Raw genomic sequence first — 55,058 nt, 5'->3', positions numbered from 1 at the left:
GCCGTGGCCGCCAATGGTGAAGTGGTGGTGTCCTTCGACTATATGAATCAAATTCTCGACTTCAACGAATTCGACCGCACCGCCGTGTGTCAGCCGGGCGTGGTCACCCAGCAACTGCAGATGTTCGCCGAAGACAAGGGTCTGTATTACCCGGTGGACTTCGCATCTGCTGGTTCCAGCCAGATTGGCGGCAATATCGGCACCAATGCCGGCGGGATCAAGGTGATTCGCTATGGCATGACCCGCAACTGGGTGGCTGGTTTGAAGGTCGTCACCGGCACCGGCGAGTTGCTGGAGCTGAACAAGGACCTGATCAAAAACGCCACCGGTTATGACATGCGTCAGCTGTTTATCGGTGCCGAAGGCACCCTGGGCTTTGTCGTCGAGGCCACCATGCGCCTGGACCGTGCGCCGAAGAACCTCACTGCGATGGTGCTCGGCACCCCGGACTTCGACTCGATCATGCCGGTGCTGCACGCCTTCCAGAACAAGCTGGACCTGACCGCTTTCGAGTTCTTCTCCGACAAGGCCCTGGCCAAGATCATGGCCCGTGGCGACGTGCCGGCGGCTTTTGAGACCGATTGCCCGTTCTACGCCCTGCTGGAGTTCGAAGCCACCACCGAAGAAGTTGCCGAAGCGGCCCTGGCCACCTTCGAGCATTGTGTCGAGCAGGGCTGGGTGCTCGATGGCGTGATGAGCCAGAGCGAGCAGCAGTTGCAGAACCTGTGGAAGCTGCGCGAGTACATCTCCGAGACCATCAGCCACTGGACGCCGTACAAAAACGACATCTCGGTCACCGTGTCGAAAGTGCCGGCGTTTTTGCACGATATCGACGCCATCGTCGGCGAGCATTACCCGGACTTCGAAATCGTCTGGTTCGGCCATATCGGCGATGGCAACCTGCACCTGAATATCCTCAAGCCGGAGAACCTGTCCAAGGACGAGTTCTTCGCCAAGTGCGCCACCGTCAACAAGTGGGTGTTCGAGACCGTGCAGAAGTACAACGGCTCGATCAGCGCCGAACACGGCGTGGGCATGACCAAGCGCGATTACCTGACCTACAGCCGTTCGGAAGCCGAGATTGGCTATATGAAGGCGATCAAGGCGGTGTTCGATCCGAACGGCATCATGAACCCGGGCAAAATCTTCCCGCTCTGACGGTTGAACCCACGTCTGTAGGAGCGGCCTTGGCCGCGATGTTTTGGGGTTCTGGACCCTTCGCGGCCAAGGCCGCTCCTACACGCGTTCAGATCGTAGGGCGGGTGTAACCCGCCACCTGTTAGCGGCGAATTGCACCCGCCCTACACCGCAGGCTCCCACAAAGAGCCGCGCACCGAATTCCCATAAGGAGTCGCCCATGAGTTACCAGCATCAGTACATCGACGGCACCCATATCCATTTCCCCATGGGCAAGGTGGTGTGTATCGGCCGCAACTACGCTGAGCATGCCAAGGAGCTGAACAACCCGGTGCCCACCGAGCCGTTGCTGTTTATCAAGGCTGGCAGCTGTGTAGTGCCGCTGGATGACGGCTTTACCTTGGTCGAGGGTAAAGGTGATGTGCATTACGAGGCGGAAATCGCCGTGCTGATCGGCAAGCCGCTGTCGCGCACGCCTAACGCTGAAGAAGTCATGGACGCCATTTCCGGCTTCGCCCCAGCCCTGGACCTGACCCTGCGTGACCTGCAAGCCACGCTCAAGGCCAAGGGTTATCCTTGGGAAACCGCCAAGAGTTTCGACGGTGCCTGCGTGCTGGCACCTTTTGTTCCAGGCGATGCAGTCGAGGACCTGGCCGATATCGGCATTCGTCTGAGCATCAACGGCGAAGTGCGTCAGGACGGTAACAGTCGCGACATGCTCAACCCGATTCTGCCGATGATCCAGCACATCTGCGGCCACTTCAGCCTGCAGCCGGGTGATGTGATCCTTACCGGCACGCCAGTCGGCGTCGGCCCGCTGCACAAGGGCGATGAGTTGGTGCTGGAGCTGGTCGGCCACAGTCGCTTCGCCAGTCGCGCGCTCTAGTCACTGCCGGGGCAGGATCTATGCGGGCATCTGGAGATGTCCGCCTAATCAAAACTTAAGCGTTGCGCTCTAGTCTGATCGTCATCGTTCTGTCGAGTCGTGTGCGATGTCTGGCCGGTTTTCCTCTTTGCTGCGTCCGCGCTGGTGGGCGCTGTTGTTGCTGGTGGCGGTGATCCTGTTGGCGGGTTACCGGCATTGGGATGATCGCCTGCACTTCTGGTTTAAACAGCAGCAGTCGAGCCCTGCCGAGCAGCAGGCGAGTATCTGGCTGCCCGGCTATCGCGCGGTGCTGCAGGGCAAGCCGGTACAGGGCCTGGAAGACGATGAGCTGTCCGGCCTGACCTACAGCCCGGAGAGCAACACGCTGTTTACCGTGACGGGTAAACACTCGCAGCTGATCGAGCTGACCCTGGATGGTCAGGTGTTGCGGCGCATCAGTCTGCATGGCTTTTCCAATCCAGAAGGGGTGGAAATGCTCGCCGGTGGTCGCTTGGCGATTATCGATGAACGCAAGCGTACTCTGACTACCTTCAAGCTGGGCGCTTTGACCCGCAGCCTTGAATTTGCCGATCTAGCGTCTTTCGACTTGGGCTTTGCCAATGCCGGCAACAAGGGCTTCGAGGGTATCGCCTGGGACTCGCGCAACGAGCGCGTGCTGCTGGGCAAGGAGCGCGGCCCGCTGGGGCTGTTCAGTCTGCCCTTTCCTGGTGAGGATGGGGCTGCGGGCGTATTGCAGCCGCTGCCAACCGGGCACCTGTTTCTGCGCGATATCTCCTCCCTGAGCTACGACGCCCGTACCGGCCATGCGCTGGTGCTGTCGGACGAGTCGCGCCTGCTACTGGAAGTCGATGCCGAGGGCGAACCGGTCAGCTTTATCAGTCTGAGCGGCGGCTTTAACGGCCTGCACCGGGGGATAAAGCAGGCGGAAGGGGTGACCATGGATGCGGCGGGCAATATCTATATCGTCAGCGAACCCAACCTGTTTTATGTGCTGAGCAAGCTGCCCCCGGCGGACCGCCCGGAGGACGATTGATTTAAGTTTGGCTTAAGCCGCGATTAAGCCTGGATTCAGCTGTGCCCTCTAGTCTTGCCCCATCACCTAACCGACTAGAGGCTTACACCATGAAGCGTTTCACTTTGGCTTTGCTGCTTGCTCCGCTATTCTCCACTGCCGCTCTGGCGGCCGGCTACACCGGCCCCGGCGCTACGGCTCAGGTCACCAGTGTGGCGGCGGCGTTGAAAGCCAGCGATGACACCCCGGTGATGTTGCAGGGGCAGATCGTCAAGCGTCTGCAGGACGAACTCTATGAGTTCAAGGATGCCAGCGGCACCATCAATGTCGAGATCGACGATGAAGATTGGCCGGCTCAGGCGATCTCCGAGAACGTTACGGTCAAGCTAGCCGGCGAAGTCGATCACGACCTGACCAGCCGCGAGATCGATGTCGATTCCCTCGAACTGGTCAAATAAGCCACGCCCTCGTTACCCGCGCCAGCCCGAAGCCATGCTTCGGGCTGGCGTCGTTGTGTCACCCGTTACTGTTTGAGAGTGAATCGCCATGCGAGACCATTTAACCCTGAAGCGCCTGCTGCTGAGCCTTGCCGTGCTGGCGTTGCTACTACTTGGCCTGTTCGCCCAGGAGTACCGCCTGTTCGAGCGGGCCTGGTTCAATGTGCAGCAATGGCAGCGGGCGGGCGAAGGGCAGGCGCGCGACATATTGTTGTCGGGCTATCAGGTGGATATCGAAGCCAAGGTGATCGAGGGGCTGGATGACGATGTCTCGGCGCTGACTTACGACCCGGATCGCAACAGCCTGTTTACCGTGACCAACCAGAAACCACAGCTGATCGAGCTGTCGCTCGATGGCGCGCTGCTGCGGCGTATCGACCTGCACGGCTTTGGCGATGCCGAGGCGGTGGAGTACATCAGTCAGGGCCTGTATGTGATCACCGATGAGCGCCAGCAGCGGCTGATCAAGGTGCGGGTGGATGATGCCACCACCGAATTGCATGCCGATCAGGCGCAGCAGTTCTCCCTGGGCATCGGCCTGAATGGCAACAAGGGCTTCGAGGGCCTGGCCTACGATTCGGCCGGCCAGCGCCTGTTTGTCGCCAAGGAGCGCGACCCGATCCGCATCTATGAGATTCACGGTTTTCCCCAGCGCGATCCGCAGCAACCCTTCGCCGTGCATGTGGTGGATGACCAGAAACGCGATGCCGGGTTGTTTGTGCGCGACCTTTCCAGCCTGCAGTTCGATGAGCGCAGCGGCCATCTGCTGGCGCTGTCCGATGAGTCGCGCCTGGTGCTGGAGCTGAATGTCGAGGGCAAGCCGATCAGCAGCCTGTCGCTGCTCGGCGGACGTAATGGCCTGACCCGCAGCGTGCCTCAGGGTGAGGGCATCGCCATGGATAACCAGGGTGTGCTCTATCTGGTTAGCGAGCCGAACCTGTTCTATCGCTTCAAGAAACCAGGCGCTTAGGCTGTGGCGTGAAGGCTGCGGCTGTTGGTTGCAGCAGGCGCGCAGTTTTCCATTCGAAGCCCAGGGTCAGGCCGATAGCGGCGCAGGCCAGGCCGCCGGCCAGCCCCCACCACACGCCTTCTGCGCCCCAGCCCAGCGGGAAGGCCAGCGCCCAGGCCAGCGGCGCGCCAACGGTCCAGTAGCAGCCGAGACCGACCCAGAAGGTGGTCTTGGCATCCTTGAGGCCACGAATCGCGCCCATGGCGATGGTCTGGATACCATCGAAGAACTCGAACCAGGCGGCAATCGCCAGCAGCGCCACGGCCAGGGCCACCACCTCGGCATAGGCTGGGTCGCGGTGGTCGAGAAACAAACCCACCACCCACTGCGGGGCCAGCCAGAACAGGCAGGCAAAACCCAGCATGCACACTGCGCCCAGGCCGATGCCCAGGCGGCCAGCCTGACGTGCTTGCAACAGGCGACCGGCACCGAAGTGCTGACCGATACGGAAGGTCACCGCGTAGGAAATGCCCACCGGCACCATAAAGGCCACGTACACCGACATGATCGCAATCTGGTGCGCCGCCAGCTGCTGGCTGCCCAGGGCTCCCATGCTCAGGGCGGCGAAGGCGAACAGCCCGGACTCCACCGCATAGGTGCCGCCAATCGGCAGGCCCAGGCGCAGCAGCTCTTTCAACTCGGCCCAGACCGGCCGCAGCAGCCCGCGCCACAGTGGGTAAGGGCTGTAGGCGCTATGGTGCAGCACATGCCAGGCCAGCAGCAGGGCCATGACATTCATCACCACGGCGGTGACCAGGCCGATCCCGGCCAGGCCCAGGTGCGGCAGGCCGAACCAGCCCTTGATCAGGGCGTAGTTGAGGACAAAGTTGGCCAGCGCCCCGCCAATGCTGATGGCCATCACCGGGCCAGGTCGGCCGATGGCGCTGGTAAAACCGCGCAGGGCCATAAAACTCATATAGCCGGGCAGGGCAAACACTAGGGTTGAAAGAAACTGCATGCCGCCGCTGACGTTCTCCGGCTGCTGGCCGAAGTACAGCAGTGCCGGGCCCAGGTTCCACAATGCCAGGCCGGCCAGCAGCGCCAGGCCCCAGCCCAGCCACAGACCGTTCTGCGTCAGCCGAGTCACCCCGGCGGCGTCCTGCGCGCCGTGACGGATGGCCACCAGATTGCCGACCGAGGCAATCACCCCGACGCAGAAGATCGACACAAAGGAATAACTGGCAGCGCCCAGCCCACCGGCAGCCAAGGTCGCGGGGCCGAGCAGGCCCATCATCACGGTGTCGGTAAATACCATCAGCACATGTGCCAATTGCGCAGCAATCAGTGGCCCGGCGAGTTTCAGGATGGCGCGCAGTTCGCCACGAAGCTGATGCAGCATGATGAGTTCTACTCAGTCTGAAGGCTTGCTCGGGTGATCCGTGCAGGCAGAGAATGCGCCTATTCTCATGAGCCAACTGCTACAGCACAAAAGGATAATAGCGATGACAGGCATGACTATTACTCATGAGTCGGGTGCATGAGCCAGCGCCTGCCACCGCTTTATGCCTTGCGCGCCTTCGAAGCTGCGGCACGGCACAGCTCCTTTACCCGCGCCGCCGAAGAACTGGCGATTACCCAGAGTGCGGTCAGCCGGCATGTGCGCACCCTGGAAGATCACTTCGCTTGCCGCTTGTTCGAGCGCCGTGGCCGCAGCCTGCAACTCACCGAGACGGCGCGCATGTTGCTGCCGGGGCTGCGCGATGGCTTCGAGGCGCTGGAGCGGGCCTGCAACACCCTGCGTGTCGACGACACGGTGCTGCGCCTGAAGGCTCCCTCGACGCTGACCATGCGCTGGTTGCTGGCGCGCCTGTCGCGCTATCGCCTGCTCAGCGCCAGTGAGGTGCAACTGACCAGCGCCTGGATGGATGTGGACAAGGTGGACTTTCTCCATGAGCCCTTCGACTGCGCCGTACTGCTCAGTCAGGGCGACTTCCCGGAGGAATGGGAGAGCACAGAGCTGTTCGCCGAGTGGCTGATCCCGGTCTGCGCGCCTGAGGCTTTGAGCGAGCAAGCCTGGGATCTGCCGCGCCTGCAGGCCGCCGAGCTGCTGCATCCCACTCCGGACCGCCGTGACTGGCGGCAGTGGTTGCAGGCCATGGGCCTGGCCGATCAGGTGGCGCTCAAGGGTGGCCAGGTGTTCGATACCCTGGAGCTGGGCATGGTGGCTGCGGCGCGCGGCTATGGCGTATCGATCGGCGATCTGGTGATGGTTGCCGAGGATGTCGCTCAGGGTCGGCTGAGTCTGCCCTGGCCCTGCGCGGTGCCCAGTGGTTGCAGCTACTACCTGGTCTGGCCCAAGGCACGCCGCGGTCAGGAGCGTTTCCGCCGTTTGCGTGATTATCTGGTGGCCGATGTGGCGGCGATGCAGTTGCCAGTGGTGGAGCGCGTCCGCTAGTACGGCTGTAGTGCTGAGCGTAAAAAATATTGGACTATCAGTTCTTGGCTTTCACAGATAAGTGATTATAAAACAGCCATTTATGGCATTTTTTAGAGTGAACTGCCTGCTGCTCTCGGTCTGATTTCTTAACAATTCACGCTTATTTGTTTGACATATTTTACGGCTTTGGCAGACTGGCTTCAGAGTTGTGACTGCCAGATGAGCGTTTCTAGCGCATCTGATGCCGCTGCGGCAGGCCTTTTGACAGGCGCAACCAGCTGTAAAAACAGGAGGTGCATGACAACCGTCAGCCCTTCTGCACAACAACGGCAGCCAATCCGGGCTGCCCCAAGGTGATGTATGTCCAACAACAATTCGAAACAGCGCCAAGGCGCGCGTAAACCGGTTGTCCTGATGTCCATGGGTGCTCAAGAGCGCAAAGGACATGCCTATCAAGTCATGACCCACAAATATATAAATCCCCTGGTTGAACTGTCTGGCTGCGTGCCGCTGCTGGTGCCCAGTTGCTGCGGCATCGATGACATCGACCAGTACCTGTCGATGGTCGATGGGGTCTACCTGACCGGTGCCGGCAGCAATATCGACCCGGCCCTCTACGGCCAGGAAAACCTGACCCCGAGCAAGGGCCAGGATCAGGAGCGTGACCTCTTCGATATCCCACTGATTCACGCAGCCCTGGCCCGTGGCTTGCCGCTGTTCGGCATCTGCCGCGGCATGCAGGAAATCAATGTGGCCCTGGGTGGCAGCATCCACCAGAAGGCCTATGAAGTGCCGGGCATCAGCGACCATCGCGAAGATCCGAGCACCTCGGTTGCCGAACAATATGCCGACCGCCACAGCGTGCGCGCGCTGCCGGGCAGCTGGTTTGCCGAACTGATGGGGCATGCCGAGTTCCCGGTCAACTCCCTCCACGGTCAGGCCGTAGACCGCCTGGGTGCTGGCGTCGAAGCCCTGGCCCATGCCGAGGATGGCCTGATCGAGGCGATTCACCTGCCGGACGCGGAGCAGTTCACCCTGGCCGTGCAATGGCACCCGGAATGGCAGGCCGCAGAGAACCCGCACTCGGTGAAGATCTTCCAGGCCTTTGGCGACGCCTGCCGTGAACAGGCCGCCCGGCGCGACCAGTAAGCACGGAACCGAAATAAAGAAGCCCCGCAAATGCGGGGCTTCTTTTTGGACAATGTTTGTTGGAGAAATCTGCGCGGCTGAGATTGGAGTCGGCGTTTTGTACCGAGAGGGTCGGACCTAGGTTTGACGTAGCAACGAGCAAACAGGCATTCCCACTGCTCAATTCGCGGCTAGTCAGTCCAGAACAACTTTTCCAGCACAGCTGCCCAGGCAGTGGTGCCAGGACAGAAAGCGGCCAAGGATCTTCCCTGCCAATATTTCCGTGTCGACACCGTTTTGCGAAGTGTGCCGTTAAACTTGGCGTGTGTAACTCAGAGAGCGAATTTCTTTCGTCGCATCATTACACGCCCCCCTGGCGATCCCGCCAAGTGACGGCCCCATGCGTTTGCCACTGTCACGACACCAGTCTGGCTGCGCAAAACGCCAGAGCGTGCCACACGACTGGGGGGCGTATTAATGTCGTGCGGAAGAACGCCGTTTTTTAGATAGTTTGCTCGCACGAACATCATCCATCAAACCGGCGTTCTTGTTTCTGTGTTTCCCGGGGGTCCGTGAAAACCTTTTTGTGTGGTGAAACCTAGCCCTACGTCACGGCAGCTGTTTTGGCAGGTTCGCCGTCGATCACGACATTGAAAGGTGCCTGTTCACGATCACGCAGGCCGTAGTCCCGGATCACCGAGGTAACACGTACACGGTAGTCATCGAAGATCTTGTCGCGCCCCGCTTTCTGCGCCGACAGGTGTGCGGTTACGTTGCGCCACTGCACCACGGCTTCCTCATCACGCCAGGTAGTGACCGACATGACTTTCTTGGGGTTCAGCGTGCTTTGAAAACATTCGACAGAAATAAAGCCTTCCATAGGTTCGAGCATCGGCGTCAGCTTGTTTACTAGGTCAACATAGGTCTTGCCTTGACCCGGCAGCGCCTGCAACTCAAACAAAACTACGATCATTTTTGACTCCTCATCCTTGCATTTATAGATATGAAAAACGTATGCACTTATCCATCAAGACGTGAAAGCCCTAGTTTGCGTGAAGGATGAGAAGGTCGTAGTGCAACGGCCAATGACGTGCCGCTAGGGCACCTTCTCTTCTTCCTTAGTTCCTCGGGAGCCCAGTTGATGGAGGTGGCTTGCAGCCAACTTATCGCTGGAAAACAGGTCGCTTTCAGGCCGAAACGTGCTCATCTAGGTTGTTCAGCCAGTCGCTGAGTACTGCACGTGCCCCATGGGTCAGCCGGTCACCGACGGTGACGGCAGCGCTCCGCAGTGAGCAAGGGTCAATACTTGCGTGCGCCAATTCGCTGGCATGTCCCACCAGCCACTGTTCGAGTTTGCGTATATCGGCTTCTAGGTGGAACTGCAGTCCAAGGACGTTGCGGCCCACCGCAAACGCCTGATGGGTGCCTATAGCGGTACTGGCCAAGTGCACGCCCCCTTCGGGAATGTCGAACTGGTCACCGTGCCAGTGCAACACGGGCGTACCCTCCAGTTTGGCCAGCGCCGAATCCTGCCCCGCAGGGGTGAGGGTCAGTGGTGAAAAGCCGATTTCCTTGACTCCTAGCGGATACACTTTGGCACCCAGGGCCCGAGCGATCAATTGCGCGCCCAGGCAGATACCCAGCATGGGTTTACCGGACTGTAAGCGCTGACGTACCAGCGCTAGCTCGTTCTGAAGGAACGGATAAAGCTGTTCGTCATAGGCACCAATGGGGCCGCCGAGCACGATCAGCAGGTGGGCTTGCTGCACCTGGGGGCTGTCCAGTGTGTCGAGGGAGGGGGCAAGGTAACGCAGTTCATAACCCTGCTCGACGAGCACGGTATCGAGGGTGCCAACATCCTCGAAGTGAATGTGTCGCAGTGCAATTGCGGTTTTCATGGAAAATTTACCTGTGAAAGAAATGGAGGTGGCTCAGGCCTGCGGGTTCAGATCTACCTTGAGTGTCCCAGACTGGGGGAAGGTGCAGCACGCCAGTGCATACCCTTCGCTCTTGTCCTGATCACTGAGGCAGAAGTCTGGCTCAAGGGTGTATTCACCGTCTGAAACCTTGATCCGGCAGTTGCCGCAGATGCCGGCCCGGCACTGGCTGCGCACTGCAATACCGCTGGACTCGAGCATGTCCAGCAGGCTCTTGCCTGCTGGCATTTCAAGCATCTGGTCGTTAGTAGTCAGGTGCAACCGCACCGACGCCTGGGCGTCTGTAGGCTCTGTTGTTACGAGTGCCGTCGGGGGCGTGAATGACTCAATCAGAAGCTTGCTGGTGGGGAACATCGTCAGGGTGTGCTCGCGCAGCCCTTGAGCAAAGCGGTGGCTGCCGCAAATCACCACGGTCTCTGGCATGTCTAGAAGGCTCAGGTCTTTATCGCCAGGGCGGCCCTGCTTGAAGTGGCCGTTGCTCTTGACCGCTTCGCGGGTGACGAACACCTGCAAGGAGAACCAGTGTGTGGTCAACTCTAGTTCCAGCAACTCGTGCAGGAAGGGGATATCGGCAATAGTCGACACACACAGCAGCAGGGTGACATTTGGCACCGATGACCCGCGACGTGAGCGTTCACGCAATCCGCGTAGCAAGGCAACCGGCAGGGTGACACCAATGCCGCCGGCGAGCATGCCGACCCGCTGACAGCCTGCGACCGACGCTAGGGAAATCTCTCCGGCCACAAATTGTATCGGTGCTATCGAGCCCTCCCGCAAGGTGGCATGCAGATGATCCGATACTCCGCCGTGGCCTGCGCGCTTGACCGCTATTTCGAATAGATCCGCGCCTTGCTTACGGGTGATCGAATACAACCGCTGGTGACGGGTGCCCGACGTGTCTGGGTAATGTAGGGCCACATGTTTGCCCGGTTCCAGGTTGTTGAGGAACTCGGTATGGGCACCTTGCACACGGAGGGTGAAGACTTTCACGTCCGCCGTTTCAGTGATCACACCCTCGCAGCGCGCCTGTAGGGTAGTGCTGTTCATGCGCGGACCTTTTCGCGTAAGACTTCAAGGGCGCCTTCAGCATTACCAAGGCCGTTGCCGGTCAGTCCGATGCGGTTGATCAGAGCCTCGACCGAGTCGGTGTAGACGCTGATCTCGTTTCTATCGCCCACGTCATGCAGGATGTCTCTGGCATGGGGAAACGCCAACATCGAAAACACCGTTGCCCAAGCCCCCATTTCATTGTTGGCGAACATCTGTACGGTCTTGAGAATGACCGAGCGCAGGTACTCGCGTTCTTTGCGGCTCAGGCCATGAACGATATCGGAGGCGACGAAGCTGAAGACACTGGAATGGCTCCATTCATCCATGGCATGGGTGCGGGTGACTTCATGGCAGATGGGCTGGATTCCAGTGTCTTCGGCCATGGTCTTGAGGTAGTCGGTTATCAACGTTTCACTGGCGCACGCGATACCGAAGCGCGTCAGGCGACGCTCCCACTCGGCATTGCAGTTGGCCAGAAGACCTTCGCGCCACGTCACCAGGTTGAAGTCGCAGAAGTCGAGTGGTGGGAGTGCGCGTCTGTCATAGATATAGTTACAGGCCATGATCGACATGCGAGTGTGCAGCGCTTCGTCCAACAGTGCCTGGGACATTACGTCCTGCAGCAATGCGCGGTTCTGGCTCGGCGGAGCCGTCTTGATAATGTCCTCGCACGCAGGTACCACCACATCGCATTCGATGTAGATGGTTTTGAGGTTATAGATTCCCCAGGCATAGGAGAGGCACTTGGATTGCAGTGCTTCAGGAGCTTCGCGCCATGCCTGGTGATGCCGGAAAGGCAGTAGGGAAGCACTGAAGTCCTGCTTGGATGGGTTGAAGGCAAGGTTCCAGTAGTCCGGTTGGTCATTGTTGACGGCGGCTCGGGTTTTCCAGAGTCCGGACAGTTTTGCCAGCATGTTATGAACCACGTCATCGGTTCCACAGTTCAAACGTTCCATGTTCTCGTTCCCATTGGTCAGGCTATCTTTAAGGTGTTAACACGCTAGACATTGCTTAAACATCACTCACCACCGCAAGCCCTCGCGCCGCAAAGGGAGCGGGTGACCTGCATGGATTTTTTCATCATTCTGGATCTTGCCTGGTACCACTCCTGTATCAGGGTCAGCACGACTGTCAGGCTCATGAATGTCACGCAGCCCCAGAAGATGACTGTGGGGTGTCCCTGGTCCAGCATCCATCCGAAGCTGATGGGGCCGATTGCACCACCGATATTGAAGCCGGTGGAGACGATGCCGAAGGTTTTTCCTTCGGCATCCTTGGGCGATGCTGCCCGCACCAACATATCGCGCGATGGTGCGATCAACCCCGTCAGGAACCCTATGGCACCAAGGGCGATGATCAGCGCGAGTTCGCTAAAACGGGCCATGGCGACGATGGCCATTAACAAGGTGGCCAGCGAAAAAGCGGTGGCGGCAACCACTCCATGACGCTGGGTACGATCGGCCAGCGCACCACCGGCCAGTACGCCAAAGGCGCTGGCAAACAGGAATGCCGTCAGCGCCGCATTGGCCCAGGGTAGCGCTGCCCCCTGCCCTTGCATCAGGGCTGCTACAGAGAATTTTTCAATTGTGCCGGTGCTCAAGTTCAACAACATGAACAGCAAAACCAGGCTCAGGATCATTGGCGAGAGCAGTGACAGCCGTCGGATACTGGTGGTGTTGAGTGCAGGTGCGAGCAGGTTACGCACTTGGGCAGCCTGTATCAGCCCGGGATTGGGTATCAACAACAGCCCCAGCGCGACAAAGCCCACCAGCGCAGCACTAGCGAATGCCAGGCTGGGGTCGCTCGCGGTGGCAGTCCCGAGCAGAAACACCGGTGCAATGGCGGCACCCAGAAACCCGGCAAAGGTATGGATAGAGAACGCCTTGCCGACATGGGCAGGATTGATCTCTTGAGAGAGCAGCGCATAGTTGGCCGGGTGGTAGACGGCGTTGGCAACACCGGCCAACGCCATGGCAATGAGCAAACAGCTGTAGCTTGAGAACAGTGCGATTAGCAGGAACTGATGCTGCCTAGAGCAACTCCGGCGATTAGTAAACGCCTGGGTCCGTAATGATCGACGGCGAAACCCATGGGGGGCTGCACTAGCGTCGTAATGATATTGAAGATGCTCAGGGCTAGGCCCAGCTCCACGTAACCTACTCCAAAGAAAACCGGTAGCACGGGGAGCAGGGCCGCCAACACCATGATGTGCAAATGACTGACAAAGTGCGCCGCTGCTACCTGAGGAAGCAGTCCGATACGGATAATCGACATGGCTAAACCTGTTCTATGAGTATCAACGTTCTGGCAAGACGTGTTCTGCGATCCGGCGGAGTCGCTGCCTGCTGACGTTAGGGAAGCCATGGCGAGTCGGATCGACGCAGATATTAAGCACGCCATGGTCTTGTGTGATAGTCCATTATTGGCAAGGAAACCAGACCGCTTTAGGGTAAGGCTGAATTCTGTGCGGTTTCGCTTAGGCGCGTATACGTCGAGGCGGTTTGCAGTTAAGTGGTCTGTAGAGTGCAGAATAAAACTGCACATATAGTCAGCCCGTTGGCAGGTGGGGTGGTCGCCAGTTGATAAGCCCACAAGCAGGTGCGGCTTGTTATTCAGCGTTTACCGATAGGAGCCAATATGCCGTATTCCACTTAGACAGGCGGGCACGTACTGAGCGGGTCGCTACCGAGAGTTTCGTCAGTCGCGCAGTGCTTGAGGCTCAGGGATCGGTATTGACCAGCATGCACGCCGAGGGCTATCCGGGGCGTCGTTACTACGCCGGTTGCTGTAGTGTCGGTGCGATTGAAGATATCGCCAGTGAGCGCGCAAAATGGCTGTTCAAGTGTGCCTACGCCAACCCTCAGCCTTATTCCGGCATTCAGACGAACCAGGCGGTGTTTCTGGCACTTTTGACACCTGGCGATAAGATCCTAGGGTTGGATCTTAAGGCCGGTGGGCATCTGCCCCGTGGCAGCGCGACCATCACCCCACGTGGGGCCCGTGGAGGGATGATCCTGTGTAACGAGCGAGTTATTGCGAAAGAAATCAACGCGACAGTGGCCCCTCGGCCTGGTGGGGGGACGTAGCGGAACCATAGACAGCCGCACGCAGCTGTCTATTCGTGAGGGGGTTGCCAATCTGGTCAGGCGTTTTAGGATGCCTTGCTAATTAACCTCTTTACCTTTTATCTGAACAGGAATTGCAATGCCAGATATCAACCAGGCCGACAGGGGGGCGGAAAGCCTGAGGCTTAAGGTTCTACCTGGTTCTCAGCGCAGTGGCCAGGCGTAGCATGGCGGCTTCGATTTCATAAGCGGTCAAGGACGAGTAGCCCAATAGCCAGCCAGGTTTCTTCTCATCGCCGGCGTATAACCGGCTAAGGCCAGAAAGCTGCACGCCCGCGCTGGCTGCTTGGCGGATGGTTTTCTCCTCCGACCAGCCATCGTGTAGCAAACAGGGAATTTGCAGCCCACCCTGGGGGCGCAAGGCGGTGACGATGCAGTCCAGGTGTTTGCTAATGGCATCGAGCATGGTGGTTCTGCGTCCGGCATAGAGCTTGCGCATGGCCCGGACATGGGCGTTGTAATGGCCGTCCTCCATAAAGCGCGCCAGGGTCAGTTGCAGAATTTGTGGCGTGTGGCCGTCCATCATGCTGCGCGCGTAGGTGAAGGCTTTAACCAACTCATGGGGCAGTACCATGTAGCCCATTCGCAGCCCGGGGTAGAGGGTCTTGCTGAAGGTGCCGAGGTAGAGGGTGCGCTGGTACTTGTCCAGGCCCTGCACACAGGCGGTTGGTTGCCCGTCGTAGTGAAACTCGCTGTCGTAGTCATCTTCGATGATCCACTTGCCCTTCTCCGCAGCCCAATTGATCAGCTCAAGGCGGCGCTCCAGCGGCAAGGTCGCGCCGGTTGGGTATTGATGGGACGGCGTGACATAGACGCAATTGGCACCGCTGCGGTCGGCGTATAGCAGGTCTGTGCGTATGCCCAGTTCATCGACATCGATGGGCGCAACCTTAGTCTCGGCGGTTTCAAAGGCTTTCTTGGCACCGTAATAGCCTGGGTTCTCCAGCAGGATCGGTCTGCCGGAGTCCACCAGCAACTGCGCACACAGAAAGAGCGCCTGGCGAGTGCTGCTCAGCACTAGGATCTGGTCGGGGGAGCATTTGGCCCCGCGCTCGAGGTTCAAGTAGGTGGCGATGGCCTTGCGCAGCGGCTCGGCACCTTGTGGGTCGCCGTGCAACAGCACGTTGGCGCGATAGTCCTTCATCACCTGGCGCTGCAGGCGTTCCCAGACATTGGTCGGAAAGGTGCGGGTTTCCGGCAGGCCGGTGGCAAACGCCTTGATCACCTGCTGATCGTTCACGCCGCCACTGTCGAAGATCATCCGTCCGCGCTGGCTCAGCCCCGCCCCCGGAACAGCCTGGCTGCTTTTGACTTCTTGCGCCTTGATGCGTCGGCGAGCTGCGCCGCGCAATTCGGTGCCCACGGTTTCGCAGACATAACTGCCTGAGCCCGCGCGCCGCAGGATAAAACCATCCCGGTGCAGTTGTACGTAGGCGTTTTCCACGGTGTCGCGGGCAACCCCGAGTGACTTGGCCAAGACCCGGGTCGCGGGCAGCTTCAGGCCCGGGTCAAGGGCACCATCGAGGATCAGTGCCCGCAGTGCGCGCTGAATCCGCTGGTGCAGATCCAGCAGCTGAAGCTCAGCATCGCTCAGGCGCATTTTCAGGGTTTCCAGCTCGAACGTTTTTGCCATGCGGTCTGCCTGATCTTAATGAATTGGCCTGCAAAGGCAGGCCAGTCTATCCGTAGAATTCGTCCCTCGCCACAGCCGTTTCGCTCGGCGAACACCCACGCTGCGAGCAATTTTGAACAAGGGTTACTCAGCTATGGCCAGGTCACATAACTTCAGCGCAGGCCCGACCGCGTTGCCGATGGAGGTTCTTCAGCAAGCGCATGAGGAGTTTTTTGACTTCGCGGGTACGGGTATGTCTGTGATGGAGATCAGCCATCGCTGCGAGGTGTTCAAGGAGGTTGCTTACCAGGCTGAACATGACCTACGGGAAATCTTGCAGGTGCCCGGCGAGTACAGGGTGTTGTTCTTGCAGGGAGGGGCCTCGCTGCAATTTTCCCAGGTGCCGATGAACCTGTTGGGTGATAAACGTACGGCGGACTATCTGCATACCGGTCTCTGGTCAGGCAAGGCTATTGAGGCCGCCCGGCGATACTGCGACGTACGCATCGCCGCCAGTGGCAAAGCGTCTGGCTTTGACCGCGTTCCGGAGGTGACGGACTGGAGCCTCAACCCGAACGCCGCCTACCTGCACTACACCGAGAACGAAACCGTCCACGGCGTGCAATTCATCGACGTGCCTGAGAGCTCGGCACCTTTGGTGTGTGACGCCTGTTCAAGCCTGCTTTCCAAGCCGATTGACGTGGCTAAGCATGGCCTTGTGTATGCCTCCGCGCAAAAGAACATGGGAGTGGCGGGGCTGACGGTGGTCATCGTTGCTCCGGCATTGCTCGATGCGGCGCAGGCATTCACCCCCGACTTGCTCAACTACGCGCGCATCACCGACGCTCAGTCGATGCTCAACACTCCGGCGACCTTTCCTTGGTACCTCACCGGTCTGACGCTCAAGTGGATCAAGCGCAGCGGCGGCCTCGACGCCCTTCACCGGCTTAACCGGGTCAAGGCCGAGTTGCTGTATCGCACCATAGACGACAGCGGTGGGTTTTACCGCAACAGCGTGCAAGTGCCGTTTCGTTCGATTAACAACGTGCCGTTCGTGCTCGCCGATGCTGCGCTGGACAAGACCTTTGTGCGGCGCGCCGAGCAGGCCGGGCTCTACGGGCTCAAGGGGCACGCCTCGGTCGGTGGGATGCGGGCCAGTCTCTATAACGCGGTCACGCTGCAGGCGGTGGAGGCATTGAGCGATTTTATGAAGGGTTTTGCCCGCGTGCATGGCTGAGGCTGGCAGCGCAGCAGAGAGGCTGGAAAGTGGCCTGTCTATATACGGACAAGTGCAGGGGTAAGACCTTCCATTTCAGCGTTATAAATCACTTATTTCCCGAGGCCAAATACCTCGTTTTGCAAGGAGCAAAGCAATCGTGTCTTCTTCAGCATCTCCGTCGCCCCTGCGTCTACGCGACCTTCTGCATCCGGTTGTCGCCGGGCTGATTTCAGTCATCGTCAACTATGGCGGCACGTTTATCCTGGTCTTTCAGGCTGCCAAGGTTGCCGGGCTCAGCCCCGAACTGACGGCGTCGTGGGTATGGTCGGTGTCGATTGGTGTGGGGATTACCGGGCTGTTCCTCAGTTGGTTGAGCCGTGAGCCGATCATTACCGCCTGGTCGACACCCGCCGCGGCCTTTCTGGTGGTCGCGCTGTCCACCACGCCTTACGCCGAGGCAGTGGGTGCATACATCATTTCAGCTGCTGCCTTCGTACTGCTGGGGGTGTCCGGCTGCTTTGAAAAGGTTATCCGCCTGATTCCGCCGGGCGTGGCGGCGGCGCTGCTGGCCGGCATCTTGCTGCAGTTCGGTATCGGTGCGTTTGCAGGCATGAGCCTTGACCCCGTGCTGGTCGGGTTGCTGATTGCCACTTATGTAGTGTTCAAACGCTTCACCGCGCGCTACGCGGTGGTGGGCATTCTGGTACTGGGGCTGGGGTTTCTGCTGACGCAGGACCGTGTGGATCTTTCGGGGCTGTCTCTGCAATTCGCGACACCGCTATTCACCCGGCCCGAATTCTCACTCAATGCGTTGCTCAGCGTGGCGCTGCCGCTGTTTCTGATTACCCTCACCGGCCAGTACATGCCGGGCATGCTGGTGCTGCGCAACGATGGGTTCAGCACCAGCGCCAACCCCATCCTGACTGTCACAGGACTGGGCTCCCTGCTGATGGCCCCCTTCGGCTCGCACGCCTTCAACGTTGCCGCTATCACGGCAGCCATCTGCACCGGCAAGGAAGCCTCGGAGGATCCGTCCAAGCGCTGGATCGCCGGGGTTGCCGCGGGCGTGTTCTACGTCCTCGTTGGGGTTTTCGGGGTGACCCTCGCTGCCGTGTTTATGGCGCTCCCGGCCGCCTTCATTACCACGCTGGCCGGGTTGGCCCTGCTCGGCACTATCGGCGCGAGCCTGGCCAGCGCCATGGCTGACGTCAAATCCCGCGAAGCCTCGCTGATCACCTTTCTGGCGTGCGCCGCGAACATCACTCTGCTGGGGGTCGGTGGGGCGTTCTGGGGATTGTTGATCGGGCTGGTGGCGCACGCTCTGCTCAATGGTCGCTTGCCGCGTCGCGAGGCGTTGCTCATCCCGGCTGCCGACGCTGTTGTGACGACCAAAGGAGCGACTCACTGATGTTCGCTCAACAAGAAGAAGCCGCCGCCTTGCATGAGCGTCATGGCCGTTACCCCCAGGCTGCCAGCGTCGACGACTTTCGCCGCAATCTGGCAGCTGTGCAGCAGCGTATCGCCAAGGCTTGCCAGCGGGTCGGACGCGATCCGGCGAGCGTGCGGCTGCTGCCGGTCAGCAAGACCTTTGACGAAGCTCATCTGCGTCTGGCCTACGCCGCGGGCTGCCGGTTACTGGGTGAGAACAAGGTGCAGGAAGCGCAGCGAAAATGGCAGGCCATGACCGACCTGGCTGACCTGCAATGGTCGGTTATCGGCCACCTGCAAACCAACAAGGCCAAGCAGGTGGCGCGTTTTGCCAGCGAGTTTCAGGCGCTGGACAGCCTGCGAGTGGCCGAGGCCCTGGATCGACGCCTGCACATCGAGGGGCGTCAGCTGGATGTGTTCGTCCAGGTCAATACCTCCGGCGAGGCCAGCAAGTACGGCTTGGCACCCGAAGCCGTCGCGGGCTTCTTACACGCGCTGCCGGCGTTCTCGGCGTTACGGGTGCGTGGGCTGATGACGTTGGCGCTGTTTTCAGCCGATGTGGTCCGTGTCCGTCCTTGCTTTGCAGGGCTGCGCGAACTGCGCGAGCGCCTGCGCCAGCACGCCCCTGCGGGTGTCGGGCTGGAGGAGTTGTCTATGGGCATGTCCGGTGATTTTGAAGTCGCCATTGAAGAGGGGGCCACCGTGGTGCGTGTCGGTCAGGCCATCTTCGGTGCCCGGGCCATGCCGGATGCCTACTACTGGCCAACCGCGGATGTCCGTCCGGCAAGTGCTGACTAACCTCCGCTGACAACAGCCTAACGTCTTGATTCACCTCTGACAGGAAACCATGCGATGTCCTCTGCGCCTTCGTACCTTATGCACACCTATGCCCGCCAGCCGGTCTCTTTCAGCCGCGGCCAGGGGGCGTTTCTGTGGGACACACACGGGGTTCAATACCTGGATGCAATCGCCGGGGTGGCGGTGACCAGCCTCGGCCATGCCAACCCCGAAATCGCCGCTGCCATTGCCGCGCAGGCGGGCCAGTTGCTGCACACCACCAATATGTTTCGCATCGAATGGCAGGAGCAGTTGGGTGAGCGCTTGTGCACCTTGTCGGGCATGCAGCGGGCGTTTTTTTGCAACTCTGGGGCTGAAGCCAACGAAGCGGCGCTCAAGTTGGCTCGACTGCACGCCAACGCCAGGCATGTGGCCCAGCCGCAGGTGCTGGTGATGGAGAACAGCTTTCATGGTCGCACCCTGGCGACCCTTGCGGCCACCGGCAACCCGGCAGTACAGCGTGGCTTTGAGCCCTTGATGCCAGGCTTTATCCGGGTGCCTTACGACAATATTGCGGCGATCCGCGAAGCGGCGGCGCAATCACCCGACATCGTCGCGGTATTGGTTGAGCCCGTGCAGGGGGAGGGCGGTGTGCATGCGGCATCCGCCGGGTATCTACAGGCCCTGCGGCAACTGTGCGACGAGCACGATTGGCTGATGATGGTCGATGAAGTGCAAACCGGGTTGGGCCGTACCGGCACCTGGTTTGGCTTCCAGCACGCGGGAATAGTGCCGGATGTGATTACCCTGGCCAAGGCACTGGGCAATGGTTTTCCCATTGGTGCCTGCCTGGCGCGGGGCCAGGCCGCTGAACTGTTTTCCCCTGGCCATCATGCGTCCACGTTCGGCGGCAACCCCCTGGCCTGCCGCGTGGGGTGCAGCGTACTCGACATCATGGAGCGCGATCACATCCCGCTGCGCGCAGCTACCTCTGGCCGTCGCCTGCTGGCCGCGCTGCAGGAGGCGCTGGGCAATCACCACGAGGTTGTTGCCATTCGCGGCCTGGGCATGATGGTCGGTATCGAGCTGAATCGGCCCTGCGCCGAACTGGTTGGCCGGGCGCGGGACGAACAACGCCTGCTGATCACGGTGACTCGCGGCACCACCATTCGACTGCTGCCGCCGTTGATCTGTGAGGACGTCGAGATCGACGATATCGCTGCGCGTGTCACTCGGCTGTTGTCGTAAACCGGCTTACTTTCCCAATTAAGGACCCTTCAATGTACGACTCAACGCTGACCCTTAACGCCTTCGACGCCGAGCTGTGTGAGGCGATTTATAACGAAGAGCATCGTCAGGAAGACCACGTCGAACTGATCGCTTCCGAGAACTATGCCAGCCCTCTGGTCATGCAAATCCAAAGCACCGTGCTGACCAACAAATACGCTGAAGGTTACCCGGGCAAGCGCTACTACAGCGGCTGCGAGTATGTCGATGTGGCTGAGTGCCTGGCCATCGAGCGGGTCAAGACTCTGTTCGACTGCGACTATGCCAATGTGCAGCCCCATGCGGGTGCCCAGGCGAACGCTGCGGTATTCCTGGCCTTGATCAATCCAGGCGATACGGTGATGGGCATGAATCTGGCCCAGGGCGGTCACCTGACTCACGGCAATCCGTCGAATTTCTCGGGTCGTCATTACAAGATCGTTCCGTATGGTCTTGATCCGGAAACGGGCTTGCTCGACTACGACGAGATGGAGCGTATCGCCCTGGAAGCACGACCGAAGATGCTGATCGGTGGTTTTTCGGCCTACTCCCGGCACAAGGACTGGGCGCGCATGCGGGCTATTGCCGACAAGGTCGGGGCCATTTTCTGGGTCGACATGGCCCACGTTGCAGGTCTGGTGGCCGCAGGCGAATACCCGGACCCCTTGCCGCATGCCCATGTGGTCACCAGCACCACGCACAAGACCCTGCGGGGGCCACGGGGTGGCCTGATTTTGTCCAAGGGGCAAGATGATGCGCTCTACAAAAAGCTCGATTCCGCAGTATTTCCGGGTGTCCAGGGCGGTCCACTGATGCACCAGATCGCCGCCAAGGCCGTTGCCTTCAAGGAGGCATTAGCCCCCGAGTTCAAAACCTATCAGGCCCAGGTGGTGATCAACGCCCGGAGCATGGCGGCCGTGCTGCAACGGCGTGGTTACAAGATCGTCTCGGGTGGCACCGATAACCACATGATGCTTATCGACCTGTCCGACAGGCCTTACACCGGCAAGGACGCCGATGCGGCCCTGAGCAACGCTTACATCACCGCCAACAAGAATTCGGTGCCCAACGACCCGCGCTCACCGTTCGTGACCTCCGGGCTGCGCATCGGTACTCCAGCCGTCACCACCCGAGGATTCGGCGTGCTCGAATGCGAGCAACTGGCGGGCTGGTTGTGCGACGTACTGGACGCCCTGGAGAACGGCGACAGCGAGAAAGTCGCGCACCAGGTGCGCGAGCAGGTAGTTGCGCTTTGCCGCCGCTATCCTGTCTACGGTTAAGCGGGCTTTTGGGTTAACGTTCGGCGTCCTATCGGCAGAACGCTTGGGAAACGCTCAACAATCGATGCAAAGCCTGCCATCTATGGAGGTTGCATTGTCGCAGTCTCAGCTTTGGAGGCTGGGGCGATACTGCAGGGCTTCGGCCAGGTGAGTGCGGCTGATACTGGCTGCGCCATCCAGGTCGGCCAGGGTGCGCGCCACTTTCATCACCCGGTGCGCGGCGCGCAGGCTCAGGCCCAGGCGTTCGCAGGCGTTTTCCAGCCAGTGCCGATCCTCGTTGTCGAGGCTGCAGTGTTGTTGCACGCCGGCCAGGTCCAGGTGGGCGTTGGCGCAGCCCTGGCGTGCCAGTTGCTGCTGGCGTGCGCGGACTACCAGGGCGGCCAGTTCGGCGCTGCTGGGGCCGTGGTCGCTGCTGGTTTCCAGGCGGGTGGTTTCCCGCGGTACGCTCAGGTGCAGGTCGATGCGGTCGAGCAGTGGGCCGGATAGTTTGCTGCGGTAGCGCTGGATCTGTTCCGCCGAGCAGCGGCAGCGCCCGGAAGGGTCGCCCAAATGTCCACAGGGGCAGGGGTTCATCGCTGCCACCAGTTGAAAGCGCGCCGGGAAGCGCACCTTGTCGCGAGCCCGGGCGATGACGATTTGTCCACTTTCCAGGGGCTCGCGCAAAACTTCCAAGACCTTTCGATCAAACTCGGGGAGTTCATCGAGGAACAAAATGCCGTGATGGGCCAATGTTATTTCGCCAGGTTGCGGGCGACTGCCACCGCCGACCAGCGCCGGGCCTGATGCGCTATGGTGAGGCGAGCGAAAAGGCCTTTGTGGCCAAGCACTTAGCGGAGTATGGCTGGCCACGGAATGAATGGCCGCCACTTCCAGTGCTTCCTGTTCGTCCAGCGGTGGCAGCAGGCCCGGCAGACGGCTGGCCAGCAGGGTTTTGCCGGTGCCGGGCGGCCCGCTAAATAGTAGATTGTGCGAGCCGGCCGCTGCCACCAGCAGGGCGCGTTTGGCCGCGATCTGCCCCTGCACTTCGGCCAAATCCGGGTAAGGCAGCACCTGGCGCAGCAGGCCCTGGGCCTGATACGGCGCAATCGGTCCTTGGCCATTAAGATGGGCGGCGACTTCTAATAAGTGCTCCACGGCGATCACGTCTAGCCCCGAGGCCAGACTGGCTTCTTCGGCGTTGGCCTTCGGCACCATTAAGGTGCGGCCGGCGGCGCGGGCGGCCAGTGCGGCGGGCAGTACGCCCTGTACTGGGCGAATCGCCCCGGACAGCGCCAGCTCGCCGAGGCATTCGAGCCGTTCCAGTGCGCTGGCCGGCACCTGGCCGCTGGCGGCGAGAATCCCTAAGGCAATCGCCAGGTCGAAACGCCCGCCGTCTTTGGGTAAATCCGCCGGGGCCAGATTGAGGGTGATGCGTCTAGGCGGGAACTCGAAGGCGCAGTTGAGGATGGCGCTGCGCACCCGGTCCTTGCTTTCCTTGACCGCCGTTTCCGGCAGGCCGACCAGGGCCAGGGAGGGCAGGCCGTTGGCCAGATGGGCCTCGACCGTCACCGCTGGAGCTTCGACGCCGACTTGGGCGCGGCTGTGGACTATGGCCAGGGACATCGATCACTCCTTGATCGGCTGAGGCATCCGCTGCGGGCGTTACTCGTGGGTGGCGGCGGCTTCTGGGCTGCGGGCTTCCATCTCGGCGACCTTGGCTTCCAGTGCTTCGAGGCGGGCGCGGGTGCGGGCCAGCACTACCATCTGGCTGTCGAACTCTTCCCGGCTGACCAGATCGAGCTTGCTGAAGCCGCTTTGCAGCAACAGTTTGAACTGGGCTTCGAGTTCGCTGCGTGGCAGCGGGCTGTCGCCATTGAACAGGCGGGAGGCCTGGTGGCTAAGGGCGTCGAGCAAAGCTTTGGGTGGCAGCATGGTGAGGTTCCGGTAACAGATGGTCGCCAGTGTAGCACGCAGTGTTGGGCGGCTTGCCTGGGCGAGGTTGGCGCACTGGGCGGGCGCGCTGCACGCTTTTCGCGCGTGCGGTGGCAGGGTGTCGCACCATTGTTGTGCGTTGATTGCGTCAAAACGGCAGGAAAAATCCCCTGTTTAGTCGGTAACTGCATGAAATAAGTGACTTTTACGTGAGTTGGCAGGCTTTCTGCTTTGTCTCTTGCGACGCATGCTCCGATGCAGTTCCGGTGCGTCAGGCGAAGCGGGGAAGTGCTTCGCCGGGATCTGTTGGTGAGCATCGGTGCCGCTAGGTCAGGGCCGCGATGCATTACAAAAGCCAGACACTGCGCTTAGACTTGAGTCGGGTTCGTAATTCCTGGGGCAAGTCCACCTTACACGGGAGAAAGTTACATGAAGCTAGTCACTGCCATCATCAAGCCGTTCAAGCTGGACGACGTCCGTGAGTCACTGTCGGAGATCGGCGTGCAGGGCATCACTGTCACTGAAGTCAAAGGCTTCGGTCGTCAGAAAGGCCATACCGAGTTGTACCGCGGTGCCGAATACGTGGTCGATTTTTTGCCGAAGGTGAAAATCGACGTGGCCATCGCTGACGATCAGCTCGATCGTGTGATCGAGGCCATTACCAAGGCCGCCAACACCGGCAAGATCGGTGACGGCAAGATTTTCGTTGTAAACCTGGAGCAGGCGATCCGCATCCGTACCGGCGAAACCGATACCGACGCGATCTAAACGCCCTTCGAACCCCACACGCCCCAGGAGTTAAACCATGACTCTGCGAAAAATCGCAGGGCTAGGAGCCCTGTTGTCTCTCGTTCCTGGCTTTGCCATGGCCGAAGAGGCAAGCCTGAACAGCGGCGACACAGCCTGGATGCTGGTCGCCACTGTGCTGGTGCTGTTTATGACCATTCCCGGTCTGGCGCTGTTCTATGCCGGCATGGTGCGTTCCAAGAACGTGCTGTCGGTGTTGATGCAGTGCTTTGCCGTGACCGGTCTGATCAGCATCCTGTGGGTCGTTTACGGCTACAGCCTGGCATTTGACACCACCGGCATGGAGCAGGGTGTGGTCAATCTCAACTCCTTTGTCGGCGGTTTCTCCAAAGCCTTCCTCAGTGGTCTGACCCTGGACAGCCTGGTGGCCACGGTGCCGGAATCGGTGTTTATCACCTTCCAGATGACCTTCGCCATTATCACTCCCGCCCTGATCGTCGGAGCCTTTGCCGAGCGTATGAAGTTCTCGGCCATGCTGATCTTTATGGCGGTGTGGTTCACCCTGGTCTATGCGCCCATCGCGCACATGGTCTGGGGTGGTGACGGCGCACTGATGTGGGACTGGGGCGTGCTGGACTTCGCTGGCGGCACCGTGGTGCATATCAACGCCGGTATCGCCGGGCTGGTGGCCTGTCTGGTGTTGGGCAAGCGCAAGGGCTTCCCGACTACCGCCATGCCGCCGCACAACCTCGGCTATACCCTGATCGGCGCAAGCATGCTCTGGGTCGGCTGGTTCGGCTTCAACGCCGGCTCGGCGCTGGCCGCCAACGGCAGCGCCGGTATGGCCATGCTGGTGACCCAGATTGCCACTGCCACCGCGGCGCTGAGCTGGATGTTCGCCGAGTGGATTACCCATCGCAAACCCAGCGTGCTGGGCATTGCTTCGGGTGCAGTGGCGGGCCTCGTGGCGATTACTCCGGCGTCCGGTACGGCCGGTCCCATGGGGGCCCTGGCAATCGGCTTGGCCAGCGGGGTGATCTGCTTCTTCTGTGCCACCAGCCTGAAACGCAAGCTGGGTTATGACGATTCTCTGGACGTTTTCGGCGTGCATGCCGTGGGCGGTATTGTCGGGGCTATTCTCACCGGGGCGTTCGCTGCGCCGGCGCTGGGTGGCTTTGGCGAAGTGGAGAACATTCCTGCGCAGTTGTGGGTGCAGTTCGAGGGGGTGGCCTTCACGGTGGTGTACACCGCGCTGGTGACCTTCGTGATCCTGAAAGTGATCGACCTAGTAATGGGCCTGCGTGTCAGTGACGAGGAAGAGACCATCGGCCTCGATCTCGCCCTGCATAACGAGCGCGGCTACAACCTGTAAGCACACGGAGCGCGTCCGGAGCCAACCCCGGACGCCTTAACCGAATAGCGCTATAAAGCGCACGGCAAGAGGTGAACCATGGACAACACAGCATTGACTGCACTGCAGTACGGTTTTGATACCTTCTACTTTTTGGTTTGCGGCGCCCTGGTGATGTGGATGGCAGCGGGTTTTGCCATGCTCGAAGCCGGGTTGGTGCGGGCCAAGAACACCACCGAAATTCTCACCAAGAACATCGCCCTGTACGCAGTGGCCAGCGTGATGTACCTGGTGATCGGCTACCACATCATGTACTCCAGCCCGGAAGGCGGCATCCTGCCAAGCCTGGGCTTCCTGATTGGTGACGAGAACAGCGTTGAGTCGGTACTCGCCGGCGGTGACGACGCGCCCTACTACTCGGCCCGTTCGGACTTCTTCTTCCAGGTGGTGTTCGCCGCGACCTGCATGTCGATCGTCTCCGGTGCCGTGGCCGAGCGCATGAAACTGTGGGCCTTCCTGGCTTTCGCCGTGGTCATGACCGGTTTCATCTACCCGGTACAGGGCTTCTGGAAATGGGGTTCGGGCTTCCTCAACGAAGCTGGCTTCCTCGACTTCGCCGGTTCCGGCGTGGTGCATATGGCCGGTGCTGCCGCTGCTCTGGCTGGCGTGCTGCTGCTGGGTGCGCGTAAAGGCAAGTACGGCGCTAACGGCCAGGTCAACGCCATTCCGGGTGCCAACCTGCCGATGGCAGCGCTGGGTACCTTTATCCTGTGGATGGGCTGGTTCGGTTTCAACGGCGGCTCGCAGCTGAAGATGAGCACCATCGAAGACGCCAACGCCGTGGCCAACGTGTTTGTTAACACCAACATGTCCGCTGCTGGCGGCCTGATTGCGGCGCTGATCGTGGCGCGCATCCTGTTCGGCAAGGCTGACCTGACCATGGCCCTCAACGGTGCCCTGGCTGGCCTGGTGGCCATCACCGCCGAGCCGCTGACCCCGACGGCCCTGCAGTCGACCCTGATCGGTGGCGTGGGTGGCGTGCTGGTGGTGTTCGCCATCCTCGGCCTGGACAAGCTCAAGCTCGACGATCCAGTCGGTGCCATCTCCGTCCACGGTGTGGTCGGTATCTGGGGCCTGCTGGCTGTCTGCCTGACCAACAGCGACTCCAGCCTGGGCGCACAGCTGCTGGGTATCGGTGCGATCTTCGCCTGGGTGTTTATCGCCAGCCTGATCGTCTGGTCCATCATCAAGCTGGTGATCGGCCTGCGGGTAACCGAGGAAGAAGAATACGAAGGCGTGGACATCGCCGAGTGCGGTATGGAAGCCTATCCAGAGTTCACCAAGAACTGATTGTCCGGCGTTTCAACGAGGGCGCCTTATGGCGCCCTTTGTTTTTTCTGCGGGCCGTCAGCGGGCCGCCGGAGTTTGCGCACAACGTTGTTGTGATGCACCGGCAACAGCCCCTAGAATGCGCGCCGTTGAGCGCAGATCGCCGATGCGTAGCACTCTGCCTGGGCTAGGCCACAGGATTTTTTTCCGGCGACGTTAGAAAGCTGACGCAGCTGGGCTATAACTACTCTGCTTTTCGCAAGTCATGAGGTTGGAACATGAGCGACGAAGATCTGGAACACGACGAACTGGAAGGCGCTGACGAGGACGAAGGCGAGGAACTGGCCGCCGCCGATGATGGCGACAGTGTGGATGATGACGGTGACGACGAAGTCGTACCCGCCAGCAAAAGCAAGAAGGTCAAGGCTGCCGTTGACGTCGAAGAGCTGCCCAGCATCGAAGCCAAGCAGAAAGAGCGCGACGCCCTGGCCCGCGCCATGGAAGAGTTTCTCTCCCGCGGCGGCAAGGTGCAGGAAGTCGAGCCGAATGTCGTCTCCGACCCGCCCAAGAAGCCGGACAGCAAGTACGGCAGCCGCCCCATTTAAGAGCCTATTTACGATCTGCTGCGCGTCGGCCCTGCTGCGTTAAAAACAGGCACTAGCTCGCGAGATCGTAAACAGCCTCTAGGCGACTGTACGAATGCAAAAAGCCCGCATGGCAGACGCCGTGCGGGCTTTTTTGTGGCTTTTCCCGTCCGCTGCTGCGTCCAGGTGTCGGCGCTTAAGTGTGAAGGGATCAGATTTCGTAGGGTGCGCTGTGCGCACCAACTCTGGCCGTCGATTCTTGGTGCGCGCGCACCCTAACCAGGGTGGCTCCTGCAAGCAGTGTCACGCCTCCCAAGCAGCCACTCTACGGGCCGTCGCTGCGCGACGTAGGGCTTGTGGCTGCGGCATTATCGGCTTACTCCCAGCTATGTAGCAGCGCCGGCAGCTCGGCGAGGCTGCGGATCTGCCCGTCCGGGGTGTTGTCGGCCTCCCAGGCCTTGCCCTGGGGGTTGAACCAGATGGCGCGCAAACCTGCCGCCTGCGCCCCGGCGATATCGTCGCTGGGGTGGTCGCCGATATGCACCGCATGCTCGGCGGCAATGCCGGCGCGTTTCAGCGCTTCGATAAAAGGTTTCGGGTCTGGTTTGCCAACCCCCAGTTCCTCGGCGCACAGGGCGAACTGGAAGTAATCGGCCAGGCCCAGGCGGCGCACATCGGCATTACCGTTGGTGATTACCCCAAGCTGGAAGCGATTGGCCAAGGCTTCAAGGGTTGGGTGCACCTCGGCGAACAGTTCGACCTGATGGCGCGCGGCAAGAAATACCTGAAAGCCGGCCTCTGCCAGTGCCTGCGCATCCGAGTTTGCATAGCCGGCGTCTGTCAGGGCATGCAGCAGGATGCGTCGGCGCAGTTCGCTAAGGCGATGCTTGAGCATCGGCTCGGCCTGCAACAAGGTAGCGCGAATCGACCACAGATGCTCCACCGGCACTGCACCCAGGCGCGGCGCATGCATCGCCAGCCAGTTGCGCAGCGCGGCTTCGGCGTCCTGCATCACCGGGGTGACATCCCACAGGGTGTCGTCGAGGTCGAAGGTAATCAGCTGAATGCTCATTCTGTGCTGCCTTTACGTTTGGCTCGGGGGTGGGCCTTGTCATAGACCGTGGCCAGGTGCTGGAAATCCAGGTGGGTGTAGACCTGGGTGGTGGCGATATCGGCGTGGCCGAGCAGTTCCTGCACCGCGCGCAGGTCCTGGGACGATTCCAGCATATGGCTGGCGAAGCTGTGGCGCAGCATATGCGGATGCAGGTGCTGGCCGAGCTCGCGCACGCCGGCCTGGCGCACCCGCAGCTGCACCGCGCGCGGGCCGATGCGGCGGCCCTGCTGGCTGATAAACACCGCGCCGTCAGCCGGGTTGGCCAGGGCGCGCAACGGTAGCCACTGTTCCATGGCCTGGCGCGCCATGCGTCCGAGCGGCAGTTCGCGGGTCTTGTTGCCCTTGCCGAGCACCCGCACCAGGCCGGCGGGCAGATCCAGGCCATCCAGGTTGAGGCTGACCAGCTCCGACAGGCGCAGGCCCGAGGAGTAGAACAGCTCGAGCATGGCCTGGTCGCGGCGGGCGATAAAGTCGTCTTCCAGTGCGCCGTCGAGCAGCTGTGCGGTGCGGTCGGCGTCCAGGGTTTTCGGCAGACGGCGCTCGCCCTTGGGCGGCATCAGGCCGCTGGCCGGATCACTCTGGCAGTGGCCTTCACGAATCAAATAACGATAGAGCCCGCGGGTCGCCGAGAGCAGACGCGCCAGGCTGCGGCTTGATTGCCCCTGCATATTCAGGCGGCCGACCATACGCCGTAGGCGCGCGGTATCGAGCGCGGTCCAGCTGTCGATCTGCTCCTGGGTGCAGAACGCCAACAGCGTGCTCAGGTCGTGGCGATAACCGGTGAGGGTATGCGGCGACAACTGGCGCTCGCTGCGCAGGTGTTCGAGGTAGGCGTCCAGGAGGTCTTGCATGGAAGCTCCCTGCGGGGGCGGGCGTAGGATGGGTCGGGCCGCGCAGGTGAGCGGCGCGCGGGACAAGATTCAAGCGCCAGGTATTAATCGTGCGCCGCGTAACCCATCGCGGCGATTTTGATGGGTATCGCTTTGCTCAACCCATCCTACGACTTGCCGCTGCTGTTATCTCACCGAACGCAGCGGCGTGGCGAAGCCCGGTACGACGCGGGCCAGGACTTCGGCGATATAGCCGAGGAACAGGGTGCCCAGGGAGCTCTTGTAGTGCTGCGGGTCGCTGCTGCCGATCGCCAGTACGCCGTGCAGGCCCTGAAAGGACAGCGCCACCACCGCGGCGGAGCCGACCTGGGCACCTTCCGCGCCGAACAGGAAGCTCAGTTCGTGTTCGCGCAGCACGCCGCAGATGGTCTTGCCGCCGGCCAGCAGGCCGCCAATGGCCTGGTGCGCTTCGGCGCTGCTGACCGAGCGGCCGACCGGCAGGGCGGCGTCGCTAAACAGGATAAGGCTGACGAAGGGCACCTGGAACTCGCTGCGCAGGCTGTCTTCGACGCAGCTGACGACTTCTTCCAGGCTGCTGGCGTCGAGCAGGTCGAGCACCAGGCGGCGGGTCTTGTCGAACAGGCGGTCGTTGTCGCGGGCCACGTCCATCAGTTGCGAGAGGCGATGGCGCATTTCGATATTGCGCTCGCGCAGCAGTTTGACCTGGCGCTCGACCAGCGACACGGTGTCGCCGCGCTGGTGCGGAATGCGCAGCTCGGGGATCAACTCGTCGTGGTCGATAAAAAATTCCGGATGCAGGCGCAGGTAGGCGGCGACTGTTTCCGAATCCAGTGGTTTGGGCGAATTCTGCTTGTCGGTCATAGGCGCACCTGTCCTTCGTACACGCGTACCGCGGGTCCGGTCATCATAACGGGCTGACCTGGGCCTGCCCACTCGATGGACAGCTTGCCGCCCGGCAGTTCGATCTGCACCGGCGAGTCCATCCAGCCCTGGCTGATGGCCGCCACGGCCGCGGCGCAGGCACCGGTGCCGCAGGCCTGGGTTTCCCCGGCACCGCGTTCCCAGACGCGCAGCTTGGCGCGTTGACGGTCGAGAACCTGGAGGAAACCGACATTGACCCGCTGCGGAAAGCGCGGGTGGTGTTCGAGTTTCGCGCCCAGGCTGTGCACCGGCGCGCTGTCGAGGTTATCGACGCGCAGCACCGCATGGGGGTTGCCCATGGACACGGCGGCCAGCTCGACATTCACCCCGTCGACCTCGACCACATAGCTCAGTGCCTGCTGCTCGGCCTGGAACGGAATATCGGCCGGCACCAGGCGCGGCGGGCCCATATTGACGCCGATCTGGCCGTCGCTGCGCACGTCCAGCTCGATGATGCCGCCCTTGGTTTCCACGCGCATCTGCCGCTTTACCGTCAGGCGCTTGTCCAGCACGAAGCGGGCGAAGCAGCGCGCACCGTTGCCGCACTGCTCCACTTCCGAGCCGTCGGCATTGAAGATGCGGTAGCGGAAGTCGACGTCCGGGTTGCTCGGCGGCTCGACGATCAGCAGTTGATCGAAGCCCACGCCGGTGTGGCGGTCGCCCCACTGCTTGGCGTTCTTCGGCTGGATATGCGCGTGCTGGCTGACCAGGTCGAGGACCATAAAGTCGTTGCCGAGGCCGTGCATCTTGGTAAAGCGCAATAACATGAGCTTGTCCTTAGCGGGCGGGCGGCAGGCAGCTTTCGCCGGCAAACAGCTCGCTGAGCGTCTCGCGGCGACGCACTTCGAAGGCCTGGTCACCCTCTACCATCACCTCGGCGGCGCGGCCGCGGGTGTTGTAGTTGGAACTCATGACAAAACCATAGGCACCGGCCGAACGCACGGCCAGCAAATCGCCTTCGGCCAGGACCAGGTCGCGGTCCTTGGCGAGGAAGTCGCCGGTTTCGCAGATCGGCCCGACGATGTCGTAGTTGCGGCTGCTGCCGTCGCGCGGCTGCACTGCCTGCACGTCCATCCAGGCCTGGTACAGGGCCGGACGGATCAGGTCGTTCATCGCCGCATCGACGATGGCGAAGTCCTTGTGCTCGGTGTGCTTGAGGTACTCGACCCGGGTCAGCAGCACGCCGGCGTTGGCCACGATGGAGCGGCCCGGCTCGAATACCAGGGCCAGGTCACGGCCGGCAATGCGCTCACGCACCGCCTTGATATAGTCGCCGGCCAGCGGTGGCTGCTCGTCGCGGTACTGCACGCCGAGGCCGCCGCCCAGGTCCAGGTGCTTGATCTGGATGCCGCGTGCGGCCAAGCGGTCGATCAGCGTCAACAGGCGATCGAGGGCATCGAGGAAGGGCGGCAGGGTGGTCAGCTGCGAGCCGATATGGCAATCGACGCCGACGATCTGCAGATTCGCCAATTCGGCGGCGCGGGCGTAGACCGCTTCGGCCTGCTCGATATCGATGCCGAACTTGTTCTCTTTCAGCCCCGTGGAAATATAGGGGTGGGTGCCGGCGTCGACGTCCGGGTTGACCCGCAGGGAAATCGCCGCGGTCTTGCCCATTTCGGCGGCAACCAGTTGCAGGCGTTCCAGCTCTTCGGTGGACTCGACGTTAAAGCAGTGCACGCCCACTTCCAGGGCGCGGCGCATATCGTCGCGGCTCTTGCCGACGCCGGAGAAGACGATCTTGCTCGCCTCGCCACCGGCAGCCAGCACTCGCTCCAGCTCGCCGCGGGAGACGATATCGAAGCCCGCACCGAGACGCGTCAGCACATTCAGCACGCCGAGGTTGGAGTTGGCCTTGACCGCAAAACACACCAGATGGGGCATGCCGGCCAGGGCATCGGCATAGGCATGGTATTGCGCCTCGATATGAGCACGGGAGTAGACGTAGGTCGGCGTACCGAAGCGTTGGGCGATGGCGGACAAGGCCACGCCTTCCGCGAACAGCGCGCCGTCGCGGTAGTTGAAGGCGTTCATGGGGCTGTCCTTATTCGGTCTGCGCAGGGGCGGGCTGGCTTTCTTCCGGGAGGAACAGCGGGCCTTTCTGACCACAACCGGCGAGCAGTGTGGTGACGGCGACCAAGGCAATAAGGGCAGTAAACAACCGCTTCATGGTGGAATCCTTGTAATAAAGCATGATTGCGCAGGAGTATACCGACCCCCCGGACCCTTGCCTATGCGCCAGGATTCCCGTCTGGCGGGGCTTTGCTTGTATCTTGGCGGATATCTTTGGGCGCATGGCCAGTGATCAGGAGTCGGAATGGACAATCCCGTAGCGCTTGCTAGCTCTGTTTCAGTGGCCTATCTGCAGGGTTTGCTCGACTACCTGGAGCGCCATGGCGTGGCCAGCGCCGCTCTGCTTGAGCGGGCGCAACTGAGCCCGCAGCTGCTCGCCCAGCGCGATCAGCGCATCGCTGCCAGTGCCTACCTGGAACTGCTCGGCCTGGGCGTGCAGCTGAGCGGCGACGACTGTCTCGGCCTGCACCTGGGCGAGGCGGTGCGCCCCGGTTATTACGGCGTGCTGGGTTACCTGATCATGAGCTGCGCGACCCTGGCCGACGCCCTCCATCGTCAGGCCCGCTATGCCGCCCTGGTGGGCAACCTGGGCCGGGTCGACCTGGCCGACGAGCCGCCCCGGGAAGGCCTCGAACCCCAGGTGGCGCACAGCTGGCAGCCCTTGCTAGCGCAACAGCAGCGTCAGCTCAGCGAAGAAACCCTGGCAGCCTGGGTGACCTTCGGCCACTGGATCAGCGGCCTGGATGTGCCGCCCAGTGAAGTGCGCTTCCAGCATGCAGCACCGGCGGATACCCGCGAACACCAGCGCATCTTCCGTTGCCCGGTGCTGTTCGAGCAGGCCGATAACGCCCTGGTCTTTCCCAAGCGCTTGCTGAGCACGCCGCTCGGCCAGGCCGACGCTCAAGTCCGCCTGATGCTCGATGCCTACGCCGATCGTCTGCTCGGCGAAATCCAGCAGGGCCATAGCGTGCTCGACCGCGCGCGGCTGGAGCTGGCGCGGCAGTTGCCTGAGGCCGGTGCCGACCTGGGCCTGATCGCCGCGCGCCTGGCCCTTAGCCCGCGCACCCTGCAGCGGCGCTTGCGCGAGGCGGGTCTGTCCTTCAACCAGCTGGTCGACGAGACGCGTCAGCAACTGGTGTTGCATTACCTGCGCGACCCGGCGCTGGAACTGGCGGAAATCGCCTTTCTGGTCGGCTTTAGCGAGCCGGGTTCGCTGGCCCGAGCCTTTCGCCGCTGGACCGGACAGAGCCCCGGCGAGTATCGCCGCCACCTGGGATTATGAAAGCTACTGCGCCGACGGATGCCGTGCAGCGTCTTGCGCAGGGGCCTGATCGGGGCAATGCTCATGTACACTTTGCCGCTTGCGCCTGCCATGCGGGCCCTGCCTGACCCTGGCGGCTGGCGCGTTGATAACGCCTATTCTGTGCAGTCGCTGATTTTTTGAGGTAAGTCGCAATGAGTTTGACCGAAGCCCGCTTTCACGATCTGGTCGATGCCACCCAGCAGGCGGTGGAAGATATTTTCGATGACAGCGACCTGGACCTGGATCTGGAAAACTCTGCCGGCGTGCTGACCGTGCGCTTCGAGAACGGCACCCAGCTGATCTTCAGCCGCCAGGAACCGCTGCGCCAGCTGTGGCTGGCGGCGCGCTCCGGTGGTTTTCATTTCGACTATGACCAGGCCAGCGAGCGCTGGATCTGCGACAGCAGCGACGAGCAGCTGGGTGAGATGCTGGTACGCATCACCCTGGAACAATCCGGTGCCGACCTTGAGTTCGAAGAGCTCTGACAGCCCAGGCGCAGGCCCGCAGGTCGACTCGCCCTGCCGCCGGCAGTGCTGCCTGGACGAGCGGGATATCTGCCTGGGCTGCGGCCGCACGCTGGCGGAGATTCTCGAGTGGGGCCAGGCCGACTCCCCGCGTCGCCGCGCCATCTGCACCGCTGCCGAGGCACGCTTGCAGCAGCGTCCCGGCTTCCCTTGACCTGGCGGCCTTGTTTATTTGAGTGGCTGTGATACGGTCGGGATCACTCTTGCAAAACCCCATCCCCGTGATGGGGTTTTGCTTTTTTCGCAACCGGCAAAGGCCGTCTGGAATGCAGCACCGTGTTCGTGCGGTGGTTTCCGCCGGTTAGACCAAGGAGATTTACCCGCACCATGACCAGCGCACCTTCGATCACCATTACCCGTCTGGACCTACAGCGTCTGGAGCATCTGCTCGACAGCCTGGACGACTTCGGCCCCGGTGCCGTGGCCTTGCAGGCCGAGCTGGACCGCGCTGACGTGGTCGGCCACGACGAGGTGCCGGCGGGGGTGGTGACCATGAATTCGCAGGTGCATTGCCGCGAAGAAAGCAGCGGCAAGGACTATCACCTGAAGCTGGTATATCCCCAGGACGCTGGCGGCGAAGGCACGGTATCGATCCTCGCGCCGGTTGGCAGCGCCCTCCTGGGCTTGTCCGTGGGCCAGCATATCGACTGGACTTCCCCCACCGGCAAGGTGCTCCAACTGACCCTGCTGGCGGTTGAATATCAGCCCGAGGCTGCGGGCGAATACAACCGCTGAGCTGTTTGGCTAGCAGTCGGGAGTGTTTGGGCTAGGCTGCATCCTGGTGATGTATCCCATTCGGCAAGGAGGCCACTCATGTCCAGTCTGCCCCTGTATTTCCCCCAGGGCTTTGCCCTGACCCGGGCGCTGCAATGCGCCCAACTGATTGCTGCGGCCTATGCACAGTACGCTCAATGGCAAGCCCAGGACCGGCCGCGACGGCCTCAGGAGTTTGCCTGGCAACCGCCGGCGCTGCCCGGCTGGCGCTTTTCCGCGCCGATCTGGAGCGTGCTCAGCGAGCTGCACTTTCTCAACGAATCCGAACCCTTCGGCTTTGCCGCGCGCGATCCCGAGGGGGAGCTGTACCTGGTATTTCGCGGCACCGACACGGTGCAGGACTGGTTGGACGACCTGGACGCCGATCAACGCGACTACCCCTGGCAATCCGGGGTGGGGCAGGTACACCATGGCTTCCTGAAACTCTATACCTCGTTGCGCGACCTGGCTCTGCACGAGGTGGATGCCCTGCAGCCCAATGAGCGGCTCTGGGTCTGTGGCCACAGCCTGGGCTGTACGTTGTCGAGCCTGGCGGTGCTGGATCTGCGCGAGCGCTGGCCCGATCTGCCGCTGGAGCATTACAACTTCGCCAGCCCGCGTTTGGCCGCGGCGGATTTCGCCGCCTATTACAACGGCCTGGGCGTGCCGACCTTCCGCGTGGTCAACGACAGCGATCTGGTGCCGCAGGTACCGCCCGGCGCGGTGGATGGCTTGCGCTATCAGCACCTGGGGCAGGCCGTGACCTTCACCGCCAGCTATGCCGATGTAGCGGCCAATCACAGTCTGGCGGACTGCTACCTGTACGCGCTGCAAAACCCGCAGGCACCGATGCGCGGCTGATTTCGATCAGGCCGCGCAGGCCCAGCCTGCGCGGCCCGGTCCAGTCGAGAAAACTTCACCCGCGGGCAGTCTTTTAGTCGCCGCCGCCACCACAGCCGCCGCTGTCCCCGCCACCATCACTGCTCCCGCCACAGCCGCCAGCGCACCCCGAACTGCAGCCGATATGCCCGGCGCAGTAGGTGTCGCCTTGCCTGTTTTTTCCGCCGCGGCAGTTGAGGCTGTAGTGGAAGCCGTCGGCGATGGCCAGTTCGGCATCCAGGGCGAACAGCAGCGGCAAGCGCTGCGGAGCCTTCGGTGCTATGCCCTCGGCGACACATGCCAGGCGCCAGGCGCGGCGGATGCCCTGCTGCGCCAGCGTCGGGCTTTGCATGGCTTCGCTCGGTACATGGTGGAGGAAGCGTCCGATGCCCTGGTTGCAGAACTGCTGGTACTGGCGGGTATGCAGGATGAATTCGTGCCAGAGCACATCGACCGCCTGGGACGGCATGGCGACCATGCGCCGTTTGGCCTGGCGGCAGAGTTGAAAATATTGGCGCAAGCCGCGCAGGGCATGGGCAGTTTGCTGTTCGCTAAGGTGCGGGTAGCGCTCGGCCAGCTTGCGCCGCAAGCGTTGGGGAAAGGCGTAGCTTTCGATAAAGCGTTCGCGGGCGCGCACGCGACTGTGGCGTAGCAGCAAACCAGCGGGGATCAGGGTAAGGCCGAGAAACAACAACAGGCTCATAGGCGATTTTCTGCGCTCAGGCTTTTTGCAGGGCGGTATTCAGGGCTTCCTCGAGGCGGGCTTTGTAGCGCAGGTAGTGCACGGTCTGCGCATGGCCCTCGCCGAGTACCGCCGAGAGGTCGAGGTCGGTGATATAGCAGGGGTAGCGTTCGCCGTCGCGGCGCTGGGCGAGGATGTGCCGCGCCACTGCAGCGAACAGATCGCCCCCGAACTCCAGTTCGGAAAACTCGCGGTGGTTGCAGTACAGGGTGACGTGCGCGTTCTTGCCGCCGGCCGGCTCGACGATTGCCTGCACGTCATAGAAGGGATGGCTCACCGGCGAGCGCGGCGGTGTCCGCGACTCCAGCCGTTGCGCCCGCCCTGGTAGCTGCGGCAGCACTTCGTAATAAAGCACTTGCAGCATCATCTCCAGGGGGTGTTGGCCATCGAGCGGCAACGAGGCGTTGCGCCGGTACAGCAAGGATTGCAGAAAGCGTTGCAGTGGGGTCAGCAGGCTGTGTTGATCGTGAAACGGCAGATGCTGGCGCCACAGCGCGTTGTGCTCGTCGAGCACGGTCAGTTCGGCCTGCCCCGCGGCCTCGTTGAGGCGATAGAACACCTGGATGCAGGCAGGTCGGCCGTGCGGCAGGATCAGCGCCAGATCGTCGCCTTCCAGGGCGTTGCGATCCAGATGCAGGGCGCTGTAGACCGGCTGCTCCTTGCCCAGGTGTTCGAGCAGGGCCGGCAAATCGGCGAGGGCCTTGTGGCTGACTTGGCCGGGGATCAGGTCGAGCAAATGGAATTGATGCTTGATCTGCAGCAGGTAGCGGTTGTGCGCCTTGCTGCCGAAGTTGTCGAGGGTGTCGCGGAACAGCTCTTCGACCCGTTCGGCGATCGCCGTAGCGCGATTGCGACAGAAGCAGCGCACCCGCAAATTGGGTTTTTTCGATGTTGACGGCAGGCTGTTGAGAAAGTCGCGCAGGCAGTCGAGCAGCGCGTGGGGGCCGTCGTAACGGCTGACCAGCAGCTCGTTCCAGCTGTTCAGGCTGACCTGGTCGATGGTCAGAATCAGGTTCTCGCGCACCCCGGAATAGCCCAGGGCATCGGTACGCTCGCTGGTCATATGCACATTCAGCTGGCTGAAGTGCTTGAGCGGATCAATGCCGACGTTCACCAAGAGCAGCACTTCGCTGGGGACGCTGGCGCTGAGCAGGGCGGTTTCATCGACCGCCGGCAGCGGCAGGGGCACCACCTGCTGCAGGCTGGCCAGCAGATTGGTCAGCTCGTACTCGTTCAGGTCGCTGCTGCCTGGGTGTAGTGACAGCCGCGTGCTGCTGTCGATCACGCCGTTGCGCTGACACCAGGCGAGCAGCTCGATCAGCTCGCGAGTGCGCTTGAGCGGCGAGAAGTTTTCCAGCTCCTGGGCGTTGATGCTGCCGCTATAGAGGGCCCACTGGCTTTCGTTGGGTGCATCCGGGCTGGGGCTCTGGGACAGGGTCAGGGTGTCTTCGGCAAGGTCCGGGGCGATCCCTGGGTTGATAAATTCGACCTTGCCGGCCTTGCGTTCGAAGGCCGCATACAGGCGGCGGCCGAGTACCCCGAGGTCGCGGCTGTTGAGGGAGCTGCCGGCATGTTCGCTGCGGGCAAAGGCGGAGAGAAAGCGATAGCTATAAGTCAGCTCGTTGACCAGCATGCGCCGCTCGGCCCCGACCTGGCGCACCTTCCACTGGCTGCGGCTGTCGAGCAGGGCCAGCTGGCGGGCGTCCCAGTTCCAGTCGTGGGTCAGGCGTTCGAGCAGCTGGCGCTGCCAACTCTTGTGCGGGTTGCGCGGCGGACGGCTGAGTTTCTTGTCCACTTTCAGGTACAGGCAGCGGCGGATCAGCTCCAGGCGCTCATGCTCACCGCGGGCCTTGAGGTACTCCTCCAGCCGCCGGTACACCACGATATAGGGGTCGAGTTCGTCGAGGTCCAGCTGGTTGGCGAACACCGCCTGTTTGAAGCGCAGCGACAGGCACTGGACTTTCGGGTGTTCGCTGGCATAGACCTCGGTGAGCAGCAGCTTGAGTACCGACTTGTAGGGCGACTCGATGCCCTTGAACAGCTGCCACATGCCGGCCCCGATAAATTCATCGGGGGGGATGCGCGCCAGGTGACCGAGATCGAGCACCTCTTCGGCGCGAATAAAGCGCTTCGAGAGCAGGGTGTCGATGTAGTGCTGGTAGCGTTGTTCTTCGTAGACCGGTACCAGCCACCACAGCGGCGTGCGCCCGCCGAGCCAGATGGCGGTGCGGTAGAACTCGTCGAGAAGCAGGTAGTGCTGGGTGGTGCCGCAGTCGTCCGAGGTCAGCTGGGCGGCGCGGTCGCCCAGGGTGAAACGCACCGGGTCGATCAGAAAGAAATGCGCTTCGGCTCCCTGGGTTGCGGCCCAGGCTTCGAGCAGGGCGCACTTCTTGTGCAACTCGTCGAGCTGCAGGGCGCTGAGATCGTTGGCATGGCACAGCCACAAGTCCATGTCGCTGTTCTCGGCTTGGGCCACAGTGCCCAGGCTGCCCATCAGAAACAGGCCGTGAATCGGCAGCGCCTGTTTGCCGCGGTAAGGCTTGTAGGCGAAGGAGCGGGTCAGGCGCTGGACCTCGCCGAGCAGCTCGTCGGACGGCTCGAAACCGCTGAGGCCGGCCGGGGTCAGCCCCGAGACATAGCCGGGGAGCAGTGGGTGGTTGACGTGAAACAGCAGCGGCAGCAGCTTGAGTACCAGCTGCTGGCGTGTCGACAGGGCCTGCATGGCGCGCTGTAGACGGCCCTGGTTGAGTTTGAGGAAACGCGCGCGCAGCAGGCTAAGGACCTTGCGGTCGATACCTTCGTCAATATCCGGGCGAATTTCCTGGGTGCGACTCATGCTCGGGCTCTGCGGGACGGTAGGCCAAGGGGATGAGGCCGCTGGTCGGTGTGGCGGCCTGCGTCGATACCCGCTCCAGGCGTTGCGGGGCGACGCAGGCGGTGGTGGGTCAGACCACTTCCGGTACGTTGAGGATGGTCAGTAGAACCTGGGTGTGCTCGGCGGCATCCAGGCCCAGGCTGGTCAGGTAACCGCCGTCGGCCTGGCTGATCAGGCCTTTGTCGTGCAGACGTTTGGCGGCGGCGATGGCAGTCGGGGCGGCAGTGTGGTGAACCTTGATGCCCTCCTGGGTGTTGCCCAGATTGAACAGCGCGAGAATTTCCAGTTCGGCAAGCAACTCGGGGGTAAAGGCCATAAATACTCCTGCTTCTTGTTTTGGGGAGCCGTGGCCCAGTGGCCGACAGCGGAAGCGGTATGCGGCATTCGAGGAAGCTGCAGCACCCAGTCCAGGCAGTGTAGTGAAGCCCGGCCTAATCTGCCGCCACTCGATGCTGCCAGAAGTCGCGCGGCTGCGGGTTAAAAATTTGCGACGTAATCAAGAAAGATCGGACGGATCCTGCGGCAGTTCCGGCAGGGCGCGCAGACCCTGCTCATAGCGGGCGGCGTCGAAGGGGCGGTCGTCGCGCAGCATGGCGTCGATTTCATCGGCCAGCACCAGGGCCATCAGCTGGAGAATTTCCTCGCGCTCATAGCCCACCAGCAGCAGCTTGTTCAGCACCGCCTGGACAAAGGCCGGCTCGCCGGCTTCCAGCTGGTTTTCCACGGCCTGGATCAAGGTTGCTTCGGCAAAGCGCTCTTCGCTGTCGTCGTCTTCGTTCATGGTCGCTCCTGCTGCGGGTCGGGGGTGGGATGTTGGTAGTAACCTTCGGTCAGGGCCTGGCCATGGCGTTTGCTCAGCAGCTTGCGCAGCGTGCCGTCGGCAATCATGGCCTGTATATGCAGGCGCAGCCAGTCGATGCTGGGCTGGTCCAGGGTCAGGCGCGAGAGGTACAGGCCGACGCTGAAGGCATCCGACTCCGGCACCTGGATAATCCGCAGTTGTTCGTGCAGGGCCAGATCGTCGACTTCCTTCTGGTAGATCCCGGCGGTCATCACCGTGGCCTGGATGCGCCCGGCCTTGAGTTTGTGAAACAGGTTGCGCGGGGTGGTGGACAGTTGGATGCGCTGCTGGTCAATAAGCGGCAGCAGCTGCCAGTCGAAGTAGGGGCCGTTGGAGTGGCCGCGGATCAGGCCGATGTTGATGCTCGGGTCGGCCAGCAACTGGGCCAGCGAGTCGATTCCCGCGCCGTGCCTGCGGTCGATAAGGATATCGTTGCGGTTCTTGAAGTATTCGACGAACACGCCCTGCTGGTCGCGTTGGGCGGTGCGGATAGTCGGCGAGATGATGTCCAGATGCTGCAGGCCGGCTTCGTGCCAGGCGCGCATGCGCGGCAGCGGCCAGAGTTGGAACGTGCAGCCGCTGCGCCGGCCCAGCTCGGTGTAGAAGTCGAAGGCCGAACCCGCGGGGGTGCCATCCTCTAGCAGGTAATAGCTGTAGCCGATTTGCGAAATGCCCACGCGATAGGCATGGGAGCAGTTGCTGGCGGCCTGGGCCGCGCCGCTGAGCAACAGCAGGCAGAGCAGAAGCACAATGGCAGGCATGGCAACTCTTGGTTGAGTGCAGGGAATGGGCCGGTTGCATAAACCGGCCCTGTCTTGCCTTAGTCTAGCGGCTGGTCAGCAGCTCGCGGCCGCGCTGTACCGCGGCGCGTACCTGGTTTGGCGCGGTACCGCCGATATGGTTGCGGGCATTGACCGAGCCTTCCAGGGTCAGCACGGCGAACACGTCCGCATCGATCTGGTCGCTGAACTGGCGCAGCTCGTCCAGGCTCATCTCGGCCAGGTCCTTGCCGGAGTCGACGCCGTACTTCACTGCATGGCCGACGATCTCGTGGCAGTCGCGGAACGGCAGGCCCTTGCGCACCAGGTAGTCGGCCAGATCGGTGGCGGTGGAGAAGCCGCGCAGCGCCGCTTCACGCATGATCGCGTGCTTGGGCTTGATTGCCGGGATCATGTCGGCGAAGGCGCGCAGCGAGTCGCGCAGGGTATCGGCGGCGTCGAACAGCGGTTCTTTGTCTTCCTGGTTGTCCTTGTTGTAAGCCAGCGGCTGGCCCTTCATCAGGGTCAGCAGGCCCATCAGCGCGCCGAATACACGGCCGGTCTTGCCGCGCACCAGCTCGGGTACGTCGGGGTTTTTCTTTTGCGGCATGATCGAGCTGCCGGTGCAGAAGCGATCCGGCAGGTCGATAAATTGGAACTGCGCCGAGGTCCACAGCACCAGCTCTTCGGAGAAGCGCGACAGGTGCATCATGGCAATCGAGGCAGCAGCGCAGAATTCGATGGCGAAGTCGCGATCCGACACGCCATCCAGCGAGTTGCCGCCGACGGCGTCGAAACCCAGCAGCTGTGCGGTAACTTCGCGCTGAATCGGGTAGGTGGTGCCGGCCAGCGCCGCCGAGCCCAGCGGCATGCGGTTGGTGCGCTTGCGGCAGTCGACCAGGCGCTCGTAATCGCGGCTGAGCATTTCGAACCAGGCCAGCAGGTGGTGGCCGAAGGTCACCGGTTGCGCGGTTTGCAGGTGGGTAAAGCCGGGCATGATGCTCTCGGCTTCACGCTCGGCCTGCTCCAGCAGGCCCTGCTGCAGGCGGGTGATTTCAGCGAGGATCAGGTCGATCTCGTCGCGCAGCCACAGACGGATATCGGTGGCCACCTGGTCGTTGCGCGAACGGCCGGTGTGCAGCTTCTTGCCGGTGACGCCGATGCGGTCGGTCAGGCGCGCTTCGATGTTCATATGCACGTCTTCCAGATCGACGCGCCAGTCGAACTGGCCGGCCTCGATCTCGCCCTGGATCTGCGTCAGACCCTCGATGATGGTGTCGCGCTCGGCGTCGCTCAGCACGCCGACCTTGGCCAACATGGTGGCGTGGGCGATGGAGCCCATGATGTCGTGGCGATACAGGCGCTTGTCGAATTCGACCGAGGCGGTAAAGCGCGCAACAAAGGCATCGACGGGTTCGCTGAAGCGGCCGCCCCAGGATTGATTGGTTTTTTCAGTGCTCATGGGCTTCACTCGGCTGGTGCGCTAAAGCGCGCTGGCTGGCTTGCAGCCAGCAAGGCGGAAAATTGTGCGGATAATAACAGGGCTAGCGAGCATGCCACGAGAGGCATCCCGAATATGAAAGCCGCCGTGGCCTGCCCACCTCCCTCATCCGGCGCTGCGCGCCACCTTCTCCCCTGGGGCGAAGGACAAAAGGAGTGCGTCGCTGCGCGACTTCCACGTTCACGGGCAAAGTCGCCGCGCGGCTTTATCGGCGCGGTCTGCTGCCGGGCTCTGTTGCCTGCGTCACAGTTTGAGCGGCCGCGGCGCATCCCGGCGCTTTATTTTGCCCGGCTGGGGCTGTCTATCTTGCCGCTGGGCTGGGCTACGCGGAAACTGCGCCGATGAAAACAACAATATCCACTCCCGTCGCCACACCCCTTGATGACTTCTTCGTGCCCGAGCTATGCCAGCCCGATGCGCTGTTGAGCATGGTTCTGCTGGCCGAGCTGCTGGTGCTGGTGCTGGTGCTCTCGGAACCCATGCTGCCCGGCTTCGACTGGGTGCGCCTGGCCCTGACTTCGCTGTTCGTGCAATGGAACGTGCTGCTCTCGGCGGCCCTGCTGTGCCGGTTGCGGCCATTGATGGCGCGCATGCGCGTGGCCGTGGCCGGGGTGCTGTGTTGCGCCATAGTGGTTGGCCTGACCCTGATCTGTACCGCGGTGGCCGAGTACTACCAGCTGGGCGGGCCGTTGCCGCGCACCGGCGAGGTCAATCTGTACCTGCGCCACGCCCTGATCAGCCTGATCATGTCGGCGTTGCTGCTACGCTATTTTTATCTGCAAAGCCAATGGCGCCGGCAGGAGCAGGCCGAGCTGCGTGCGCGCATCGAGTCGTTGCAGGCGCGCATCCGTCCGCACTTTCTGTTCAACAGCCTGAACAGTATCGCCAGCCTGGTGGTGATCGATCCGCACAAGGCCGAGCAGGCGGTGCTGGACCTGTCCGACCTGTTCCGCGCCAGCCTGGCCAAGCCCGGCAGTCTGGTGCCCTGGTGCGAGGAGCTGGAGTTGGCGCAGCGATATTTGTCGATCGAGCGCTATCGGCTTGGCGAACGGCTACAGTTGCAGTGGGAGATAGTCGACGTACCGGAGGATTTACCCATTCCACAGCTGACCTTGCAGCCCTTGCTGGAGAACGCCCTGATCTACGGCATACAGCCGCGCATCGAGGGTGGTTTGGTGCGCGTTGAAGCGAGCTATCACGAGGGCATCTTCCAGCTGTGCGTGAGCAACCCCTACGATCAACCGGTTGCGCCGCAGGTTTCGCGAGGGACTCAGCAGGCGCTGAATAATATTGATGCGCGGCTGGTGGCACTTTTCGGGCCGCGGGCCAGTCTCAGCGTAGAGCGCCGTGACGGCCGCCACTTCACTTGTCTACGCTATCCTTGTGCGAGACCCATGCAGGAAGCCAGTGCATTATGAATGTCCTGATTGTCGATGACGAACCCCTGGCCCGCGAGCGCCTGAGCCGAATGGTGGGCGAACTCGAGGGCTACCGTGTGCTTGAACCCGCGGCAAGCAACGGCGAAGAAGCGCTGAGCCTGATTGATAGCCTGAAGCCCGATGTGGTGCTGCTCGATATCCGTATGCCGGGCCTGGATGGCCTGCAGGTTGCCGCCAAGCTCTGCGAACGCGAAGCGCCACCGGCGGTGATCTTCTGTACCGCCCATGACGAATTTGCCCTGGAGGCGTTCAGGGTCAGTGCGGTGGGCTATCTGGTCAAACCGGTGCGCGCGGAAAGCCTCAGCGAAGCGCTGAAGAAAGCCGAGCGCCCCAATCGAGTACAACTGGCAGCCCTGACCCGGCCCGCCGGCGAGAGCGGCGGTGGGCCACGCAGTCATATCAGTGCGCGCACCCGCAAGGGTATCGAGCTGATTCCCCTGGATCAGGTGATCTACTTTATCGCTGATCACAAGTACGTGACTCTGCGCCACGCTGGCGGCGAAGTGCTGCTGGATGAACCGCTGAAAGCCCTGGAAGACGAATTCGGTGATCGCTTCGTGCGCATCCACCGCAACGCCCTGGTCTCCCGCGAGCGCATCGAACGTCTGCAACGCACGCCCCTGGGCCACTTCCAGCTGTACCTCAAGGGGATGGGTGAGGAGGCGTTGATCGTCAGCCGCCGGCATGTGGCCGGGGTGCGCAAGTTGATGCATCACCTCTGAGGCTGAACGGGCAACCCGGATGACTCCGGGTCGCAGGCCTGATGTGAGCCAGCCTGTTATTATCCCCGGCAGTCCGTTTTCTGGAATTGCCCATGTCCCGCGAAATCCGTATCGCCACCCGTAAAAGCGCCCTGGCCCTTTGGCAGGCCGAGCATGTCAAGGCGCGCCTGGAACAGGCCCATCCCGGCCTGGTCGTCAGCCTGGTCCCCATGGTCAGTCGCGGCGACAAGCTGCTCGATGCGCCCCTGGCGAAAATCGGCGGCAAGGGCTTGTTCGTCAAGGAGCTGGAAACCGCTCTGCTCGAAGGCCAGGCCGATATCGCCGTGCATTCGATGAAGGATGTGCCCATGGATTTCCCCGAAGGCCTGGGCCTGTACTGCATCTGCGAGCGCGAAGACCCGCGCGATGCCTTTGTTTCCAATACCTACGCCAGCCTCGATGCACTGCCGCCCGGCAGCGTGGTCGGCACTTCCAGCCTGCGCCGCCAGGCCCAGCTGCTGGCGCGCCGTCCGGATCTGAAAATCCAGTTCCTGCGTGGCAACGTCAACACCCGCCTGGCCAAGCTGGATGCCGGCGAGTACGACGCCATCATTCTCGCCGCCGCCGGCCTGATTCGCCTCGGTTTTGAGGCACGCATCCGCTCCTCGATCAGCGCCGAGGACAGCCTGCCGGCCGGTGGCCAGGGCGCGGTGGGCATCGAATGCCGCAGCGCCGATAGTGAAATCCATGCCCTGCTCGCGCCCTTGCATCACCGCGATACCGCATTGCGGGTGACCGCCGAGCGCGCCTTGAACAAGCATCTGAATGGCGGCTGCCAGGTGCCAATCGCCTGCTACGCGGTGCTGGAAGGCGAGCAGCTGTGGCTGCGTGGCCTGGTCGGTCAGCCGGATGGCGGCTTGCTGTTGCGGGCGGAAAACCGTGCGCCGGCGGTGCAGGCCGAGCAGCTGGGGGTGCAGGTGGCCGAGGCGCTGCTGGCCCAGGGTGCCGCGGCCATTCTGCAAGCGGTGTATGGCGAGGCCGCCGCCGAGTGAGCGCCTGGCGTCTGTTGCTGACCCGTCCGGCCGAGGAATCGGCGGACCTGGCGGCAACCCTGGCGGCGCGCGGCATTTATAGCAGCAGCCTGCCGCTGCTGCGCATCGAGGCCCTGGCGCAAAGCCCTGAGCAGCGCGCGGTGCTGCAGGATCTGCAGCGTTATTGCGCGGTGATTGTGGTGAGCAAGCCGGCGGCGCGGTTGGCTCTGGCCCTGCTTGATCGCTATCAGGTTCAGCTTGCGGCCGAACAGCCCTGGTTCAGTGTCGGTGCCGCCACGGCGCAAATTCTCCGTGAGCATGGCCTGAGTGTGTATTACCCCGAGCAGGGCGATGACAGCGAGGCCCTGCTTGCCCTGCCGCAGTTGCAGCAGGCGCTGGCCGCGGCCGTTGCCCCGCAGGTATTGATCCTGCGCGGCGAGGGTGGCCGAGAGTTACTCGCCGACTGCTTGCGCGGCCAAGGTGTGCAGGTGGACTATCTGCCACTGTACCGCCGCCTGTTGCCGGAATACCCACCGGCGGCGCTGCCTCAGCGCATTGCCGGCGAACGACTGAATGGCCTGGTGGTCAGCAGTGGGCAGGGTTTTGCGCATTTGCGCGAACTGGCCGACCACGACTGGCCACAGCTGGCCCGTCTACCCTTGTTTGTACCCAGTCCGCGGGTGGCCGAAATGGCCCGCGCGGCCGGTGCGCAATTTGTTGTGGACTGCCGCGGCGCGAATGCCGCGGCCTTGCTGGCGGCGTTGCAGGCGCAACCTGCCCCCGACCTCTGATGCAAAGGATGGATACGTGAGCGAAGCGACTACCCCGAACGTGCAGGAACCAACCGTTGTGGACACCTCCGCTGCCAAGCCGGTGCCGCCTCCGGCCAAGCCGCCATCCCGCGGCAACGCCCTGGCCGCTGTGGCTTTGCTGGTGGGGGCTGCCGGTGTGGGCGTAGGCGGGTGGAGTGTCTGGCAGCTGCGCGCGCTGGACGTGCGTGACCAGCAGCAGGTGGGCCAGCTGCAGCAGACCCGCGGGCAGACCGATGACCTGGTGGCCAAGACCCGGGCCCTGGACAGCCGCCTGCAGCAATTGCCGCAGCCGGCCGAATTGGACGGCCAGCGCCGTCTGCTGAGCCAGCTGCAGGGCGACCAGCAACTGCTTAACCAGCGTCTGGAAAGCCTGCTGGGGGCTAGTCGTCAGGACTGGCGACTGGCCGAAGCCGAGCATCTGCTGCGTCTGGCCAGCCTGCGGCTGTCGGCGCTGCAGGACATCAACAGTGCCCTGGCGCTGGTCGATGGCGCAGACGAAATCCTGCGCAGCCAGGATGACCCGGCGGCCTTTGCGGCCCGCGAGCAGCTGGCGAAGAGTCTCGCAGCGTTGCGCGGCAGTTTCGATCCGGATCGTACCGGGTTGTTTCTGCAACTCGGCGCGTTGCGCGATCAGGCCGCTCAACTCGAAGCCCTGCCACCGACCTTTGCCGGCGATGGCGAAGGTGGCGCGCTGAGCGAGCTGGCCGCCGAGGGTGAGCCGCAGAGCTGGTGGGTGCGCGGCCTGGAAACCCTGGCGCAGTATGTGCGCCTGGATTTCAGTGCCGATCAGAATATTCGCCCGCTGCTGGCCGGCCAGGCGCTGTCGCAAGTGCGCCTGGCCCTGAGCATGAGCTTCGAGCAGGCGCAGTGGGCCGCCCTGCATGGCCATACCGCGGTCTACCAGCAGGCCCTGCGCCAGGCCCGGGATGTATTGGCCAGCCACTTCAATGCAGAAAATCCGGACAGCCGTGCCCTGGCGGCGCGCATCGACGAGCTGCTGGGGCGGCCCATCGAGGTCAAGGTGCCTGACCTGAGCAATAGCCTCAATGCGATCCAGGCCTATATCGCCAGCAAACAATCGGCCCGTGCCCAGTTCGAGGCCGATAGCGCGGTCGAAGTCGAGTCGACCGAGCTGGAGCCGCGCCCATGAAACGCCTTTATCTGATTCTCCTGGTGCTGGCGGCAATAGTCGGCCTGACACTGCTGGGGCTGGCCATCGCGCAGCATCAGGGCTATGTGCTGCTGGCCTACAAGGGCTTTCGCTTCGAGTCCAGTCTGTGGGCCTTTGTCGGGCTGCTGCTGGTGCTCTGGATGCTGCTGTACGGCCTGCGCCTGTTGCTGCGGTTTGCCCTGACCTCGGCCGGCCTGGTCAATCCCTGGTCGGGCCTGCATGAGCGCCGGCGCACGCGCATGGCCGCCGAGCTGGGTTTTGTCGACCTGGCCGAGGGCCACTGGGCGCGCGCGCTGCGCCATTTGCGCCGCGCCGCCGAGAGTGCGCCGCAACCCCTGATGTATTACCTGGGAGCGGCGCGAGCGGCGCAGCAACTGGGCCAGCATGAGGACAGCGATGCGCTGCTGGAACGGGCGCTGGAGCGCCAGCCCAAGGCCGAACTGGCCGTGGCCCTGACCCATGCCGAACTGCAACTGGCCCGCGGCCAGGGCGAAGCGGCCCGGGACACTTTGCAGGTCATGCGCGAGCGGTATCCGCAGCAGCATCAGGTGCTGTTGCGGCTGCAGCAGCTGTATCTGCAGCAGCAGGACTGGTCGGGTCTGCTGGGCCTGCTGCCGGAACTGCGTAAGCAGCGGCTGCTCGGCGACGCCACTCTGAGCGAGCTGGAGCGGCAGGCCTGGCACGGTCGCCTGGCGAGTATCGGACAGACTGCCGAGGACAGTCGTGGAGAGCGCCTGGCGGCACTGGCCAAGATCTGGCAGCAGCTGTCCACGGCGCAGCGCCAGGAGCCGGATATGCTCGCGGCCTATGTCGAGCAGCTGCGCCACCTGGGTGCCGAGGCGGAGGCCGAAACCTTGCTGCAGAGCGCCCTCAAGCGTCAGTACGACAGCCATCTGGTGCGCCTCTATGGCTTGCTGCATGGCAGCGATGCCGCCCGTCAACTGCAGGTGGCTGAAGGCCTGTTGCAGGCTCACCCGCAGGATGCCGGGCTGCTGCTGACCCTGGGTCGCCTGTGCGTGCACAACCAGTTATGGGGCAAGGCGCGCGGCTATCTCGAGAGCAGCCTGACCTTCGAGCGACACCCGGAAACCTGCGCCGAGCTGGCGCGTCTGCTTGCCCAGCTGGGTGAGATCGAGGCGAGCAACCAGCTGTTTCAGGACGGTCTGGGGCTGCTGGATCGCCGCCTGGCTGGCTAGGCCGGCGCGAATAAGCTTATCGGTCACGCCGCGGGGAATGCTTTACAGTGGCGCTACAGGTCGAGGCGAGAGCAGCCTGCTCGGTTGCTTGTGCGGGCCGGACGGTGCGGGTGGATAAGCGCATGATGCTTGATGCGGGCCCGCGCCAGCCGGTCAGGCGTGGCGCTGTGGCCGGTTACCCTGTGCTTTTACAGGCCGCTTGCGCCGTGGGCGCGAGACCGGGAACAAGTTAAACGCTTGTATGAAATTTTCTCCGGGGCTGTCTTGAAGGCTTAGGCGGGCGGGCATAATCTGGCTCGCAGGTACCGCCGGAAAGTTGCCGTTCCACGGTTTTCTTCCCAAGCCCCTGGGCTAATTGACAGAAAAATGTCTCGACCAGGCGAACAACACTAATAGCAATAGGGAAGTGAGGTCATCATGCTCGAGAGTTGTCAGAACGCCCAGGAACGTTGGGGTGGAGTTCACCTGCTGATCGACCGCTGGCTGCAAGAACGTCAAGAACTGGTGCACGCCTATGCGGCCATCAACAGTTCGCCGCAAGCGCCGAGTGCCAACGCCGAGACCCTGCAAAAATTCTGCGAAATCCTCGTCGACTACGTGTCGGCCGGCCACTTCGAGGTCTACGAACAGCTGACCAACGAAGCCAAGGCATTTGGTGATGAGCGCGGACTGGAACTGGCCAAGCAGATTTATCCGCGTATCGAAGTGATCACCGAAGTGGCATTGGCATTCAACGACCGTTGCGACAATGGTGACTGCCATGATTCGGGCTCGTTGATCGATGAGCTGGTGCGCCTCGGGCAGTTGCTGCACGAGCGCTTCGAGTTGGAAGACTGCCTGATCGAAGTCCTGCACAACGCCCATCAAGAGCAGGCTGCACCGGCCCTCTGATGCATTGACCGGTTATTCCTTGGTGTCGAGCAACTCCAGCTCGAACACCAGGGGCGAGTAGGGTGGAATCAGATCCCCCGCACCTTCCTCGCCATAGGCCTGCGCCGACGGAATGACCAACCGCCACTGCGCGCCCACCGGCATCTGCTGCAATGCACTGCGCCAGCCGGCAATCACGCTGGGCAGGCTGAACCACTGGGGCGTCTGGCTCTCATCGAACTGGCTACCGTCCGCCAGTTGACCGCTATAGCGTACCTGCACACGGCTTTTCGCCTTGGGTTTGGCCCCACGTCCCGGGCGCAGCTCCAGCACCAGCACACCATTGTCCAGCTCGCGCATACCGGCTTTGGCTTTTTCCCGGGCAAGGAAGCGTCGCTCTGCCGTCATGGCTCGCTCGCGTAGCGCCGAGGCGCTGGCCAGCTGGGCCTCATGGGCGGCCAGCAGGCTGTCGATGCGTTCGCCATCCAGAGCCAGGGGCTCATTGCGATAGGCCTGGCGCAGGCCGTCGAGCAGGGCCTGCAGGTCCAGTTGCGGTACTTCCTCACGCAGCCGTTCACCCAGGCGCACACCCAGGCTGTAGGCCAGATCCTGTGAGTCTTCCTGGGCCTGCGCGAGTGGTGCGAGCAGGCACAGCAGTAGCAGCGAAATCCGCGGCATGGACGTTCTCCGACCAAAGTTGCGCTGATTATGCCTGTTAGCCTAATGGGCGAGGTAGCGACGCAGTGGCGAGGAGGACTAGTATTAGTGGCATCTTCACTCGCCAGGAGGCGCGTTATGTCGGCTACAAAGAACGCAAAGAAAAAGTCGGTCAGTACCCCGTTGCATTTGCTCCAGCAACTTTCCACCAGCCTGCTCGAGCATCTTGAAGATGCTTGCAGCCGCGCCTTGATCGATGCAGAGAAACTGCTCGCCAAACTGGAGAAGCAGCGCGGCAACGCCCAGGAAAAACTGCACAAGGCGCGCAGCAAGCTGCAGGATGCCGCTGTAGCCGGTAAGGCCAAGGCCCAGAACAAGGCCAAGGAAGCAGTGGCTGAACTCGAAGAACTGCTGGATGCGCTCAAGGCGCGTCAAACCGAAACCCGCAGCTATATTGCCGGGCTCAAGCGCGATGCCCAGGAAAGCCTGAAGCTGGCCCAGGGCGTAGGCAAGGTCAAAGAGGCTGTGAGCAAGGCACTGGACAGCCGTACGGCCAAGGCGGCGATGGTTGCCCCTGCTGCCAAACCGGCAGTGGCCAAAACCGCGGCCAAAGCCCCGGCCAAGCCTGTCGCGAGCAAAGTTGCCGCCAAACCGGCGAGCAAGCCTGCTCCAGCGACCAAGGCTGCAGCCAAGCCTGCGAACAAGGCTCCGGCTCGAGCCGCGGCCAAACCAGCGGCCAAGGCTCCAGCTGCACCGGCAGCCAAGTCCCCAGCCAGCACCACGGCGAAGAAGCCTGCTGCTAGCGCTAGCGCCAAACCTGCGGCCAAGCCCGCAGTGAAAGCCGCTGCCAAGCCGGCCGCGAGCAAGGCCCCTGCAACCAAGGCAGCTACCAAACCCGTGACCAAGCCTGCAGCCAAACCGGCGGTGAAAAAGCCAGCAGCGGCCAAGCCGGTTGCACCTGCCAAACCCGCCGCTGCACCTGCCGCAGCTGCCAGCAGCGACAACACCAGCACCGCCCCAAGCGCGTCCTAAGTCAGGGACGGGCCGCCGCGTCGCGCAGCACCTGCATCGCGGCGTGTTCGGCGGCGGGGGCGAGCTGCTCCAGCCAGCAGCCCGTCTGCGTGGTCTCTGCACTGGGCCAGTCACGACTCTGCAGTGCCAGGCGCTGCAGCAGTTCGCGCTCGGCTTCCAGTTCGAGTGTTTTTACCTGTTCGCGCAAGCTCGCCAGAGCGGGGTCGTCCTGTGCGGCGCTGCGCCAACCCTGGCGCAACTGCCGCAACGGCGTCACCACCTGCGCTTGCCAGGGCTGGGCGATGCTGCGTAATGCCGCGATGCGTTGCTCAGTGCAGGGCACGTTGCGTACCTCGCACCAGAGTGCGCAGAGCAGCAGGCAGACATCCGCGCCCTGGGCCTGCAACTGCAGGCAGGCGGCCTCGACGCCGGGACGTCGATAGAACTCTTCGGCAAATCGCCACAGGTCAGGGTACATGGTGCTTTCCGCGTAACTGATAGGCGACTCTGGTAGACTCCGCCGCCATTATGATCCGACTTCAGAACCTCACTTTACAGCGTGGCCCTCAGCGTCTGCTAGAAGACGCCGAGATGACCCTGCACCCCGGCCATAAAGCCGGCCTGATCGGTGCCAACGGTGCCGGCAAATCCAGCCTATTCGCTTTGCTGCGCGGCGAGCTCAGCGCGGACGCGGGCGACTGCCTGATTCCCGCCGACTGGCGCATCGCCCATATGCGCCAGGAGATCGACGCGGTCGAGCGCCAGGCGGTGGACTATGTGCTCGACGGTGATGTGCAGCTGCGCAAGGTGCAAGCCGAGCTGGCCGTGGCCGAGGCCGCGCACGATGGCTCGGCCATTGCTCGCCTGCACACCGAACTGGACAACCTCGACGGTTATGCCGCCGATGCCCGAGCGCGCAAGCTGCTTGCCGGTCTGGGTTTCGACAGTGCGCAGATGGACCGCCGCGTCGGCGACTTCTCCGGTGGCTGGCGCATGCGCCTGAACCTGGCCCAGGCGCTGATGTGTCCGTCCGACCTGCTGCTGCTCGACGAGCCGACCAACCACCTGGATCTGGATGCGATCCTCTGGCTGGAAGGCTGGTTGCAGAGTTATCCCGGCACCCTGCTGCTGATTTCTCACGACCGCGATTTTCTCGATGCCGTGGTCGATCACGTCGCCCATGTTGAACAGCGCAAGCTGACGCTGTATCGCGGCGGCTATTCGGCTTTCGAGCGCACCCGCGCCGAGCGTCTGGCCCAGCAGCAGCAGGCCTACGAGAAGCAGCAAGTGCAGCGCGCGCATATGGAAAAGTACATCGCCCGCTTCAAGGCCCAGGCGACCAAGGCCCGTCAGGCGCAGAGCCGGATCAAGGCCCTGGAGCGTATGGAGGAACTGTCGGCTGCGCATGTCGATTCGCCCTTCGACTTCAGCTTCCGCGAGGCCGACAAGATCTCCAGCCCGCTGCTGGATCTTAGCGAAGGCCGCCTGGGTTACGGCGACAAGGTGGTGCTGGAGCAGGTCAAGCTGCAGCTGACCCCTGGCGCGCGCCTGGGCCTGCTCGGGCCCAACGGGGCAGGCAAGTCGACCCTGATCAAGAACCTCGCCGGCGAACTGCAGCCCATCAGCGGCCGCTTGCAGCGTGGCGAGAACCTGGTGGTGGGCTACTTCGCCCAGCACCAGCTCGATGCCCTGGACGACAAGGCCAGCCCCTTGCTGCATTTCCAGCGCCTGGCCCCCACCGAGCGCGAGCAGACCTTGCGCGATTTCCTCGGTGGCTTCGATTTCCGCGGCCCGCGCTGCGACGAGCCGGTGCTGAACTTCTCCGGCGGTGAAAAAGCCCGTCTGGCCCTGGCTCTGATCGCCTGGGGCAAGCCCAACCTGCTGCTGCTCGATGAACCGACCAACCACCTCGACCTGGAAATGCGTCTGGCCCTGACCATGGCCCTGCAGGAGTTCAGCGGCGCGGTGGTGGTGGTATCCCACGATCGCCACCTGCTCAAGAGCACCACTGACGAGTTCCTCCTCGTTGCCGATGGCCGCGTGCAGTCGTTCGATGGCGACCTGGAAGACTACGCCCGCTGGCTGGTGGATTACCGTGTGCGCCAGGCCGCGCCGAGCAGTGCCGAGATCAATCTGGACAAGACCGACAAGCGCGCCCAGCGCCAGGTCGCGGCGGCCCTGCGCCAGCAGCTGGCCCCGCACAAGCGTGAGGCCGACAAACTGGAAAAGGAGCTGGGGCAGTTGCATACCCAGCTCGCCGCGGTGGAACAGCGTCTGGGCGACAGCGCTATCTACGAAGCGGCGCGCAAGGATGAGCTGCGCGATGCCCTGGCCGATCAGGCCCGGCTGAAAAGCCGCGAAGCCGATCTGGAGGAACGCTGGATGCTGGCGCTGGAAACCCTGGAGGCCTTGCAGGCCGAGCTGGAGGCCGCAAGTTGAAACTCGAATGGCCCGCGGGCGAATGGCTGCTCGTCTACAGCGAACCCTTGATCCGTGGTGGTCAGGTGCTGCTGATCCTGTTGCTTGCCTGGTTGCTGCAGCGCCTGCTGGCTCGCGGCCTGAGCCGTCTGGCCACGCGCTACCCGCAGTTGCCGACGGAGGTCCTGTGGCCCCTGCGTGGCGCACTGCGCTGGTTGATCATGGGCAGCGCCTTTATGCTGGTGCTGGAGCGCCTGGGGGTTTCCGCCCAGGTACTGTGGACGGCGCTGACCGGCTTTGTCGCCGTGGCCGCAGTGGCCTTCTTCGCCATCTGGAGCGTGCTGTCCAACCTGTTCTGTGCGCTGCTGATCGTGACCCTGACGCCGTTTCGCATCGGCGACTGCGTGGAAGTGATCGAAAGTGCCGACAAGCCCGGTGTCAAAGGTCGGGTGCTGTCGATCAACCTGTTCTACACCACCCTCGAAGACCTCAGTGGCGATGCCCCGGGTTGCTGGGTGCAGGTGCCCAATAGTCTGTTCTTCCAGAAAGCCGTGCGCCGCTGGCGCAATGGCGAACTCCCCACCGTGAACAAAGTCGAGACACAAGCATGATGGAATGGCTGGCCAACCCTGAACTCTGGGTCGCGTTTCTGACCCTGACCGCCCTGGAAATCGTCCTCGGCATTGACAACATTATCTTTATCTCGATTCTGGTCAGTCGCCTGCCCAAACATCAGCAACCCAAGGCGCGCTTCTTCGGCCTGGCCCTGGCCATGGGCACGCGGATTCTGCTGCTGTTGTCGATCAGCTGGGTGATGCGCCTGACCACCGATCTGTTCCATGTCTTCGGCGAAGGCTTCTCCGGGCGCGATCTGATTCTATTTTTCGGCGGCCTGTTCCTGCTGTTCAAGAGCACCGCGGAAATCTACCACAGCCTGGAAGGCGAAGAAGAGGCCCAG

Annotated in this window: 55 protein-coding genes and 1 pseudogene (2 of these 56 only partly in view); 33 read left to right on the top strand and 23 right to left on the bottom strand. The window is 62.4% G+C overall.

All coding sequences use genetic code 11. The features are described 5' to 3' along the window. From VMP31_RS03145 to VMP31_RS03125, 5 genes are all read left to right on the top strand, one after another. Positions 1–1,158, top strand: the 3' portion of a protein-coding gene (locus VMP31_RS03145) for an FAD-binding oxidoreductase (protein ID WP_325503956.1). It extends 237 nt beyond the left edge of the window; only the last 1,158 of its 1,395 coding nucleotides appear in the window; its start codon lies off the left edge, out of view; the stop codon is at positions 1,156–1,158. 199 nt (positions 1,159–1,357) lie between these two features. Then, positions 1,358–2,023 (top strand): fumarylacetoacetate hydrolase family protein, encoded by a 666-nt coding sequence (locus VMP31_RS03140; RefSeq protein ID WP_325503955.1) that lies wholly within the window; start codon positions 1,358–1,360, stop codon positions 2,021–2,023. 106 nt (positions 2,024–2,129) lie between these two features. Continuing rightward, positions 2,130–3,056 carry an SdiA-regulated domain-containing protein gene (locus VMP31_RS03135; protein WP_325503954.1) on the top strand — a complete coding sequence of 309 codons (927 nt, stop codon included), beginning with the start codon at positions 2,130–2,132 and terminating at the stop codon, positions 3,054–3,056. 89 nt (positions 3,057–3,145) lie between these two features. After that, positions 3,146–3,493, top strand: coding sequence for a NirD/YgiW/YdeI family stress tolerance protein (locus VMP31_RS03130; protein ID WP_325503953.1), 348 nt, complete (start codon positions 3,146–3,148; stop codon positions 3,491–3,493). 88 nt (positions 3,494–3,581) lie between these two features. After that, complete coding sequence (locus VMP31_RS03125; protein WP_325503952.1) at positions 3,582–4,502, top strand: SdiA-regulated domain-containing protein; 921 nt, start codon at positions 3,582–3,584, stop codon at positions 4,500–4,502. On the opposite strand, the gene VMP31_RS03120 is transcribed toward VMP31_RS03125, so the two are convergent. Further along, entirely contained in the window at positions 4,483–5,880 is a 1,398-nt protein-coding gene (locus tag VMP31_RS03120) for a NorM family multidrug efflux MATE transporter (RefSeq protein WP_325503951.1), read from the bottom strand. The genes VMP31_RS03125 and VMP31_RS03120 overlap by 20 nt on opposite strands. Before the next feature lie 138 nt (positions 5,881–6,018). Here VMP31_RS03120 and VMP31_RS03115 point away from each other — a divergent pair, with 138 nt between their 5' ends. Continuing rightward, positions 6,019–6,936 (top strand): LysR substrate-binding domain-containing protein, encoded by a 918-nt coding sequence (locus tag VMP31_RS03115; protein WP_325503949.1) that lies wholly within the window; start codon positions 6,019–6,021, stop codon positions 6,934–6,936. Positions 6,937–7,278: 342 nt separating this feature from the next. Further along, positions 7,279–8,067: a gamma-glutamyl-gamma-aminobutyrate hydrolase family protein gene (locus VMP31_RS03110; protein WP_325503947.1), complete on the top strand. Its 789-nt coding sequence runs from the start codon at positions 7,279–7,281 to the stop codon at positions 8,065–8,067. A gap of 583 nt (positions 8,068–8,650) precedes the next feature. On the opposite strand, the gene VMP31_RS03105 is transcribed toward VMP31_RS03110, so the two are convergent. From VMP31_RS03105 to VMP31_RS03085, 5 genes and pseudogenes are all read right to left on the bottom strand, one after another. Beyond that, positions 8,651–9,019 carry an antibiotic biosynthesis monooxygenase gene (locus VMP31_RS03105; RefSeq protein WP_325503945.1) on the bottom strand — a complete coding sequence of 123 codons (369 nt, stop codon included), beginning with the start codon at positions 9,017–9,019 and terminating at the stop codon, positions 8,651–8,653. Between the two features lie 214 nt (positions 9,020–9,233). Next, the gene (locus VMP31_RS03100) at positions 9,234–9,944 is read right to left on the bottom strand and encodes a glutamine amidotransferase (protein ID WP_325503943.1); all 711 of its coding nucleotides are present in this window, start codon (positions 9,942–9,944) and stop codon (positions 9,234–9,236) included. Between the two features lie 33 nt (positions 9,945–9,977). Then, complete coding sequence (locus VMP31_RS03095) at positions 9,978–11,030, bottom strand: 2Fe-2S iron-sulfur cluster-binding protein (RefSeq protein WP_325503941.1); 1,053 nt, start codon at positions 11,028–11,030, stop codon at positions 9,978–9,980. Then, entirely contained in the window at positions 11,027–11,989 is a 963-nt protein-coding gene (locus VMP31_RS03090; protein ID WP_325503939.1) for a diiron oxygenase, read from the bottom strand. Before VMP31_RS03090 ends, VMP31_RS03095 begins: the two co-directional genes overlap by 4 nt. Positions 11,990–12,051: 62 nt before the next feature. Beyond that, a pseudogene (locus VMP31_RS03085) lies at positions 12,052–13,307 on the bottom strand (MFS transporter). A gap of 305 nt (positions 13,308–13,612) precedes the next feature. Here VMP31_RS03085 and VMP31_RS23335 point away from each other — a divergent pair. Continuing rightward, positions 13,613–14,119, top strand: a complete 507-nt coding sequence (locus VMP31_RS23335; RefSeq protein WP_414705421.1) for a hypothetical protein — start codon at positions 13,613–13,615, stop codon at positions 14,117–14,119. A gap of 172 nt (positions 14,120–14,291) precedes the next feature. On the opposite strand, the gene VMP31_RS03075 is transcribed toward VMP31_RS23335, so the two are convergent. Next, positions 14,292–15,791: a PLP-dependent aminotransferase family protein gene (locus VMP31_RS03075; protein ID WP_325503937.1), complete on the bottom strand. Its 1,500-nt coding sequence runs from the start codon at positions 15,789–15,791 to the stop codon at positions 14,292–14,294. A 133-nt stretch (positions 15,792–15,924) separates the two neighbouring features. Here VMP31_RS03075 and serC point away from each other — a divergent pair, with 133 nt between their 5' ends. From serC to glyA, 5 genes are all read left to right on the top strand, one after another. Then, a complete protein-coding gene (gene serC, locus VMP31_RS03070) occupies positions 15,925–17,007 on the top strand; it encodes a 3-phosphoserine/phosphohydroxythreonine transaminase (protein ID WP_325503935.1) in 1,083 nt (360 codons plus the stop codon). A 139-nt stretch (positions 17,008–17,146) separates the two neighbouring features. After that, entirely contained in the window at positions 17,147–18,397 is a 1,251-nt protein-coding gene (locus tag VMP31_RS03065) for a benzoate/H(+) symporter BenE family transporter (RefSeq protein ID WP_325503933.1), read from the top strand. After that, positions 18,397–19,215: a YggS family pyridoxal phosphate-dependent enzyme gene (locus VMP31_RS03060; RefSeq protein ID WP_325503931.1), complete on the top strand. Its 819-nt coding sequence runs from the start codon at positions 18,397–18,399 to the stop codon at positions 19,213–19,215. Before VMP31_RS03065 ends, VMP31_RS03060 begins: the two co-directional genes overlap by 1 nt. A gap of 54 nt (positions 19,216–19,269) precedes the next feature. Further along, positions 19,270–20,442 (top strand): aspartate aminotransferase family protein, encoded by a 1,173-nt coding sequence (locus tag VMP31_RS03055; protein ID WP_325503929.1) that lies wholly within the window; start codon positions 19,270–19,272, stop codon positions 20,440–20,442. Between the two features lie 32 nt (positions 20,443–20,474). After that, complete coding sequence (glyA, locus tag VMP31_RS03050; RefSeq protein ID WP_325503927.1) at positions 20,475–21,740, top strand: serine hydroxymethyltransferase; 1,266 nt, start codon at positions 20,475–20,477, stop codon at positions 21,738–21,740. 105 nt (positions 21,741–21,845) lie between these two features. Here the strand turns inward: glyA and VMP31_RS03045 are convergent, their stop codons facing one another. Together VMP31_RS03045 and VMP31_RS03040 are read right to left on the bottom strand one after the other, a co-directional pair. Further along, positions 21,846–23,342 carry a YifB family Mg chelatase-like AAA ATPase gene (locus VMP31_RS03045; RefSeq protein WP_325503925.1) on the bottom strand — a complete coding sequence of 499 codons (1,497 nt, stop codon included), beginning with the start codon at positions 23,340–23,342 and terminating at the stop codon, positions 21,846–21,848. Positions 23,343–23,381: 39 nt separating this feature from the next. Further along, the gene (locus VMP31_RS03040; protein WP_325503923.1) at positions 23,382–23,651 is read right to left on the bottom strand and encodes an accessory factor UbiK family protein; all 270 of its coding nucleotides are present in this window, start codon (positions 23,649–23,651) and stop codon (positions 23,382–23,384) included. Between the two features lie 429 nt (positions 23,652–24,080). Between VMP31_RS03040 and glnK the strand changes: the two genes are divergently transcribed. The 4 genes from glnK (at position 24,081) to sutA (ending at position 27,683) form a co-directional block, all read left to right on the top strand. Beyond that, the gene (glnK, locus tag VMP31_RS03035) at positions 24,081–24,419 is read left to right on the top strand and encodes a P-II family nitrogen regulator (protein ID WP_003096476.1); all 339 of its coding nucleotides are present in this window, start codon (positions 24,081–24,083) and stop codon (positions 24,417–24,419) included. Between the two features lie 37 nt (positions 24,420–24,456). Continuing rightward, entirely contained in the window at positions 24,457–25,770 is a 1,314-nt protein-coding gene (locus VMP31_RS03030; RefSeq protein WP_325503918.1) for an ammonium transporter, read from the top strand. A 78-nt stretch (positions 25,771–25,848) separates the two neighbouring features. Beyond that, entirely contained in the window at positions 25,849–27,099 is a 1,251-nt protein-coding gene (locus VMP31_RS03025) for an ammonium transporter (protein WP_325503916.1), read from the top strand. A 257-nt stretch (positions 27,100–27,356) separates the two neighbouring features. Further along, positions 27,357–27,683: a transcriptional regulator SutA gene (gene sutA, locus VMP31_RS03020; RefSeq protein WP_325503914.1), complete on the top strand. Its 327-nt coding sequence runs from the start codon at positions 27,357–27,359 to the stop codon at positions 27,681–27,683. Between the two features lie 355 nt (positions 27,684–28,038). On the opposite strand, the gene VMP31_RS03015 is transcribed toward sutA, so the two are convergent. The 6 genes from VMP31_RS03015 to lptM all read right to left on the bottom strand — a co-directional run bounded on the left by VMP31_RS03015 (position 28,039) and on the right by lptM (position 32,715). After that, on the bottom strand, positions 28,039–28,734 hold the full coding sequence (locus VMP31_RS03015) for an HAD-IA family hydrolase (RefSeq protein WP_325503912.1): 696 nt from the start codon (positions 28,732–28,734) through the stop codon (positions 28,039–28,041). Continuing rightward, the gene (xerC, locus tag VMP31_RS03010) at positions 28,731–29,627 is read right to left on the bottom strand and encodes a tyrosine recombinase XerC (protein WP_325503910.1); all 897 of its coding nucleotides are present in this window, start codon (positions 29,625–29,627) and stop codon (positions 28,731–28,733) included. Before xerC ends, VMP31_RS03015 begins: the two co-directional genes overlap by 4 nt. A gap of 165 nt (positions 29,628–29,792) precedes the next feature. Then, positions 29,793–30,488, bottom strand: a complete 696-nt coding sequence (locus tag VMP31_RS03005; protein ID WP_325503908.1) for a DUF484 family protein — start codon at positions 30,486–30,488, stop codon at positions 29,793–29,795. Next, entirely contained in the window at positions 30,485–31,315 is an 831-nt protein-coding gene (gene dapF, locus VMP31_RS03000; RefSeq protein ID WP_325503906.1) for a diaminopimelate epimerase, read from the bottom strand. Before dapF ends, VMP31_RS03005 begins: the two co-directional genes overlap by 4 nt. 10 nt (positions 31,316–31,325) lie before the next feature. Further along, entirely contained in the window at positions 31,326–32,579 is a 1,254-nt protein-coding gene (gene lysA / locus VMP31_RS02995; RefSeq protein ID WP_325503904.1) for a diaminopimelate decarboxylase, read from the bottom strand. 10 nt (positions 32,580–32,589) lie between these two features. Continuing rightward, entirely contained in the window at positions 32,590–32,715 is a 126-nt protein-coding gene (lptM, locus tag VMP31_RS02990; protein WP_325503902.1) for an LPS translocon maturation chaperone LptM, read from the bottom strand. Positions 32,716–32,862: 147 nt separating this feature from the next. On the opposite strand from lptM, the gene VMP31_RS02985 reads away from it, so the two are divergent. The 5 genes from VMP31_RS02985 to VMP31_RS02965 all read left to right on the top strand — a co-directional run bounded on the left by VMP31_RS02985 (position 32,863) and on the right by VMP31_RS02965 (position 36,059). Then, positions 32,863–33,900, top strand: coding sequence for an AraC family transcriptional regulator (locus VMP31_RS02985; protein ID WP_325503900.1), 1,038 nt, complete (start codon positions 32,863–32,865; stop codon positions 33,898–33,900). 173 nt (positions 33,901–34,073) lie between these two features. After that, positions 34,074–34,406, top strand: coding sequence for an iron donor protein CyaY (gene cyaY / locus VMP31_RS02980; RefSeq protein ID WP_325503899.1), 333 nt, complete (start codon positions 34,074–34,076; stop codon positions 34,404–34,406). Further along, positions 34,387–34,599, top strand: coding sequence for a DUF1289 domain-containing protein (locus VMP31_RS02975; protein WP_325503897.1), 213 nt, complete (start codon positions 34,387–34,389; stop codon positions 34,597–34,599). The genes cyaY and VMP31_RS02975 overlap by 20 nt, the downstream gene beginning before the upstream one ends. 173 nt (positions 34,600–34,772) lie before the next feature. Continuing rightward, on the top strand, positions 34,773–35,180 hold the full coding sequence (rnk, locus tag VMP31_RS02970; protein WP_325503895.1) for a nucleoside diphosphate kinase regulator: 408 nt from the start codon (positions 34,773–34,775) through the stop codon (positions 35,178–35,180). 78 nt (positions 35,181–35,258) lie between these two features. Beyond that, positions 35,259–36,059: a lipase family protein gene (locus VMP31_RS02965; protein WP_325503893.1), complete on the top strand. Its 801-nt coding sequence runs from the start codon at positions 35,259–35,261 to the stop codon at positions 36,057–36,059. Positions 36,060–36,132: 73 nt separating this feature from the next. Here VMP31_RS02965 and VMP31_RS02960 read toward each other — a convergent pair whose 3' ends face one another. The 6 genes from VMP31_RS02960 to argH all read right to left on the bottom strand — a co-directional run bounded on the left by VMP31_RS02960 (position 36,133) and on the right by argH (position 42,755). Next, positions 36,133–36,771 carry a glycine-rich domain-containing protein gene (locus VMP31_RS02960; protein WP_414705424.1) on the bottom strand — a complete coding sequence of 213 codons (639 nt, stop codon included), beginning with the start codon at positions 36,769–36,771 and terminating at the stop codon, positions 36,133–36,135. A gap of 25 nt (positions 36,772–36,796) precedes the next feature. Beyond that, entirely contained in the window at positions 36,797–39,655 is a 2,859-nt protein-coding gene (locus VMP31_RS02955) for a class I adenylate cyclase (RefSeq protein WP_325503889.1), read from the bottom strand. A 109-nt stretch (positions 39,656–39,764) separates the two neighbouring features. After that, entirely contained in the window at positions 39,765–40,010 is a 246-nt protein-coding gene (locus tag VMP31_RS02950) for a TIGR02647 family protein (protein ID WP_325503887.1), read from the bottom strand. Positions 40,011–40,190: 180 nt separating this feature from the next. Continuing rightward, positions 40,191–40,475, bottom strand: coding sequence for a hypothetical protein (locus VMP31_RS02945; protein WP_325503885.1), 285 nt, complete (start codon positions 40,473–40,475; stop codon positions 40,191–40,193). Then, positions 40,472–41,296: a transporter substrate-binding domain-containing protein gene (locus VMP31_RS02940; protein WP_325503883.1), complete on the bottom strand. Its 825-nt coding sequence runs from the start codon at positions 41,294–41,296 to the stop codon at positions 40,472–40,474. Before VMP31_RS02940 ends, VMP31_RS02945 begins: the two co-directional genes overlap by 4 nt. Positions 41,297–41,360: 64 nt before the next feature. Then, positions 41,361–42,755, bottom strand: coding sequence for an argininosuccinate lyase (gene argH / locus VMP31_RS02935; RefSeq protein WP_325503881.1), 1,395 nt, complete (start codon positions 42,753–42,755; stop codon positions 41,361–41,363). A 380-nt stretch (positions 42,756–43,135) separates the two neighbouring features. Here argH and VMP31_RS02930 point away from each other — a divergent pair, with 380 nt between their 5' ends. The 7 genes from VMP31_RS02930 to rsd all read left to right on the top strand — a co-directional run bounded on the left by VMP31_RS02930 (position 43,136) and on the right by rsd (position 50,035). Then, positions 43,136–44,212, top strand: coding sequence for a sensor histidine kinase (locus tag VMP31_RS02930; protein WP_325503879.1), 1,077 nt, complete (start codon positions 43,136–43,138; stop codon positions 44,210–44,212). Next, the gene (locus VMP31_RS02925; protein ID WP_325503877.1) at positions 44,209–44,955 is read left to right on the top strand and encodes a LytTR family DNA-binding domain-containing protein; all 747 of its coding nucleotides are present in this window, start codon (positions 44,209–44,211) and stop codon (positions 44,953–44,955) included. The genes VMP31_RS02930 and VMP31_RS02925 overlap by 4 nt, the downstream gene beginning before the upstream one ends. Before the next feature lie 92 nt (positions 44,956–45,047). Beyond that, entirely contained in the window at positions 45,048–45,986 is a 939-nt protein-coding gene (hemC, locus tag VMP31_RS02920) for a hydroxymethylbilane synthase (RefSeq protein WP_325503875.1), read from the top strand. Beyond that, positions 45,983–46,756 (top strand): uroporphyrinogen-III synthase, encoded by a 774-nt coding sequence (locus VMP31_RS02915; protein ID WP_325503873.1) that lies wholly within the window; start codon positions 45,983–45,985, stop codon positions 46,754–46,756. Before hemC ends, VMP31_RS02915 begins: the two co-directional genes overlap by 4 nt. Before the next feature lie 16 nt (positions 46,757–46,772). Beyond that, entirely contained in the window at positions 46,773–47,927 is a 1,155-nt protein-coding gene (locus VMP31_RS02910; protein ID WP_414705420.1) for a uroporphyrinogen-III C-methyltransferase, read from the top strand. After that, the gene (locus tag VMP31_RS02905) at positions 47,924–49,144 is read left to right on the top strand and encodes a heme biosynthesis HemY N-terminal domain-containing protein (RefSeq protein WP_325503871.1); all 1,221 of its coding nucleotides are present in this window, start codon (positions 47,924–47,926) and stop codon (positions 49,142–49,144) included. The genes VMP31_RS02910 and VMP31_RS02905 overlap by 4 nt, the downstream gene beginning before the upstream one ends. A 417-nt stretch (positions 49,145–49,561) precedes the next feature. Further along, positions 49,562–50,035, top strand: coding sequence for a sigma D regulator (gene rsd, locus VMP31_RS02900; RefSeq protein ID WP_325503869.1), 474 nt, complete (start codon positions 49,562–49,564; stop codon positions 50,033–50,035). Positions 50,036–50,047: 12 nt separating this feature from the next. On the opposite strand, the gene VMP31_RS02895 is transcribed toward rsd, so the two are convergent. Next, positions 50,048–50,692, bottom strand: coding sequence for an FKBP-type peptidyl-prolyl cis-trans isomerase (locus tag VMP31_RS02895; RefSeq protein WP_325503867.1), 645 nt, complete (start codon positions 50,690–50,692; stop codon positions 50,048–50,050). A gap of 117 nt (positions 50,693–50,809) precedes the next feature. Here VMP31_RS02895 and VMP31_RS02890 point away from each other — a divergent pair, with 117 nt between their 5' ends. Next, on the top strand, positions 50,810–51,703 hold the full coding sequence (locus VMP31_RS02890) for an AlgP family protein (protein ID WP_325503865.1): 894 nt from the start codon (positions 50,810–50,812) through the stop codon (positions 51,701–51,703). A gap of 1 nt (position 51,704) precedes the next feature. Here the strand turns inward: VMP31_RS02890 and VMP31_RS02885 are convergent, their stop codons facing one another. Then, on the bottom strand, positions 51,705–52,160 hold the full coding sequence (locus tag VMP31_RS02885; protein ID WP_325503863.1) for a TIGR02444 family protein: 456 nt from the start codon (positions 52,158–52,160) through the stop codon (positions 51,705–51,707). A 50-nt stretch (positions 52,161–52,210) separates the two neighbouring features. On the opposite strand from VMP31_RS02885, the gene VMP31_RS02880 reads away from it, so the two are divergent. The 3 genes in view from VMP31_RS02880 to VMP31_RS02870 are tightly spaced (each overlapping or abutting the next) and all read left to right on the top strand, a layout consistent with a single transcriptional unit that may run on beyond the window. Further along, positions 52,211–54,121: an ATP-binding cassette domain-containing protein gene (locus tag VMP31_RS02880; RefSeq protein ID WP_325503861.1), complete on the top strand. Its 1,911-nt coding sequence runs from the start codon at positions 52,211–52,213 to the stop codon at positions 54,119–54,121. Beyond that, complete coding sequence (locus VMP31_RS02875) at positions 54,118–54,711, top strand: mechanosensitive ion channel family protein (RefSeq protein WP_325503859.1); 594 nt, start codon at positions 54,118–54,120, stop codon at positions 54,709–54,711. Before VMP31_RS02880 ends, VMP31_RS02875 begins: the two co-directional genes overlap by 4 nt. Next, a protein-coding gene (locus VMP31_RS02870; protein WP_325504009.1) for a TerC family protein crosses the window boundary here: on the top strand, positions 54,711–55,058 show its 5' portion. It continues 417 nt past the right edge of the window; only the first 348 of its 765 coding nucleotides appear in the window; it begins with the start codon at positions 54,711–54,713; its stop codon lies beyond the right edge, outside the window. The genes VMP31_RS02875 and VMP31_RS02870 overlap by 1 nt, the downstream gene beginning before the upstream one ends.

Origin of the sequence: Pseudomonas sp., from assembly GCF_035512415.1 — a bacterium.
Classification (GTDB): domain Bacteria; phylum Pseudomonadota; class Gammaproteobacteria; order Pseudomonadales; family Pseudomonadaceae; genus Aquipseudomonas.
This window is presented reverse-complemented; position numbering and strand designations above follow the sequence as displayed.

What these genes read in the sequence shown, in the direction of transcription:
- VMP31_RS03140 (WP_325503955.1), top strand. Translation starts at nt 1,358, where the DNA reads ATGAGTTACCAGCATCAGTACATCGACGGCACCCATATCCATTTCCCC.
- VMP31_RS03135 (WP_325503954.1), top strand. Translation starts at nt 2,130, where the DNA reads ATGTCTGGCCGGTTTTCCTCTTTGCTGCGTCCGCGCTGGTGGGCGCTG.
- VMP31_RS03130 (WP_325503953.1), top strand. Translation starts at nt 3,146, where the DNA reads ATGAAGCGTTTCACTTTGGCTTTGCTGCTTGCTCCGCTATTCTCCACT.
- VMP31_RS03125 (WP_325503952.1), top strand. Translation starts at nt 3,582, where the DNA reads ATGCGAGACCATTTAACCCTGAAGCGCCTGCTGCTGAGCCTTGCCGTG.
- VMP31_RS03120 (WP_325503951.1), bottom strand. Translation starts at nt 5,880, where the DNA reads ATGCTGCATCAGCTTCGTGGCGAACTGCGCGCCATCCTGAAACTCGCC.
- VMP31_RS03115 (WP_325503949.1), top strand. Translation starts at nt 6,019, where the DNA reads ATGAGCCAGCGCCTGCCACCGCTTTATGCCTTGCGCGCCTTCGAAGCT.
- VMP31_RS03110 (WP_325503947.1), top strand. Translation starts at nt 7,279, where the DNA reads ATGTCCAACAACAATTCGAAACAGCGCCAAGGCGCGCGTAAACCGGTT.
- VMP31_RS03105 (WP_325503945.1), bottom strand. Translation starts at nt 9,019, where the DNA reads ATGATCGTAGTTTTGTTTGAGTTGCAGGCGCTGCCGGGTCAAGGCAAG.
- VMP31_RS03100 (WP_325503943.1), bottom strand. Translation starts at nt 9,944, where the DNA reads ATGAAAACCGCAATTGCACTGCGACACATTCACTTCGAGGATGTTGGC.
- VMP31_RS03095 (WP_325503941.1), bottom strand. Translation starts at nt 11,030, where the DNA reads ATGAACAGCACTACCCTACAGGCGCGCTGCGAGGGTGTGATCACTGAA.
- VMP31_RS03090 (WP_325503939.1), bottom strand. Translation starts at nt 11,989, where the DNA reads ATGGAACGTTTGAACTGTGGAACCGATGACGTGGTTCATAACATGCTG.
- VMP31_RS03075 (WP_325503937.1), bottom strand. Translation starts at nt 15,791, where the DNA reads ATGGCAAAAACGTTCGAGCTGGAAACCCTGAAAATGCGCCTGAGCGAT.
- serC (WP_325503935.1), top strand. Translation starts at nt 15,925, where the DNA reads ATGGCCAGGTCACATAACTTCAGCGCAGGCCCGACCGCGTTGCCGATG.
- VMP31_RS03060 (WP_325503931.1), top strand. Translation starts at nt 18,397, where the DNA reads ATGTTCGCTCAACAAGAAGAAGCCGCCGCCTTGCATGAGCGTCATGGC.
- VMP31_RS03055 (WP_325503929.1), top strand. Translation starts at nt 19,270, where the DNA reads ATGTCCTCTGCGCCTTCGTACCTTATGCACACCTATGCCCGCCAGCCG.
- glyA (WP_325503927.1), top strand. Translation starts at nt 20,475, where the DNA reads ATGTACGACTCAACGCTGACCCTTAACGCCTTCGACGCCGAGCTGTGT.
- VMP31_RS03045 (WP_325503925.1), bottom strand. Translation starts at nt 23,342, where the DNA reads ATGTCCCTGGCCATAGTCCACAGCCGCGCCCAAGTCGGCGTCGAAGCT.
- VMP31_RS03040 (WP_325503923.1), bottom strand. Translation starts at nt 23,651, where the DNA reads ATGCTGCCACCCAAAGCTTTGCTCGACGCCCTTAGCCACCAGGCCTCC.
- glnK (WP_003096476.1), top strand. Translation starts at nt 24,081, where the DNA reads ATGAAGCTAGTCACTGCCATCATCAAGCCGTTCAAGCTGGACGACGTC.
- VMP31_RS03030 (WP_325503918.1), top strand. Translation starts at nt 24,457, where the DNA reads ATGACTCTGCGAAAAATCGCAGGGCTAGGAGCCCTGTTGTCTCTCGTT.
- VMP31_RS03025 (WP_325503916.1), top strand. Translation starts at nt 25,849, where the DNA reads ATGGACAACACAGCATTGACTGCACTGCAGTACGGTTTTGATACCTTC.
- sutA (WP_325503914.1), top strand. Translation starts at nt 27,357, where the DNA reads ATGAGCGACGAAGATCTGGAACACGACGAACTGGAAGGCGCTGACGAG.
- VMP31_RS03015 (WP_325503912.1), bottom strand. Translation starts at nt 28,734, where the DNA reads ATGAGCATTCAGCTGATTACCTTCGACCTCGACGACACCCTGTGGGAT.
- xerC (WP_325503910.1), bottom strand. Translation starts at nt 29,627, where the DNA reads ATGCAAGACCTCCTGGACGCCTACCTCGAACACCTGCGCAGCGAGCGC.
- VMP31_RS03005 (WP_325503908.1), bottom strand. Translation starts at nt 30,488, where the DNA reads ATGACCGACAAGCAGAATTCGCCCAAACCACTGGATTCGGAAACAGTC.
- dapF (WP_325503906.1), bottom strand. Translation starts at nt 31,315, where the DNA reads ATGTTATTGCGCTTTACCAAGATGCACGGCCTCGGCAACGACTTTATG.
- lysA (WP_325503904.1), bottom strand. Translation starts at nt 32,579, where the DNA reads ATGAACGCCTTCAACTACCGCGACGGCGCGCTGTTCGCGGAAGGCGTG.
- lptM (WP_325503902.1), bottom strand. Translation starts at nt 32,715, where the DNA reads ATGAAGCGGTTGTTTACTGCCCTTATTGCCTTGGTCGCCGTCACCACA.
- VMP31_RS02985 (WP_325503900.1), top strand. Translation starts at nt 32,863, where the DNA reads ATGGACAATCCCGTAGCGCTTGCTAGCTCTGTTTCAGTGGCCTATCTG.
- cyaY (WP_325503899.1), top strand. Translation starts at nt 34,074, where the DNA reads ATGAGTTTGACCGAAGCCCGCTTTCACGATCTGGTCGATGCCACCCAG.
- rnk (WP_325503895.1), top strand. Translation starts at nt 34,773, where the DNA reads ATGACCAGCGCACCTTCGATCACCATTACCCGTCTGGACCTACAGCGT.
- VMP31_RS02965 (WP_325503893.1), top strand. Translation starts at nt 35,259, where the DNA reads ATGTCCAGTCTGCCCCTGTATTTCCCCCAGGGCTTTGCCCTGACCCGG.
- VMP31_RS02955 (WP_325503889.1), bottom strand. Translation starts at nt 39,655, where the DNA reads ATGAGTCGCACCCAGGAAATTCGCCCGGATATTGACGAAGGTATCGAC.
- VMP31_RS02950 (WP_325503887.1), bottom strand. Translation starts at nt 40,010, where the DNA reads ATGGCCTTTACCCCCGAGTTGCTTGCCGAACTGGAAATTCTCGCGCTG.
- VMP31_RS02945 (WP_325503885.1), bottom strand. Translation starts at nt 40,475, where the DNA reads ATGAACGAAGACGACGACAGCGAAGAGCGCTTTGCCGAAGCAACCTTG.
- VMP31_RS02940 (WP_325503883.1), bottom strand. Translation starts at nt 41,296, where the DNA reads ATGCCTGCCATTGTGCTTCTGCTCTGCCTGCTGTTGCTCAGCGGCGCG.
- argH (WP_325503881.1), bottom strand. Translation starts at nt 42,755, where the DNA reads ATGAGCACTGAAAAAACCAATCAATCCTGGGGCGGCCGCTTCAGCGAA.
- VMP31_RS02930 (WP_325503879.1), top strand. Translation starts at nt 43,136, where the DNA reads ATGAAAACAACAATATCCACTCCCGTCGCCACACCCCTTGATGACTTC.
- VMP31_RS02925 (WP_325503877.1), top strand. Translation starts at nt 44,209, where the DNA reads ATGAATGTCCTGATTGTCGATGACGAACCCCTGGCCCGCGAGCGCCTG.
- hemC (WP_325503875.1), top strand. Translation starts at nt 45,048, where the DNA reads ATGTCCCGCGAAATCCGTATCGCCACCCGTAAAAGCGCCCTGGCCCTT.
- VMP31_RS02905 (WP_325503871.1), top strand. Translation starts at nt 47,924, where the DNA reads ATGAAACGCCTTTATCTGATTCTCCTGGTGCTGGCGGCAATAGTCGGC.
- rsd (WP_325503869.1), top strand. Translation starts at nt 49,562, where the DNA reads ATGCTCGAGAGTTGTCAGAACGCCCAGGAACGTTGGGGTGGAGTTCAC.
- VMP31_RS02895 (WP_325503867.1), bottom strand. Translation starts at nt 50,692, where the DNA reads ATGCCGCGGATTTCGCTGCTACTGCTGTGCCTGCTCGCACCACTCGCG.
- VMP31_RS02890 (WP_325503865.1), top strand. Translation starts at nt 50,810, where the DNA reads ATGTCGGCTACAAAGAACGCAAAGAAAAAGTCGGTCAGTACCCCGTTG.
- VMP31_RS02885 (WP_325503863.1), bottom strand. Translation starts at nt 52,160, where the DNA reads ATGTACCCTGACCTGTGGCGATTTGCCGAAGAGTTCTATCGACGTCCC.
- VMP31_RS02880 (WP_325503861.1), top strand. Translation starts at nt 52,211, where the DNA reads ATGATCCGACTTCAGAACCTCACTTTACAGCGTGGCCCTCAGCGTCTG.